Origin of the sequence: Pseudomarimonas salicorniae, assembly GCF_023156535.1 — a bacterium.
Lineage (GTDB): Bacteria > Pseudomonadota > Gammaproteobacteria > Xanthomonadales > Xanthomonadaceae > Pseudomarimonas > Pseudomarimonas salicorniae.
Genome location: NZ_JALNMH010000005.1, coordinates 211,618 through 266,163, shown reverse-complemented (window position 1 = coordinate 266,163; position 54,546 = coordinate 211,618). Strand labels below are relative to the sequence as shown.

The 54,546-nt window shown below is 70.1% G+C and carries 49 protein-coding genes and 1 pseudogene (2 of these 50 cut by a window edge); 22 read left to right on the top strand and 28 right to left on the bottom strand.

Features of this window, described 5'->3' with window-relative positions; genetic code table 11:
- The 3 genes from M0G41_RS07900 to M0G41_RS07890 all read right to left on the bottom strand — a co-directional run.
- Window positions 1-687, bottom strand: the 5' portion of a protein-coding gene (locus M0G41_RS07900; protein WP_248207355.1) for a DesA family fatty acid desaturase. The gene continues 525 nt to the left of window position 1, outside the view; only the first 687 of its 1,212 coding nucleotides appear in the window; its start codon is at window positions 685-687; the stop codon falls past the left edge of the window.
- A gap of 165 nt (window positions 688-852) precedes the next feature.
- Window positions 853-1,665, bottom strand: a complete 813-nt coding sequence (mutM, locus tag M0G41_RS07895; RefSeq protein ID WP_248207352.1) for a bifunctional DNA-formamidopyrimidine glycosylase/DNA-(apurinic or apyrimidinic site) lyase — start codon at window positions 1,663-1,665, stop codon at window positions 853-855.
- Between the two features lie 15 nt (window positions 1,666-1,680).
- Window positions 1,681-2,163 carry a YiiD C-terminal domain-containing protein gene (locus M0G41_RS07890; RefSeq protein ID WP_248207351.1) on the bottom strand — a complete coding sequence of 161 codons (483 nt, stop codon included), beginning with the start codon at window positions 2,161-2,163 and terminating at the stop codon, window positions 1,681-1,683.
- Between the two features lie 60 nt (window positions 2,164-2,223).
- Between M0G41_RS07890 and M0G41_RS07885 the strand changes: the two genes are divergently transcribed.
- Genes M0G41_RS07885 through M0G41_RS07875 form a run of 3 tightly spaced genes read left to right on the top strand, consistent with a single transcriptional unit; the run spans window position 2,224 to window position 5,384 of the window.
- Window positions 2,224-2,982 (top strand): uroporphyrinogen-III synthase, encoded by a 759-nt coding sequence (locus M0G41_RS07885; protein WP_248207349.1) that lies wholly within the window; start codon window positions 2,224-2,226, stop codon window positions 2,980-2,982.
- A 33-nt stretch (window positions 2,983-3,015) separates the two neighbouring features.
- Window positions 3,016-4,128 (top strand): coiled-coil domain-containing protein, encoded by a 1,113-nt coding sequence (locus M0G41_RS07880; RefSeq protein ID WP_248207347.1) that lies wholly within the window; start codon window positions 3,016-3,018, stop codon window positions 4,126-4,128.
- A complete protein-coding gene (locus M0G41_RS07875; RefSeq protein ID WP_248207346.1) occupies window positions 4,125-5,384 on the top strand; it encodes a heme biosynthesis protein HemY in 1,260 nt (419 codons plus the stop codon). Before M0G41_RS07880 ends, M0G41_RS07875 begins: the two co-directional genes overlap by 4 nt.
- A 660-nt stretch (window positions 5,385-6,044) precedes the next feature.
- Here the strand turns inward: M0G41_RS07875 and M0G41_RS07870 are convergent.
- Window positions 6,045-7,331, bottom strand: a complete 1,287-nt coding sequence (locus tag M0G41_RS07870; RefSeq protein WP_248207342.1) for an acetyl-CoA C-acetyltransferase — start codon at window positions 7,329-7,331, stop codon at window positions 6,045-6,047.
- Between the two features lie 187 nt (window positions 7,332-7,518).
- Window positions 7,519-8,415, bottom strand: coding sequence for a lysophospholipid acyltransferase family protein (locus tag M0G41_RS07865; RefSeq protein ID WP_248207338.1), 897 nt, complete (start codon window positions 8,413-8,415; stop codon window positions 7,519-7,521).
- 67 nt (window positions 8,416-8,482) lie between these two features.
- Here M0G41_RS07865 and M0G41_RS07860 point away from each other — a divergent pair, with 67 nt between their 5' ends.
- The 3 genes from M0G41_RS07860 (at window position 8,483) to M0G41_RS07850 (ending at window position 10,234) form a co-directional block, all read left to right on the top strand.
- On the top strand, window positions 8,483-9,337 hold the full coding sequence (locus M0G41_RS07860) for a hypothetical protein (RefSeq protein WP_248207337.1): 855 nt from the start codon (window positions 8,483-8,485) through the stop codon (window positions 9,335-9,337).
- 534 nt (window positions 9,338-9,871) lie between these two features.
- Complete coding sequence (locus M0G41_RS07855) at window positions 9,872-10,051, top strand: hypothetical protein (protein ID WP_248207335.1); 180 nt, start codon at window positions 9,872-9,874, stop codon at window positions 10,049-10,051.
- 39 nt (window positions 10,052-10,090) lie between these two features.
- A complete protein-coding gene (locus M0G41_RS07850) occupies window positions 10,091-10,234 on the top strand; it encodes a hypothetical protein (protein ID WP_248207333.1) in 144 nt (47 codons plus the stop codon).
- A 345-nt stretch (window positions 10,235-10,579) separates the two neighbouring features.
- On the opposite strand, the gene M0G41_RS07845 is transcribed toward M0G41_RS07850, so the two are convergent.
- The 5 genes from M0G41_RS07845 to M0G41_RS07825 form a co-directional block, all read right to left on the bottom strand.
- Window positions 10,580-11,362 (bottom strand): hypothetical protein, encoded by a 783-nt coding sequence (locus M0G41_RS07845; RefSeq protein WP_248207331.1) that lies wholly within the window; start codon window positions 11,360-11,362, stop codon window positions 10,580-10,582.
- Window positions 11,359-12,405, bottom strand: a complete 1,047-nt coding sequence (gene motB / locus M0G41_RS07840; RefSeq protein WP_248207329.1) for a flagellar motor protein MotB — start codon at window positions 12,403-12,405, stop codon at window positions 11,359-11,361. Before motB ends, M0G41_RS07845 begins: the two co-directional genes overlap by 4 nt.
- Before the next feature lie 26 nt (window positions 12,406-12,431).
- Window positions 12,432-13,286 carry a flagellar motor stator protein MotA gene (gene motA, locus M0G41_RS07835; RefSeq protein ID WP_248207327.1) on the bottom strand — a complete coding sequence of 285 codons (855 nt, stop codon included), beginning with the start codon at window positions 13,284-13,286 and terminating at the stop codon, window positions 12,432-12,434.
- A 53-nt stretch (window positions 13,287-13,339) separates the two neighbouring features.
- Window positions 13,340-13,681 (bottom strand): hypothetical protein, encoded by a 342-nt coding sequence (locus M0G41_RS07830; protein WP_248207326.1) that lies wholly within the window; start codon window positions 13,679-13,681, stop codon window positions 13,340-13,342.
- A gap of 93 nt (window positions 13,682-13,774) precedes the next feature.
- Window positions 13,775-14,269, bottom strand: a complete 495-nt coding sequence (locus M0G41_RS07825; protein WP_248207324.1) for a GNAT family N-acetyltransferase — start codon at window positions 14,267-14,269, stop codon at window positions 13,775-13,777.
- A gap of 41 nt (window positions 14,270-14,310) precedes the next feature.
- Between M0G41_RS07825 and M0G41_RS07820 the strand changes: the two genes are divergently transcribed.
- Window positions 14,311-15,063 (top strand): class I SAM-dependent methyltransferase, encoded by a 753-nt coding sequence (locus tag M0G41_RS07820; protein ID WP_248207323.1) that lies wholly within the window; start codon window positions 14,311-14,313, stop codon window positions 15,061-15,063.
- Here the strand turns inward: M0G41_RS07820 and M0G41_RS07815 are convergent.
- Window positions 15,037-15,936, bottom strand: coding sequence for an alpha/beta fold hydrolase (locus tag M0G41_RS07815; RefSeq protein ID WP_248207320.1), 900 nt, complete (start codon window positions 15,934-15,936; stop codon window positions 15,037-15,039). The genes M0G41_RS07820 and M0G41_RS07815 overlap by 27 nt on opposite strands.
- Before the next feature lie 73 nt (window positions 15,937-16,009).
- Here M0G41_RS07815 and cls point away from each other — a divergent pair, with 73 nt between their 5' ends.
- The 3 genes from cls to M0G41_RS07800 all read left to right on the top strand — a co-directional run bounded on the left by cls (window position 16,010) and on the right by M0G41_RS07800 (window position 18,098).
- A complete protein-coding gene (gene cls / locus M0G41_RS07810) occupies window positions 16,010-17,437 on the top strand; it encodes a cardiolipin synthase (protein WP_425511237.1) in 1,428 nt (475 codons plus the stop codon).
- A 63-nt stretch (window positions 17,438-17,500) separates the two neighbouring features.
- Window positions 17,501-17,827: a hypothetical protein gene (locus tag M0G41_RS07805; RefSeq protein WP_248207315.1), complete on the top strand. Its 327-nt coding sequence runs from the start codon at window positions 17,501-17,503 to the stop codon at window positions 17,825-17,827.
- A 13-nt stretch (window positions 17,828-17,840) separates the two neighbouring features.
- Window positions 17,841-18,098: a GlsB/YeaQ/YmgE family stress response membrane protein gene (locus M0G41_RS07800; protein WP_248207396.1), complete on the top strand. Its 258-nt coding sequence runs from the start codon at window positions 17,841-17,843 to the stop codon at window positions 18,096-18,098.
- A 12-nt stretch (window positions 18,099-18,110) separates the two neighbouring features.
- Here the strand turns inward: M0G41_RS07800 and M0G41_RS07795 are convergent, their stop codons facing one another.
- Both M0G41_RS07795 and M0G41_RS07790 read right to left on the bottom strand, forming a co-directional pair.
- Window positions 18,111-19,826 (bottom strand): sodium:solute symporter family protein, encoded by a 1,716-nt coding sequence (locus M0G41_RS07795; RefSeq protein ID WP_248207313.1) that lies wholly within the window; start codon window positions 19,824-19,826, stop codon window positions 18,111-18,113.
- Between the two features lie 6 nt (window positions 19,827-19,832).
- Window positions 19,833-20,090, bottom strand: a complete 258-nt coding sequence (locus M0G41_RS07790) for a DUF4212 domain-containing protein (protein WP_248207312.1) — start codon at window positions 20,088-20,090, stop codon at window positions 19,833-19,835.
- 146 nt (window positions 20,091-20,236) lie between these two features.
- Between M0G41_RS07790 and acs the strand changes: the two are divergent.
- Window positions 20,237-22,168: pseudogene (acs, locus tag M0G41_RS07785) on the top strand (acetate--CoA ligase); the annotation flags it as partial.
- A 252-nt stretch (window positions 22,169-22,420) separates the two neighbouring features.
- On the opposite strand, the gene M0G41_RS07780 reads toward acs, so the two are convergent.
- From M0G41_RS07780 to M0G41_RS07760, 5 genes are all read right to left on the bottom strand, one after another.
- Complete coding sequence (locus M0G41_RS07780; protein WP_248207307.1) at window positions 22,421-25,276, bottom strand: sensor histidine kinase; 2,856 nt, start codon at window positions 25,274-25,276, stop codon at window positions 22,421-22,423.
- Between the two features lie 221 nt (window positions 25,277-25,497).
- Window positions 25,498-26,475: a beta-ketoacyl-ACP synthase III gene (locus M0G41_RS07775; RefSeq protein ID WP_248207306.1), complete on the bottom strand. Its 978-nt coding sequence runs from the start codon at window positions 26,473-26,475 to the stop codon at window positions 25,498-25,500.
- Between the two features lie 145 nt (window positions 26,476-26,620).
- On the bottom strand, window positions 26,621-26,815 hold the full coding sequence (rpmF, locus tag M0G41_RS07770) for a 50S ribosomal protein L32 (RefSeq protein ID WP_248207304.1): 195 nt from the start codon (window positions 26,813-26,815) through the stop codon (window positions 26,621-26,623).
- Window positions 26,816-26,827: 12 nt separating this feature from the next.
- Window positions 26,828-27,337 carry a YceD family protein gene (locus M0G41_RS07765; RefSeq protein WP_248207300.1) on the bottom strand — a complete coding sequence of 170 codons (510 nt, stop codon included), beginning with the start codon at window positions 27,335-27,337 and terminating at the stop codon, window positions 26,828-26,830.
- Window positions 27,338-27,372: 35 nt separating this feature from the next.
- Window positions 27,373-27,714, bottom strand: a complete 342-nt coding sequence (locus M0G41_RS07760) for a TfoX/Sxy family protein (protein ID WP_248207296.1) — start codon at window positions 27,712-27,714, stop codon at window positions 27,373-27,375.
- Window positions 27,715-28,268: 554 nt separating this feature from the next.
- Between M0G41_RS07760 and M0G41_RS07755 the strand changes: the two genes are divergently transcribed.
- The gene (locus M0G41_RS07755) at window positions 28,269-29,738 is read left to right on the top strand and encodes an amidohydrolase family protein (RefSeq protein WP_248207293.1); all 1,470 of its coding nucleotides are present in this window, start codon (window positions 28,269-28,271) and stop codon (window positions 29,736-29,738) included.
- A 121-nt stretch (window positions 29,739-29,859) separates the two neighbouring features.
- Window positions 29,860-30,297: a universal stress protein gene (locus tag M0G41_RS07750; protein WP_248207291.1), complete on the top strand. Its 438-nt coding sequence runs from the start codon at window positions 29,860-29,862 to the stop codon at window positions 30,295-30,297.
- A gap of 196 nt (window positions 30,298-30,493) precedes the next feature.
- Here M0G41_RS07750 and M0G41_RS07745 read toward each other — a convergent pair whose 3' ends face one another.
- The 4 genes from M0G41_RS07745 to M0G41_RS07730 are packed head-to-tail and all read right to left on the bottom strand — an operon-like array spanning window position 30,494 to window position 34,079.
- A complete protein-coding gene (locus M0G41_RS07745; RefSeq protein WP_248207288.1) occupies window positions 30,494-31,495 on the bottom strand; it encodes a HEAT repeat domain-containing protein in 1,002 nt (333 codons plus the stop codon).
- Entirely contained in the window at window positions 31,492-32,685 is a 1,194-nt protein-coding gene (locus tag M0G41_RS07740) for a HEAT repeat domain-containing protein (RefSeq protein ID WP_248207286.1), read from the bottom strand. Before M0G41_RS07740 ends, M0G41_RS07745 begins: the two co-directional genes overlap by 4 nt.
- A gap of 15 nt (window positions 32,686-32,700) precedes the next feature.
- Window positions 32,701-33,501, bottom strand: a complete 801-nt coding sequence (locus M0G41_RS07735) for a hypothetical protein (RefSeq protein WP_248207283.1) — start codon at window positions 33,499-33,501, stop codon at window positions 32,701-32,703.
- Window positions 33,501-34,079 (bottom strand): RNA polymerase sigma factor, encoded by a 579-nt coding sequence (locus tag M0G41_RS07730; protein ID WP_248207281.1) that lies wholly within the window; start codon window positions 34,077-34,079, stop codon window positions 33,501-33,503. Before M0G41_RS07730 ends, M0G41_RS07735 begins: the two co-directional genes overlap by 1 nt.
- A 330-nt stretch (window positions 34,080-34,409) precedes the next feature.
- Between M0G41_RS07730 and M0G41_RS07725 the strand changes: the two genes are divergently transcribed.
- Window positions 34,410-36,944 carry a tetratricopeptide repeat protein gene (locus tag M0G41_RS07725; RefSeq protein ID WP_248207278.1) on the top strand — a complete coding sequence of 845 codons (2,535 nt, stop codon included), beginning with the start codon at window positions 34,410-34,412 and terminating at the stop codon, window positions 36,942-36,944.
- The gene (locus M0G41_RS07720; RefSeq protein WP_248207275.1) at window positions 36,941-38,641 is read left to right on the top strand and encodes a tetratricopeptide repeat protein; all 1,701 of its coding nucleotides are present in this window, start codon (window positions 36,941-36,943) and stop codon (window positions 38,639-38,641) included. The genes M0G41_RS07725 and M0G41_RS07720 overlap by 4 nt, the downstream gene beginning before the upstream one ends.
- 272 nt (window positions 38,642-38,913) lie before the next feature.
- Here the strand turns inward: M0G41_RS07720 and M0G41_RS07715 are convergent, their stop codons facing one another.
- Window positions 38,914-40,335, bottom strand: coding sequence for a coniferyl aldehyde dehydrogenase (locus M0G41_RS07715; RefSeq protein ID WP_248207272.1), 1,422 nt, complete (start codon window positions 40,333-40,335; stop codon window positions 38,914-38,916).
- 450 nt (window positions 40,336-40,785) lie between these two features.
- Between M0G41_RS07715 and M0G41_RS07710 the strand changes: the two genes are divergently transcribed.
- From M0G41_RS07710 to M0G41_RS07690, 5 genes are read left to right on the top strand one after another with little or no spacing between them, the layout of a single operon-like run.
- Entirely contained in the window at window positions 40,786-41,712 is a 927-nt protein-coding gene (locus tag M0G41_RS07710) for an ABC transporter ATP-binding protein (protein ID WP_248207269.1), read from the top strand.
- On the top strand, window positions 41,709-42,476 hold the full coding sequence (locus M0G41_RS07705) for an ABC transporter permease (RefSeq protein ID WP_248207266.1): 768 nt from the start codon (window positions 41,709-41,711) through the stop codon (window positions 42,474-42,476). The genes M0G41_RS07710 and M0G41_RS07705 overlap by 4 nt, the downstream gene beginning before the upstream one ends.
- 3 nt (window positions 42,477-42,479) lie before the next feature.
- Complete coding sequence (locus M0G41_RS07700; RefSeq protein ID WP_248207264.1) at window positions 42,480-43,091, top strand: CIA30 family protein; 612 nt, start codon at window positions 42,480-42,482, stop codon at window positions 43,089-43,091.
- Window positions 43,088-44,233, top strand: a complete 1,146-nt coding sequence (locus tag M0G41_RS18785; RefSeq protein WP_248207262.1) for a sensor histidine kinase — start codon at window positions 43,088-43,090, stop codon at window positions 44,231-44,233. The genes M0G41_RS07700 and M0G41_RS18785 overlap by 4 nt, the downstream gene beginning before the upstream one ends.
- Window positions 44,230-44,829 (top strand): response regulator transcription factor, encoded by a 600-nt coding sequence (locus M0G41_RS07690; RefSeq protein WP_248207260.1) that lies wholly within the window; start codon window positions 44,230-44,232, stop codon window positions 44,827-44,829. The genes M0G41_RS18785 and M0G41_RS07690 overlap by 4 nt, the downstream gene beginning before the upstream one ends.
- Here the strand turns inward: M0G41_RS07690 and M0G41_RS07685 are convergent.
- A complete protein-coding gene (locus tag M0G41_RS07685; protein WP_248207258.1) occupies window positions 44,824-46,557 on the bottom strand; it encodes a diguanylate cyclase in 1,734 nt (577 codons plus the stop codon). The two genes, M0G41_RS07690 and M0G41_RS07685, sit on opposite strands and share 6 nt — an antisense overlap.
- A gap of 32 nt (window positions 46,558-46,589) precedes the next feature.
- Entirely contained in the window at window positions 46,590-46,886 is a 297-nt protein-coding gene (locus M0G41_RS07680) for a diguanylate cyclase domain-containing protein (RefSeq protein ID WP_248207256.1), read from the bottom strand.
- Between the two features lie 188 nt (window positions 46,887-47,074).
- On the opposite strand from M0G41_RS07680, the gene M0G41_RS18780 reads away from it, so the two are divergent.
- Both M0G41_RS18780 and M0G41_RS07670 read left to right on the top strand, forming a co-directional pair.
- Window positions 47,075-48,355: a PP2C family protein-serine/threonine phosphatase gene (locus M0G41_RS18780; RefSeq protein WP_248207245.1), complete on the top strand. Its 1,281-nt coding sequence runs from the start codon at window positions 47,075-47,077 to the stop codon at window positions 48,353-48,355.
- Window positions 48,352-48,858, top strand: a complete 507-nt coding sequence (locus M0G41_RS07670; RefSeq protein ID WP_248207242.1) for an STAS domain-containing protein — start codon at window positions 48,352-48,354, stop codon at window positions 48,856-48,858. Before M0G41_RS18780 ends, M0G41_RS07670 begins: the two co-directional genes overlap by 4 nt.
- A 664-nt stretch (window positions 48,859-49,522) precedes the next feature.
- On the opposite strand, the gene M0G41_RS07665 is transcribed toward M0G41_RS07670, so the two are convergent.
- From M0G41_RS07665 to M0G41_RS07655, 3 genes are all read right to left on the bottom strand, one after another.
- A complete protein-coding gene (locus tag M0G41_RS07665) occupies window positions 49,523-50,398 on the bottom strand; it encodes a helix-turn-helix transcriptional regulator (RefSeq protein ID WP_248207241.1) in 876 nt (291 codons plus the stop codon).
- Between the two features lie 179 nt (window positions 50,399-50,577).
- On the bottom strand, window positions 50,578-52,770 hold the full coding sequence (locus M0G41_RS07660; protein WP_248207238.1) for a winged helix-turn-helix domain-containing protein: 2,193 nt from the start codon (window positions 52,768-52,770) through the stop codon (window positions 50,578-50,580).
- Window positions 52,771-53,025: 255 nt separating this feature from the next.
- Window positions 53,026-54,546: the 3' portion of a TonB-dependent receptor plug domain-containing protein gene (locus tag M0G41_RS07655; protein ID WP_248207237.1), read on the bottom strand. It continues 1,128 nt past the right edge of the window; the window shows 1,521 of its 2,649 coding nt (coding positions 1,129-2,649); its start codon lies off the right edge, out of view — the gene reads right to left on this strand; the stop codon is at window positions 53,026-53,028.

The window sequence follows — 54,546 nt, the reverse complement described above, 5'->3', positions numbered from 1 at the left end:
GCGGCGCAGGGCGAAGCGTGCCGAGCTGGGGAAGGCGTGGTGGTTGTTGTGCAGCTCTTCGCCGCCGATCACCAGACCCCAGGGGGTCAGGTTGGTGGCCCGGTCGTCGGTCTCGAAGTTGCGGTAGCCCCACCAGTGGCCGAGTCCGTTGACCACGCCGGCAGCCAGCACCGGGATGACCAGCATCTGCAGGGCCCAGAAGGTGATGCCGATGACGCCGAAGGCGGCCACCTCGGCGAACAGCAGCAGGGTCGGACCGAGCGAGGGGCGGGCGCCGTACAGGTGCCGTTCCAGCCAGTCGGTCGGGGTGCCGGCGCCGTACTTCTCCATGATCGCCTTGTCGTCGCTGGCGATCTGGTACAGCTGCACGCCCTGGAAGACCACCTTGCCGATGCCGAAGACCTGCGGGCTGTGCGGATCCTCGTCCGTCTCGCACTTCGCATGATGCTTGCGATGGATGGCCACCCATTCCTTGGTGACCATGGCGGTGGACAGCCACAGCCACAGGCGCATCGGATGGCTGACCACGGGATGCAGATCGACGCCGCGGTGGGCCTGGCAGCGATGCAGGTAGAGGGTGACCGAGAAGATGGTCGCCTGCGCCATGACGGCGAAGGTGATCAGCAGAGTGGTCAGGTCGCTGCCGACGAGACCCTGGGTCAGCCACTGGTAGAGCGTGTCGTTCATGATCCGGCCTGGGAAATATCCAATGTGAGTATGGGGGCGGTTCGTGCCACACAGCTGAACCGGAGCCCGGCATCGCCACCCTACCGGCCCTGCTTCGGGATGCGCCAGCGTACGGACGACGGGACGGTTCGGGGATTTCCCGCCCCGTGAAGGGGGGCGGCCGGCTCAGCGCTGGCAGCGCGGGCAGAAGGCGGTCGCCCGCTGGCCAAGACGCAGGGCCCGCAGCGGCGTCCCGCAGCGGCGGCAGGGCTGGCCCTCGCGGCCGTAGGCGAACAGCTCCTGCTCGAAGTAGCCCGGAGCGCCATCCGGGTTGAGGAAGTCGCGCAGCGTCGTGCCGCCACGCTCGATGGCGTGGCCGAGGATGCGCTTGATCGCCGCGGCCAGCGCCTCGTAGCGGGCGAGGCTGATCCGGCCGGCTGCGCGGCGCGGATCGATGCCGGCCTCGAACAGGGCCTCGGCGGCGTAGATGTTGCCGACGCCGACCACTACCGCCTGGTCCATCAGGAATGGCTTGACCGGCCCGCGGCGGCCGCGGGAGAGGGCGAACAGATGGGCGCCGCCAAAGGCCGCGTCCAGCGGCTCCGGGCCCAGCCCGGCAAGCAGCGGATGCACGACGCCGGTCGGCTGCCAGAGCAGGCAGCCGAAACGGCGCGGATCGGTGAAGCGCAGCAGGCGGCCGTCATCCAGGGCAAGGTCGACGTGGTCGTGCGGGCCGGCGGGCACCGAGGGCGGCAGCACGCGCAGCACGCCCGACATGCCAAGGTGCAGCAGGGCGCTGCCCGCGTCGACGTCGACCAGCAGGTACTTGGCGCGGCGGCGCACCGCCGAGATCGGTGCACCGCGCAGCGCCTCGAGTTCGTCGGCGGGGATCGGCCAGCGCAGGTCGGGCCGGCGCAGGGTCAAGGCGGTGACCCGGCGACCTACCAGATGCCGCTCGATGCCGCGGCGGGTGGTCTCGACTTCGGGCAGCTCCGGCATGTCCGTGCCCGGGCGTCAGGCCTGTGGGCGCAGCGCGACGAAGCGGCCGACGAAGCTCGATGCCAGCCGGCCGTCGGCGCAGTGGATCTCGGCGCAGAGATTGGCGCGTGCCTTGCCGCGATTCCGGTAGGTGCGGACGAACTCGGCCCAGTCGTGGCCGTCCTCCAGCCGGGCGCGGGCATGCAGGTCGTCGTACAGCGGAGCGAGGTAGCGCACGGTCGAGTCCTGCACGTAGACCTCGGCCTCGGGGAAGCCGGCGAGGTCGAGCGCCAGCGAGGCGCTGCCCCAGCTGGCCAGGGTCATCATCGAGCACAGGCTGCCGCCGAAGGCGCAGCCCTTGTCGTTGATGTTGGCCGACAGCGGCGCCGACAGGGCGAGGCCGGTCGCCGGGTCGAAGTCATCGACGCGCAGCGCCATGGCCCTGACCGGAGGCATTTTCTGCAGGCGCAGCTGAAGTCGGGAGAGGCTGTCGGAAGCGGGGGTGGAAACAGAAGACATGCGTCGGGCCGGGGTCTGCGGAGGCGGTATCGTACGCAAACCGAAGGGCAGCGAAAGTCGATGACATCGATTATCCACCGCAATGATCTTGCCGGTTGGCAGGTGCTCGCGCTGCGGCCTGCAGGCGAGTGCAGGACCCTACGCCGGCGTATCGAGAGGCTGGGCGGCACGCTGCATTGCGCTGCGCCCTGGCGCATCGAGCGGGTTGATGAACAGGCCGATTCACTGAAGCGCGCACTCGATGCATCGTTGTGGCTGGTGACGAGTCCGAACGCGGCGCGCTGTGCCTCGGGTCTCGTCGTTCTGCCCCGCTTTTCCGGCACTGCGCTGGCTGTCGGGCCGGGTACCCGGCGTGCCCTGATGCGCGCCGGCATTGCCCGGGTCGCCATCCCCGAGGGTGACTTCCGCAGCGAAGGATTGCTGGCGATGCCGGCGCTGCGGACGGCGCGCGAGGTGGTGCTGGTCACCGGCGAGGGCGGGCGGGGCCTGCTAGACCGCGAGCTGGCCCGGCGCGGCGTGGCGGTGAAACGCATTGAGGTGTACCGCCGGCGGCCCCGGCACTGGACGCCTGTCGTGCTTGAGCGACTCGCCGCCACGCCGCGACCCTGCGCGGTGCTGGTCAGCAGCGCTGAAGCGCTGGGCGGTGGCGCCGCCCTCGCCGAGGCGCTCGCTGGCTTCGAGCTGGTGGTGTCCAGCGAACGCGTCGCCGAGGCGGCCTTGCGACTCGGCCTGCCCGTGGCCCGGGTGGCCGGCTCGGCAGCCCCGGAGGCGCTGGTCGAAGCACTGCGACTTCATGCCAAGCCGGCCCCCATCCGGTAGCATGTCGGACTTGAATCCTGCACGCCCGAGCCCGTGAACGAGAACTCCGAGGACACCTCGCAGCCCGTGGTCGAAGCCTCCGTCGAGACCGCAACGGCCGCCGCCCCTGCCCGATCCCGCGCAAGCGGCTGGCTATGGGGGCTGGTGATCGTGCTGGGCGCCGGGCTCGCCATCGGCGCCTGGTTTGTACACCAGCAGTTGCGACAGGCCGAGCGTGGCGACGCGGAGTGGCGCGAGACCGTCGAGGCCCTGCGTGCCGAGATCGCCGCGCTGGATCGCGAACTGGACGCCAACCGCGAGCGTCAGCGGCAGATCGAGGCGCGCATGGGCGACAGTGCAGCTGGCCTGCGCGTGGTCCGTGAGGAGGTGCTGGGCATGGCCGAGCGCGCCACCCGCGTCGAAGAGGCCATCGCTGCGCTGAGCCAGGCCCGGCAGGACGCCGCGCTGACCCTGCGCCTGGACGATCTCGAACTGCTCCTGCAGCAGGCCCAGCTGCGCAGCAACCTGCTGGCCGACCACGCGGCCGCCGAGCGCGCCCTGGCGCATGCCGCGGCGCTGCTGGCACAGATCGACGACCCCGCCTACAGCGTGCTGCGCGTGCCGCTGGAGCAGGAGCGGGCGGCTCTGGCCGAGCTGGGCCCCGACCCGCGCCCGTCCCTGCGCCAGCAGGTCTCCGGCCTGATCGACATCCTGCCGGGCCTTGCCTGGCAGCAGCCGGCCGACGCTCTGCCCGAGGATGCGCCGGCCGTGCTCAAGCTGTTCGACCGCCTGGTCAAGGTGCGCCGGGTCAGCGACAGCCAGATGGCCCTCAGCCCGCTGGAGCGCGCCAGCCGGCGGGCCAGCATCGAGCTGACCCTGGCGCTGGCCCTGGCCGCGCTGGAAACCGGCGACGAGGCCGCCTGGAAGCACCACCTCAAGCGCGCCCGCGAGGACATCGTGCTGCTCTTCGATCCCTCCGCCTCGGCGGTGACCGCTGCGGTGCAGATTCTCGACGAGGCGATCCGCCAGCCGCTGCGCCCGGACGGCCAGGCGCTCGGCACCACCCTGCGGGAGCTGCGCGCCATGCGCGCAACCCGCGCGGTGGGCGCCGGGGCCCTGCCCAACCTCGAGCCCGCCCCGCAGGCGGAGGCGGTCGAGCGTCCGTGAGGCCCTATCTGCTCCTGCTCGGGGTGCTGCTGCTGGCCCTGCTCGGCGCCTGGTCCTGGCGCCACCTGGCCGCCGATCCCGGCTACGTCCTGATCACCTTTGCCGGCTGGTCCATCGAGGCCTCGCTGCTGGCCATCCTGCTGCTGGCGGTCTTCGCATGGGCCGCGGTGCGCCTTGTCCTGCTGCTGCTGCGCGGACCGTTCCGCCTGCTGCGCCGCCGGCGCAAGGCGAAAGCCCGCGAGCGCCTGGCCAGCGGCATGCTGGCCCTGCAGCAGGGCCAGCCGAAGCGCGCCGAGCGGCTGCTGCGCCGCGCCGCGCGCGATCCCGTGCAGCGCGGTGCCGCCCTGCTGCTGGCGGCCGAATGCGCCCGCCAGCGCGGCGATGACGGGCAGCGGCGCAGCTACCTGCTGCAGATTGCCGAATCAGACCCGCACGGCCTGGGGGCCCTCGCCGAGGCCCAGGCCCTGCTGGAAAGCGGCCAGCCCGAGCTGGCGGTCGAGCTGCTGGAGCGCGCCGCCCGCGAACAGCCGCCGCAGCCGGCCGCCGTCGAACTGCGCGCCCGGGCGCTGGCCGCGGCTGGACGCGCCGGCGAGGGCCTGCTGCTGCTGCCCGACCTGCGTCGCCAGCGCAGCCGCGAGGGCCAGGACAGCAGCGCGCTGGAGAACGATCTGGCCGCCGCCGCCCTGCAGCAGGCCGCCACCGCCGAGGAGCTGGACGCCGTCTGGGGATCGCTGGCGAAACCGGTCCAGGGCAGCGCCCAGGTGTTGCGTGCCTACGGTCTCGCCGGTCGCCGGCTGGGCCGCCAGGGTGAGGCGGCCAGCGCGCTGGAGCGGGCCATCGACCGCGACTGGGACGACGACCTGGCCGGCCTCTGGGGCCTGCTGGTCGACGGCGACCTGCGTCGCGCCATCAAACGCGGCGAGCGCTGGCTGGAGTCGCACCCCGACAGCCCGGGCCTGCTGCTGGCGCTGGGCCGTCTCTGCCATCGCGAGCAGCTCTGGGGCAAGGCCGAGGACTTCCTGCAGCGCGCCGTCGCCGGCCGCCCGGCCGAAGCCTGGGAGGCGCTGGGCGCGCTCTACGTCGACCGCGGTGATCATGCCCGGGCCCAGCAGGCCCTGCGCAATGCGATCGCCAGCGGCCGCGGCGAGGCCGCCTCGCCGGTCCGCGCCCTGCTCGCCGCGCCGGTCGAGGAGACCATCGCCGAGCACCGCAGCAGCATGGGCCTGCCACAGCTGCCCGCAGGTCGACCGCTCTAGCCCGCCGCCGGCGCGGAAGCGACGGCGGCAAGGAGCGGCGTGGCAGAGCGCCGCGCCCATGGCCCATGGCCCATCGGCCCAAGGCGCACCGTTCGCACTTGAGCTGCCGAACAAGCGCGAGTCCAGCGCCGCGATGGCCGTCCGTGCTTCGATACCTCAGCACGAACGGCTTCCGGGCTGGCGGGAGGAGAGTGCTCGAACCGGGGTTTCCCGGGCGCGCCGTCGCAGAGCACCTTCGAGCCGACGCGTGCGTGCCCGTCCCCCGCCAGGACGACACGGAGCCTGCGGGGCAGCCACGTGTGCGTCGCAACTCCCACGAACCTACATCGAAGCCGTTCGCCCTGAGGTATCGAAGGGCGAAGCCCAGGATCGCTGAGGCCGCTCAGACCTCGTTGCGCAAAGCCAGGGCCGATGCGGAAGGAAGGGCACGGCGACACCCCCTCCCCATTTCCCGGCCCTCCGGCGCAGCCTACGGGCGTTCCTCGGCACGCGAGCCTGCGGCTCGCAAGCGCACCTCCTCACCCCCCTCCACCGCTACGCGGCGCAAGGGGAGGAGACAGGCGCAGGCCCCGCCTGACGCAACACACGCTACGCTTCCCTGAGCCCTGAGCCCTGAGCCCTGAGCCCTGAGCCCTGAGCCCTGAGCCCTGAGGCCCGCCCTCAGCGCTCGAGAATCGCCACCACGCCCATGCCGCCGGCGGTGCAGACCGAGATCAGCGCGCGGCCCTTGCCCTTTTCGGCCAGCAGCTTCGCCGCCGTGGCCACGATGCGGGCGCCGGTCGCAGCAAAGGGATGACCCAGCGCCAGCGATGAGCCCACCACATTGAGTTTCGACCGGTCGATGCTGCCCAGCGCGCCGTCCCAGCCGAGCTTGTCGCGGCAGAACGATTCGGTCTCCCAGGCCTTCAGCGTGCACAGCACCTGCGCCGCAAAGGCCTCGTGGATCTCGTAGTAGTCGAAGTCCTGCAGGGTCAGGCCGTTGCGCTTGAGCAGCTGGGCCACCGCCCAGGCCGGGGCCATCAGCAGGCCGTCGCCGTGGACGAAGTCGACCGCGGCAACCTGGGCATCGACCAGGTAGGCCTGGATCGGCAGGTTGCGCTCCTTGGCCCAGTCCTCCGAGGCCAGCAGGGCAGCCGAGGCGCCGTCGGTCAGCGGAGTCGAATTGCCCGCGGTCAGGGTGCCCTGGCCCGAGGTCTTGTCGAAGGCCGGCTTCAGCGCGGCAAGCTTCTCGGCCGTGGTGTCCGGACGCAGGATATTGTCGCGCTCGACGCCGCGGAACGGCACCACCAGGTCCGAATAAAAGCCCTTTTCATAGGCTGCGGCGGCCTTGCTGTGGGATTCGTAGGCCAGCTGGTCCTGGTCGGCGCGGGCGATCTCCCACTCCTTGGCCATCATCTCGCAGTGCTGGCCCATGCTCTTGCCGGTGCGCGGCTCGGCCACGCCGGGGAACTCGGGCATGAACTCCTTGGGCGAGAAACCCTTCATCGCCGCGAGGCGCTGGCCGCCGCTCCTGGCCATGTTGAGATCCAGCAGGCGGCGGCGGAAGCGCTTGCCGACCACGATCGGCACGTCCGAGGTGGTGTCCGAACCGCCGCCCACGCCGGCCTCGATCTGGCCCAGCGCGATCTTGTTGGCGACGGTGATGACGGTATCGAGGCTGGTGCCGCAGGCCCGCTGCAGGGTCACGCCCGGGGTCAGCGGCGACAGGCCCGAGGATAGCGTTGCCTCGCGGCCGATGTTCCAGTCCGAGCTGTGCTTGAGCACCGCGCCCATTGCCACCTCGCCCAGCTGCACGCCATGCAGGCCGAAGCGCTCGACCAGCGCGCCCAGCGTGCGGATCGACATGCCGAGGTTGCCGACGTCGGAATAGGCCGTGTTGTTGCGGCAGAAGGGAATGCGCACACCGCCGAGGACGGCGACCGGACGGGCTTGGCGGGCTTTCTTCATCGCGACGGACTCGGATTCGGATCAGTCCCCGATCATAGCGCGTGGGGGCTCGTTGGTGATTCGTGATGGGTGATTCGTGATCGGAAAAAGCAAGACAGGCGCCGCTGCATGTCCCCTTGAGCGGCCGCTCGACGGCCATTGAGCGAAGCGCGGCGGTAGGCCGCTCTAACGAATCACCAATCACCCATCACGAATCACTCGCCCCGGCGAAATACGCCGGCATCATCGGCCACAGGGTGAAGCCCCAGGACTTCTCGCGGATCAGCCCTTCCCAGTAGCTGGCGATGCGCTGCAGCAGGTCCGGGTCATTCGGGTCGAACGGCCCCTCGACGCGCAGGTCCCGCCGACCGGTCGCAAGATCAAGGCCGAGGGTGAACATCACCACCGGCACGTCGGCATCGCGGGCGATGCGCAGCAGGCCCTCGGTGAACTGGGCAGGTCGTCCAAACAAGGTGACAGGCCGGGCGAGCTTGGTTTCGGTGGGGGGCACGTCGGGCGTGCCGGTGACCCAGTGGCCGGCGGCGAGCTCGGCAGCGGCACGCTTGAGCGTGCCTGGCGCATAGATCAGCGGTCGGCCGCCGGCCCGGGCCAGTTCGTTCAGGCGCAGATGGCCATACCAATAGGCCAGCCATGACATCCCCATCGAGTGCTTGCTGAAGCGCCCTGCCAGTACCGCCGAGGAGGGCCCTGCGACGCTGAGAGCGCGAATGCCCCACATGCCGGTGCACCAATGGAAGAAGACGCCGACCGCGGCGGACTGCCGAAGCGGCCACTCGCCACGAGGGTCGCAGTAGCGATCAAGCCAACGCCGTCTGCGTGTGCGCGACAGCCAGAAGTCGGCATGGTCAACCAGCCTGCATGTGCGGTAGTCCCATGCCCAGCGATCCTCGTCCTCGATCTCGACCCAGTTACGCGCCTCAGCCAGTGCGCCACGCCACTCGCGACTGAACAGCCGCGGCCAACGTGCGACGCGACGCAGGCAGCGGTACGCAAGAGGCCAGGGCAGGAACACAGCGAGCGCCGGCAGCAGATACAGCTCGAGCAGGCAGCGAAGCTCGATCCGCAGCCAGTCGGGGACGACCATTCGGGGCGCTCGCGGCAATGACAGGGGGGCTGCTACTTTACCCAGTCCATTCGCATCACATGCAGCCATGTCGACTTCGCTTACCTGCTTTGGCGCCCTCGCGCTTGAACTCGGCCCCGAACAGCGCGGGGCGCGCAGCGTGCTGGAACGCGCCGAGGCCGAGCGCCTGGCCGGCTTCATGGCCCGTGACCTGGCCCGCCTGCTGCCCGGTGTCGAGGCGCTGGACGGCGTGTTCGCCGCGGCCCTGTTCGATCCCGCCGAGATGCTTCGTCCGGGCTGGCCGGTGCATGCGGCGCTCGGGGGCCTGGCCGAGGCAGCGCAGGGTGCGCGGGGCGGCCGGGTGATCGCGTTTGGCGCCAGCGATGGCCGGATGCCCGTGCCCGAGCTGCAGCCCGATCCGAGGCTCGAGGGTGGCCTGCTGCGCCTGTTGCCCTTCGCCCTGGTCGGCGAGAGCGAGGCGGTGCGCGAGGTCGGCCGGCAGATGGAGGAGCGCCTGCTCGAGAACGGCATGGCCCAGGCGCACACCGCGCTGGAGGCGCAGTCGGGCTTCGGCGTGGCGCTTGAGCACGCCCGCTTCATGAGCCTGCACGACCTTTGCGCGCTGACCGCGGCGCAGTACCAGCACGCCGGGCTGGAAGGCCACTGGCGGCTGATCGAGGCCGCCCTGCTGGCTCCGGAGTCGCGCGAGTGGCTGGAGCTGCCGAACGGCCTGGCCGCCCTGCACATGGGCGGCCAGGTGCGGCTGGCCGAGGCCGAGGCCAGCGCCTGGCGGGCGCTGAAGGCCGAGGGCAGCTACGAGGACTATCGACTCGCCCTGCGCCAGCTGATCGCCATCCTCGGCGCCCACGGCATCGCCGTCGAGCGCCTGCCGCTGCAGCCCGGTGACTCGGCGCGCGAGCTGCTGGAGCCGACGCGGCAGTAGTGTGGGCCGGGGAAGCTCGGGCGCAAAGACATTCATAGGGTGCGGCTGGCCGCACCGGGCATACCGTCCGAACGCCCGTATCGGTGGGCCAAGGCACATCCTATGGAGCTCGCTGAAGCCCAACGAAGCCCGACTGCAGGAGCGCACATGGGCGCGACGGCGGCGTGACGTGTTCTCCACAGACCGCGGCCACAGTGAACCTCCGCGGTCGCGGCCATGTCCGATCCTACGAAACGCCCGCCCATCCGAAGCCGCGGCGAACGGCCACCTTTCGCCCGGTGTTCGCATGGCCGAAACCACGACGGCGTTCGAAGCGGTACGTCGGTGCGGCAAGCTGCACCCTATGGCTGGTCGGGCGGTGGCACGGACCGGATCGCTGCGGAGCCGATCAGGGCGCGCCCGACGGGATTGACGCCGGTGCAGGCTTCAGCGAGGATTTTCCGCTGAAACGCCAGGTTAAAGCTGCCCGACCCCGGCCGCGCCCTTTCGGGGCGGCCGGCGTCGATGCATCCTGTCCCCCTCCGGAGCCGCCCCGTGAACAAGTCCGTCGTGTGGGTCTTCGTCCTTGCCCAGTTTCTGCCGGCACTCGCGCTGGCTGACGGCATCTCCGGGGAGACTCCCGCTGGCTCGCGCGGGCGCCTGACGTTTTCCGGTGCGCCCTTGCCGACCGGTGCGGGCATCGAGGGCGCAGAGACGAGGACCTTCCTGTCCTGAACACCGGTCCTCCAGGGCGACGACACGCGCCTTGCCGACATGACCTACCTGTGGCGATGGGACATCGGCCAGCCTTCCAACGTGATCGCTGACTCGGACGCTGCGGCGAAGGCGCCGGGGTGGCGGATTGTCGGCGTCGAGGCATCCTTCCTCTCGCCTGAGCGCGCGGCGCGCTGCGACTGAGGTTCTGAACCGATCGCGGAGCGCATAGGGTGCGGCTGGCCGCACCGGGCATACCGTCCGAACGCCCGTATCGGTGGACCAAGGCACATCCTATGGAGCTCGCTGAAGCCCAACGAAGCCCGACTGGAGCGCACATGGGCGCGACCGCGGCGTGACGGGTTCTCCACAGACCGGGGCCAGACCGGATCGCCGTTGTCGCGCCCAAGGGCACTCCCACAGAGGGCGCGGGCATTTCAGCGACCGAGGCGAATGCGATCCTTGCGCCCTTGGTCGCATTGCCCAAGCCGTAACGGCGTTCGAAGCGGTACGTCGGTGCGGCGAGCCGCACCCTATGGGCATCGCCGGCTAGCGCCGCGCGTCGGTGCGCGGCATGCGCCACATCAGCAGGGCGTCGTCAGCACTGGCGCCGACGGCCACTCGGCGGTCGGGGGGCAGGCCGGGGATCTCGAAGCGGTAGCTGACCAGCCAGCTGCCCGGGCGCATCTCGGCGCGGGCCTTGTCACAGAGACGGGGCATGGCGGCGGGGGAGAGGAAGGCATAGACCAGGTCATGCTGGCCGAGCGGGTGGTTCCAGAAGCTGGCGAAACGCCAGCGACCGGGGAAGCGGTGCAGCCTCAGCCGCAGCCAGCCCAGGGCGAAGGGCAGGGGCGCCCACTCGATGCCGGTGCAGCGCGCGCAGTGGCCGCTGCGCGACAAGGCCAGCAGCAGGCCGCCGAGGCCGCCGCCGAGATCCACCACATCGAGATCGCGGCGCCCGGGAAACAGCGTTGGCAGCTCTTTGCCGAGCGCGGCCCGGGCGCGGCGGCCGCTCAGCCACAGCGGGACGCGACTGGCCATCACGCCGCCGAACAGGAGCAGGCTGGCAGCGAGCAGGAGGGCCGGAACGCTGGCCGGCAGGTCCAGGCCGGCGGCCATGCCCAGCGCCGGGGGAAACAGCAGGCAGATCCCGCCCCACCACCACGGCATGCGGAGGATCAGCGCGCAGAGCCCGGCAATGGCGCCTGCGATGCCGAGCAGGACGGCACCGGTGGCCAGGCCCACTGCGTGACAGACCACTGCCGCGAAGGCGCCGGCGAGCTGGGCGAGGCCGGCGCGGGCCAGCAGGCCCGCGCTGCCGCTGCGGATCATCCCTCGTCGGGCTCCGCGGCCGGCCCAGCCGGTTCGGCGGGCTCGCCGGCGGCGTCGCCGATGTCTGCCGCAGCGTCTGCGGGGTCGGCGTCGACGCCGGCACCGTCGATATCGCCCGCGGGTGCGACCTCGCCATCATCGGCCTCGGCGGGCGGCTCCTCGGTTTCGGGCGGCGCTTCGCCCTCGCCGCGGGTGATCGACTCCTCGGTGGCCTTGTTCATCACCACGATCGATATGCGCCGGTTCTGCGGGCTCTCGGGGTCTTCCTTGTCGAGGCGCACGGTGTCGGCCAGGCCCACCACGCGCATCACCCGGCCGGCATCGAGCCCGCCGCGGATCAGCTCGCGGCGCGCCGCGTTGGCGCGATCGTTTGACAGCTCCCAGTTGCTGTAGCCGGCCTCGCCGCCGACAAAGGCCCGGGCATCGGTATGGCCGGAGATGCTGATCCGGTTGTCGGTGGCGTTGATGAGCTGGGAGATCTCCTGGAGGATCTCGGCTGCGTAGGGCTTCAGCTGCGCGCGGCCGGTGTCGAACATCGGCCGGTTCTCACCGTCTACCACCTGGATGCGCAGCCCCTCACTGGTCAGGTCGAGCAGCAGCTGGCCCTTGTACTGCTGCAGCGAGGGTATCTGGTCGATGGCCGCGGTGATCTGCTCCTTGAGCTTTTCCAGCTCCTCACGTTCGAGCTGCTTGGCCTTCTTCTCGGCCTCGACCGGGTCGATGTCGGTCTTCGGGTCGCCGCGCTTGCGCGCGCCCTCCTGCATGGTCAGGTCCTGGCCGCCGCCGGGCAGCGGACGGGTCTGCTCGCCGACGTTCTGGCCACCCATCAGCGACAGCCGAACCGGTGGGTTGTTGAAGTAATCGGCGATGCCGCGCTTGACGTCCTTGTCGGCGACGGCGAGCAGCCACATCAGCAGGAAGAAGGCCATCATCGCGGTGACGAAGTCGGCATAGGCGATCTTCCACGCGCCGCCGTGGTGTCCGCCGTGGCCGGACGCCTTCTTGACCTTCTTGATGATGACCGGCTGGTCCTTCTTGGCCATCTAAGTGCTCCTGCCGGGGCGCTGCCTCACTTCGTGCCCTTCACCGCTGCCTCCAGCTCCTGGAAGGAGGGGCGCACGTCGTAGAACAGCACCTTGCGGCCGTACTCCACGGCCACCGCCGGCGAGGAGCCGGACAGGGTCGCCAGCAGCACCTCCTTGACGCATTCGAAGGCCTTGGAGGATTCGGTCAGCTTCTGCTCCATCGCGGTCGGGATCGGGCCGACGATGGCGTAGCCGAACAGGATGCCGACGAAGGCACCGACCAGGGCCGCACCGATCATGTAGCCGAGCACCGAGGGCGGCTCGTTGAGCGAGCCCATGGTGATCACGATGCCCATCACCGCGGCGACGATGCCGAAGGCCGGCATCGAGTCGCCGAGCTTGTTCATCATCGCGATCGGGACCGCCCCCTCCTGGTGGTGGGTCTCGATCTCGGCGTTCATCAGGTCTTCGAGATCGTTCGGATCCATCGAGCCCGAGACCATCATCCGCAGGTAGTCGCAGACGAACTCGATGAGGTGATGGTCGGCCAGAACGTTGGGATACTTGCTGAAGATCGGGCTGCCCTCGGGATTCTCGACCTCCGCCTCGATCGAGATCATGCCTTCCTTGCGCATCTTGTTGAGCAGGTCGTACATCAGGCAGAGCACCTCGGTGTTCATGGCCTTGGTGTACTTGGCGCCCTTGAACGCGCCGGGTGCGGCCTTGATCACCGCCTTCAGCGTGGCCGGCGTACAGCCGGCGACGAAGGCGCCGAGTGCGGAGCCGACGATCATCATCAGCTTGACCGGGTGCACGAGCGCGCCGATCTGCCCGCCGGAGATCACGAAGCCTCCGAACACCGCAGCCAGCACGACCACCCAGCCGATAATCACCATCATGAGCGAAATCCTCCCCTCCGACCCCTGGGGGCCGCTGCGCCTGACCCTGCCGGTCAGGCCTCGATATCGACGTAGCCCCGCTCGATGGCGCGCTCCAGCGCGCTGAACGCGGCGCAGGACTCCTCATAGGCCCGGCGCTCACGCTCGACCGCGGCCAGGGCCTGGTCCGCCTCCTCACTGCCCGCGGTGACCCGGGTCAGGGCGAGGCCCGCCTCGAGGTAGCGCGAGCGCACTTCGGCGACGAACCGGGCCAGCTCGAGAAAGCGCTCACGGTTGAGTTCGGCGATGTGGTCGTGGATGACCCCGCGGTTGATCTGCCGCAGCTCGAATTCGATCTGCTGCAGGAACTGCTTCTGCCTGCGCAGCAGCCCGCTGTCTTCTTTGTCGTCGAACATGCCGACCTCCTCGGAACCCCGGCGCCTGGCAAGGCGCCGTTCACCGGACTGGCGTCGCAAGCATACCGAGCGCCGGCAGTCGACGACCAGCACTCAGGGGATTTTACCTACCCGCTCATCCGCCCAGGTGAAGGCATGCTCCATGACCCGGTAGGCCGCGTCGCGCATGCCCAGGGCGGCGTAGGTCTGCTGCGCCCGCTGGTTGTCCTGCTCGACATAGAGGCGGACGCCGCAGATGTCGCCGCGCGCCTCGGCTTCGGCCAGCACGTGCGCATACAGGGCGCGGAACACGCCGAGGCGTCGCGCCGATGGCTCGACGTAGACCGACTGGATCCACCACCACTCGGCGCATCGCCAGTCGCTCCACTCATAGGTCAGCATCAGGGTGCCGAGCAGCGCGCCGCCCTGGTGGGCGACCAGGTAGCGGCCGCGCGAGGGCTGGTCGAGCACGCCCTGCACACCCTGTTCCACCACGGCGGGATCGAGCCGCTTGTGCTCGGTTTCCATGGCCATGGCGCAGGCGAAGCGGACGAGGTCGGGGACGTGCTTGCCGATGGCGGGGGCGATCTGGATCTCGGACTGGGTCATGGCACTGGCGCGGGTGGGGCGGGGCGCTCCAGTATCGCCGCATGGGCCACCCGAAGGATTATTTCTCCGCTCACGCGGCGCTTTACGCCGCGCGTCGCCCGCGCTATCCGCAGGCCCTGTTCGACTGGCTTGCAGGCGTGGCGCCCGGTCGCGAGCTGGCCTGGGACGCCGGCTGCGGCAACGGGCAGGCTTCGCTCGGGCTGGCCACGCGCTTTGCCCGGGTCATCGCGACCGACCCCAGTGCCGAACAGATCGCCGCAGCGCTCGCCCACCCGGGGGTCGAGTACCGGGTCGAGCCGGCCGAGGCACCAAGCCTTGCCCCGGCCAGCGCGGATCTGGTCTGCATCGCCCAGGCCCTGCACTGGTTCGACCTTGATCGCTTCCACCCCGAAGTGCACCGGGTGCTGCGCCCGGGCGGGAGGATCGCCGCCTGCAGCTATGGCCTGTGCCGGGTCGACCCGGCGGTGGACAGGGTGTTCATGCATCTCTACGAGGCGGTGCTCGGACCCTGGTGGCCGCCAGAGCGCCGCCACGTGGAGAACGGCTACCGTGATCTGGCCTTTCCGTACCGGCACCTGGATGCGCCGCCGTTCATCCTCGGCCAGCGCTGGCAGCTCGACCACTATCTGGGCTACCTGCGCAGCTGGTCGGCGACCCAACGCTGCCTGCGCGACACCGGCTGCGACGCGGTGGCCGAGCTGGCCGCCGAGTTCGCCGCGGCCTGGGGCGATCCACAGTCCGAGCGCGATGTGAGCTTTCCGCTGGCCCTACGCGTGGGCCGGGTCGAGGGCTGATCGCAGGCCGACGGTCGGCGAGCGCTCGGGCGGCAGCGGCGGCGGTGCGTCCGGCGTGTCCTCCGGCCGATCGGCGCGCAGGCCCTCGGGCACCGGCTGGCCGGAGAGGAAGGCCAGCAGCGCGCGGTTGCAGTCCCCGATGGCATCAAAGGGCGTGCCATGCCGCGAGCCGGCCACTACGTGCAGTTCCGCTGACAGCCTGGTCGCCCAGAGCCGCTTCTCGGCCAGCGAGGTGTAGTCGTGCTCGCCGGCGAGCATCAGCATCGGCACGCCAAGACCGCTGGCGCGCTCGGCCGCGCACCAGTCGGCGAGGGCGCGGGCGCAGCGCAGATAGGGGTCGGGCGAGCTGCTCCCGACCACCCGTTCGACCCGCTGGCGCATGGCCAGCTGGTGCGGTTCCGGAAACAGTCGCCGCGCCACCATCCGCGCGGTGCGCGGCAGGCCCAGCAGGCGCACCATCCCAACCTGGAGGTGCAGCTCCAGCGCCTTGCGCCAGTGATCGACGCGGTAGCTCGGCAGGCTGTTGATGGTGACCAGGCGGGCGACCGCGCCGGGGCGCTGCAGGGCCATCTCCAGCGCCACCGCCCCGCCCATCGAGAAGCCGACCAGGGCCGGCCGGCCGGCTTCGAGCCGGTCGAGCAGGGCCCACAGGTCGGCAGCGAATTGCTCGATGCGGTAGCGGCCGGGGGTCGCCTCGCTGGCCCCGCAGCCGCGCAGATCAGGCACGATCAGGCCGAAGCGTTCGGCCAGCGGGCCGATCTGGAATGCCCAGTCGTCACCGCTCGAGCCCAGCCCGTGGATCAGCAGCACCGGCGGGCCCTCGCCGAAGCGGCGCACCCGCAAGCGCAGGCCCTCCAGTTGCACCATCGTCATCGGCGTCCTCCGCGCGGCAAGCCCCAAGCCTATATGCGGGGGCCGCCGCATGGCAGTGCTATAACCGCAGCCCATGGAAGCCATGCTCGAAGCGTTGCCGAACTGGTTGCTCCTCTACGGGCCGCCCGTATGGGCCGCGCACCTGCTGATCCTCTCGGTATGGATCGTGCTGCAGAAGCGGCCACCGCTGTCGACCCTGAGCTGGATCCTGTCGATGGCCCTGCTGCCGGTGCTGGGGTTCATCATCTACTTCTTCCTGGGCCCGCAGAAGATCCGCCGCCAGCGTCTGCGCCGCCAGCGCCTGCGCAAGCAGCACAATGCCGGTGCCCGCCGGGACGCGGATGCGCATCAGGCCCTGCCGCGGCGCAAGCGCGGGCTGGGCGACCTGGTGGAACGGGCGATCGGCACCCCGGTCTCGAGCCTGACCGACCTCCGGCTGCTGGTGGGCGGCGAGCCGAAGATCGATGCCCTGGTGGCGGCGATCGATTCGGCCCGACACCACATCCACATGGAGTACTACATCCTTGAGCCCGACGGCGTCGGCCAGCGGATCCGCGAGGCCCTGGTCGAGGCCGCCCGCCGCGGGGTGCGGGTGCGCCTGCTGATCGACGGCATCGGCTCGGCACGGGCCGGGCGGCGTTTCCTGCGACCGCTGCGCCGGCTCGGCGTCGATGTGGCGCGGTTCCATCCCTGGCGCGCCGTCGTGCTGCGCCCGCTGCTCAACCTGCGTACGCATCGCAAGATCGCGGTGATCGACGGCTGCATCGGCTTCGTCGGCGGCATCAACCTCTGCAATGACGTCGACCCGCGCCACTGCGAGACCGCCTGGCATGACTACCACCTGCGCCTCGAGGGCCAGGCGGTGGGCTGGCTGCAGGCGCTGTTTGCCGAGGACTGGCTCTATGCCACCCGGCACGCCCTTCCCGAGGAGGCGCTGTATCCGGACTGCCAGCGCGGCGAGATCATCGCCCAGGTGCTGGCCTCCGGCCCGGACAGCGACAGCGAGGCGATCCACCGCGCCTACGTGCAGGCGATCCATGACGCGCGCGAACGGGTCTGGCTCGTCACCCCCTACTTCGTGCCCGGCGAGGCCGCCCTGATGGCCCTGTCCAACGCCGCGCTGCGCGGCGTGGACGTGCGCCTGCTGGTGCCGCGGCGCAGCGATGCGCGGCTGGTCGACTATGCCGGGCGCTCCTACTACGACGAACTGCTCGGCCGTGGCGTGCGGATCTGGCAGTACGAGCCGCGCATGCTGCATGCCAAGGCCCTGCTGGTCGACAGCGACCTGGCCATGGTCGGCACCGCCAACTTCGACCCCCGCAGCTTCCGGCTGAACTTCGAGGTGGCCCTGGCAGTCTATGACGCCGACTTCACCACCCGGCTCGGCACCCAGATCCTCGCCGACATGGAGGACGCAAGGCAGGTCAAGCAGCCGCGCAAGCTCGGCTTCCTGCGCCGCCTGGGGGAGGCCATCGCCCGGCTGTTCTCCCCGCTGCTCTGATCGCCGGCCCGGCGCGGGTGGAGGGCATTACAATTCCCCCGACCGGACACCGCGGACCCCGACATGCCCTGGATCTTCTTCCTGCTCGCCCTTGGCTGCATCGCCCTGGCCATGCGCACCCAGTCGATGGGCTTTGCCCTGCTCCTGCTGCTGGCATCGCTGGGCCTGATGCTGGCCGGTGCGCTGGGCCTGCTTTCTGCGCGCATCCAGTCACGCTCGCAGGGCGGCGGCATGCAGCTCAATCCCGCCCTTGAGCGCGAGCGGCTGCGCCAGCAGCGCGAAGCATCGGGCAAGTCATCTTCCGCGGTGGTGACCGCCGAGAACCCCGCCGTGGGGTCGCGCCGGGAGGCCGAGCCGGACGCTGGCAGCGGCGACGGCGGCGGCGATTGAGGGGGCCGTGAACATGACCATTTCGCTCTGGGGGCTGCTGACCCTTCTCCTCGTCGGCCTGATCGCCGGATGGCTGGCCTCGAAGGTGGTGGGTCGCCGTGGCCAGGGCCTGCTTGGCAACCTTCTTGTGGGCGTGGTCGGCGCCTTCCTTGGCGGTTGGGTGCTCGGCCTGCTCGGCATCAGCATCATCGGCGGCCTGCTCGGGATGATCCTGCAGGCCTTCCTCGGTGCCGTCCTGCTCCTGGCCCTGCTGAATCTCGTGCGGCGCTGAGCCCCGGCCCGATCAATACCGGGCGTCTGCCGGAGCCGACGACGCGCCCCGCGGTATGCGGATCGATTCGACCATGGCCTGGACCTCGGCCGGAGGCGGTTTGCCCAGCCGCGAGACGCCGATGGCGAGAACGAAGTTGATCAGCATGCCCACCACCCCGATGCCCTCGGGTGAGATGCCCAGCAGCCAGTGCTCGGGCAGGTTGGCCTGCGGGGCGATGAACTTGAAGTAGACGATATAGGCGGTGGTGAATCCCAGCCCGGCGAGCATGCCGGTGACCGCACCCACTGCATTGGTCCGCTTGTCGAAGATCCCGAGCAGGAGGGCCGGGAAAAAGCTGGCCGCGGCCAGCCCGAAGGCGAAGGCCACGACCTGGGCGACGAAGCCCGGCGGATAGATGCCGAGCAGGCCGGCCACGCCCACCGCAAGCGCCGCGGCCCCGCGCGCCGCCCACAGCTCCTGGCGCTCGCTGATCCGCGGCATCAGCACCTTCTTCAGCAGGTCGTGCGAGATCGCCGAGGAGATCACCAGCAGCAGTCCGGCTGCGGTGGACAGCGCCGCGGCCAGGCCGCCCGCCGCGACCAGGGCGATGACCCAGGCCGGCAGTCGGGCGATCTCGGGATTGGCCAGGACCATGATGTCGCGGTCGATGGTCATCTCGTTGCGCTCGTCCCTGGCGTAGAACATGCGGCCGTCGGCGTTCTTGTCCTCCCAGATGATCAGGCCGGTCTTCTCCCAGTTCGGGATCCAGCTCGGCGCGTCCTCGTAGAGCGTGCCCTGGCCATCCGGTCCGTTGATCGTCTCGATCATGTTCAGCCGGGCGAACGAGGCCACCGCCGGCGCCGTGGTGTAGAGGATGGCGATGAACAGCAGGGCCCAGCCGGCCGAGCGCCGCGCATCGCGCACCCGCGGCACGGTGAAGAAGCGGACGATCACGTGCGGCAGGCCGGCGGTGCCGACCATCAGGGCCAGGGTGATGCAGAACACGTCGAGGGTGGCCTTGCTGCCGTCGGTGTAGGCGGCAAACCCAAGCTGCTGGTTGAGGCCGTCGAGCTTGTCCAGCAGGTAGCTGCCACTGCCGTCGGCCAGGGTCCCGCCGAAGCCGAGCTGGGGAATCGCCTGCCCGGTCAGCATCAGGCTGATGAAGATCGCCGGCACCATGTAGGCGAAGATCAGCACGCAGTACTGCGCGACCTGGGTGTAGGTGATGCCCTTCATGCCGCCGAGCACCGCGTAGAGGAAGACGATGCCCATGCCGACGGCGACGCCGGTGCTGATGTCGACCTCGAGGAAACGCGAGAAGACGATGCCGACACCGCGCATCTGCCCGGCGACGTAGGTGAAAGACACGAACAGGGCGCAGAGCACGGCGACAAGTCGCGCGGTATCGCTGGCGTAGCGGTCGCCGACGAAATCCGGCACGGTGAACTTGCCGAACTTGCGCAGGTAGGGGGCGAGCAGCAGGGCAAGCAGCACGTAGCCACCGGTCCAGCCCATCAGGTAGACCGCCCCGTCGTAGCCCATGAACGAGATCAGCCCGGCCATCGAGATGAACGAGGCCGCGCTCATCCAGTCAGCGGCCGTGGCCATGCCGTTGGCCACCGGATGCACGTGGCCGCCGGCGATGTAGAACTCGCGGGTGGAGCCCACGCGCGAGGCGAAGGCAATGCCGATATACAGCGCAAAGCTCAGCCCGACGATGAGGTAGGTCCAGGTCTGCACGCTCATCCGGCGCTACTCCTCGTCGACATCGTGCTGGCGGTCGAGGCGGTTCATCCGCCAGGCATAGAAGAAGATCAGCGCGACGAACACGTAGATCGCTCCCTGCTGGGCGAAGAAGAAGCCCAGCCGGAAGCCGAAGAAGCGGATCTCGTTGAGCGCGTCGGCGAACAGGATGCCGGCGCCGAACGACACCGCGAACCAGATGGCGAGGAGGACGGCCATCAGCCTGAGGTTGGCGCGCCAGTAGGCGGCGGGTCCTTCGGGGGGCATGCGCTGCTCCGTTCGCTCGCGGAAGCGCACAGGGTGCCCGAAACCCGGACGCTGCGCTTCTTGATCGAAGTCGGGTTGCCGCCGGGGCGGTTGGATAGACTGGAAGCTCAGGCCGCGTGGGCGGCGGGTCTTGAGGGAGGACAGGCATGTCGCAGGCAATCCATCCGGCACCCAAGGGCTTCGCAGGCCCGAACACGATCACCAAGTCCCGCTACGAGGACGACTATTCGGAGTCGGTCGAGCACCCCGAGGCGTTCTGGGCGCGCATGGCCCAGCGCATCGACTGGATGCGCTTCCCGACGAAGATCAAGGACGTCAGCTTCCGCGAGGAGGACTTCCGCATCCGCTGGTTCGAGGACGGCGAGCTGAACGTCTCGGTCAACTGCATCGACCGCCATCTCGAGAAACACGGCGACAAGACCGCCCTGCTGTTCGAGGCCGACGACCCCGACGCCCCGGACGAGTCCCGCCACGTCAGCTACCACGCCCTGCACGGCATGGTCTGTCGACTGGCCAACGCCCTGCGCGGCCTGGGCGTCGGCAAGGGCGACCGGGTCACCCTCTACCTGCCGATGATCCCCGAGGCGGCGGTGGCCATGCTGGCCTGTGCCCGCATCGGCGCCGTGCACTCGGTGGTCTTCGGCGGCTTCTCCCCCGACGCCCTGGCCGGGCGCATCGCCGACTGCGGATCGAAACTGGTGATCACCGCCGACGAGGCACTGCGCGGCGGCAGGAGGGTACCGCTCAAGGCCAATGTCGATGAGGCGCTGAAGCGGCCGGGCACGAACTGCGTCGAGACCGTGCTGGTGGTCAAGCGCACCGGTGCTCCTGTGCCGATGCAGATGCCACGCGACCGCTGGTACGAGACCGTGGTGGCTGGCCAGCCGGAGACCTGCGAGCCGGAGCGGATGAATGCCGAGGATCCGCTGTTCATCCTCTACACCTCGGGTTCCACCGGAAAGCCCAAGGGGGTGCTGCACACCACAGGTGGCTACATCACCTACGCCAGCCTGACCCACGAGTGCGTCTTCGACCTGCGTGAGGACGACGTCTACTGGTGCACCGCCGACGTCGGCTGGGTCACCGGGCACAGTTACGTGGTCTACGGCCCGCTGGCCAATGCCGCCACCACGCTGATGTTCGAGGGCGTGCCGAACTACCCGGACACGGGACGTTTCTGGCAGGTCTGCGACAAGCACAAGGTGACCATCTTCTACACCGCGCCGACCGCCATCCGCGCCCTCATGCGCGAGGGCGACGCCCCGGTCAGGAAGCACTCGCGGCACTCGCTGCGCCTGCTCGGCACGGTCGGCGAGCCGATCAATCCGGAGGCCTGGGAGTGGTACTACAAGGTGGTTGGCGACAGCCGCTGTCCGATCGTCGATACCTGGTGGCAGACCGAGACCGGCGGCATCCTGATCGCGCCCCTGCCACAGGCCACCCCGCAGAAGCCGGGTTCAGCCGGCGAGCCCTTCTATGGCGTGCGCCCGGCCCTGGTCGATGCCGAGGGCCGGCTTCTCGACGGCCCGGCCGACGGCAACCTGGTCCTGCTCGACTCCTGGCCGGGCCAGATGCGCACCGTGTTCGGCGACCACCAGCGCTTCATCGACACCTATTTCAAGACCTATCCGGGGATGTATTTCACCGGCGACGGCTGCCGTCGCGACGAGGACGGCTACTACTGGATCACCGGCCGCGTCGACGACGTGATCAATGTCAGCGGCCATCGCCTCGGCACCGCTGAAGTGGAGTCGGCCCTGGTCGCCCATCCCAAGGTCGCCGAGGCCGCGGTGGTCGGCTGCCCGCACGAGATCAAGGGCCAGGGCATCTATGCCTTCGTCACCCTCAATGCCGGCGAGCCCGCCACCGACGACCTGCGCGCAGAGCTGGTCGGCTGGGTGCGCAAGGAGATCGGCCCGATCGCCAGCCCCGACCACCTGCAGTGGGCGCCGGGCCTGCCCAAGACCCGCAGCGGCAAGATCATGCGCCGCATCCTGCGCAAGATCGCCGAGGACGCCCCCGACCAGCTCGGCGACACCTCGACCCTGGCCGACCCGGGGGTGGTGGAGTCACTGGTCAGGGAGCGGCTGAATCGGACGAGGGCAGGCTGAGCTCCCAGCGCGGTGCCAGACGGATAGCCATCGGGTGCGGCGTGACCGCGCCGCGCCCTTACACGGTGCGCCTCGGGCGCACCGATGCGGGTGCGGGGAGGGTACGTCCGGTGCGGCCAGGCCGGACCCTATGAATGTTCGGCTTGCGCTCGACGCGCGTTGACCGGTTTGCGAGGCTCCGGCTGGCGCCTCGTTCGCATGCCCCGTCGGGCGTCGTCGTCAGGCTGCGCCGGCCAGCGGGAACTCGGCCCAGAAGGTGGTGCCTTGGCCGGCCTCCGACTCGAAGCCGATCCGGCCACCCATCCGTGCCATCAGCTCGCGGCTGATCGCGAGCCCGAGCCCGGTCCCGCCCTTGCCGCTGGCCGCCGGGCCGCTGGCCTGGGCGAAGCTCTCGAAGATCTGGCTGCGGAACTCCTCGGGAATGCCCGGTCCCTGGTCGATGACCTCGAGGCGCAGCGCCTGTCCGGCAGGCCGCACCCGGACCACCACCTCGCTGTCATCCGGCGAGAACTTGATCGCATTGCCGACCAGATTGGTCACCACCTGCTGGGTGCGGAAGCTGTCGATCAGGGCCGGGGGCAGGTCATCCGGCCAGTCGCGGCGCAGGCGGATGCGCTTCTGCTCGGCGAGCGCCACCAACGCATCCATGGCCTCGGTTACAACGCGCGTGAGGCTGCTGGCTTCGATGTCCAGCTGCATCTTGCCGGCGACCAGCTTGTCGAGGTCGAGCAGGTCGCTGACCAGCTTGATCAGCCGCGTTGCATTGCGGTGCCCGACCTCCAGAAGTTGCCGGGCTGTGGGCGAGTCCGCGCTGACCGCGCCGCTGCTGAGCACGGACAAGGAGCCGCTGATCGAGGTCAGTGGCGTGCGGAGTTCGTGGCTGACGGTGGAGACGAACTCCTGCTTCATGCGCTCCAGGCGCTTGATCTCGTCGATGTCCTGGAACAGGCCGTAGGCACGGATGCAGCGGCCGCTGTCGAACTCCGCGAGGCCGATCGAGCGCACCCAGCGCACATTGCCGCGCGCGGTGCGCAAGGTCAGTTCGATGTCGAAGGGCGTGCCGTCCGCCACCAGGCGCGAGAAGCTTTCGCTGACCAGCTCACGGCTCCAGTCATCGGTGTAGAACTCGATCGCCCGGTCGACCTCGCACTCGAAGTCCTCGGGGACCTCGTGGATGCGCTTGGTCATGGCGCTCCAGTTGGCGATATTGCGTTCGAGGTCCACTTCCCAGGTGCCGATGCGGGCGGCCTCGCTGCTGCGCTCGAGCAGGTCGTAGGCCTGTCGCAGCCGCTGCTCCGCGGTTCGACTCTCGGTGATGTCGGTGATGGTGCCGATGAAGCCCTCCGACGGTCCGCCGGAGCCCAGCGGCATGGCCCGGCCGTTCAACCAGCGGACTTCGCCGAAGGGGGTAATGAAGCGATAGTCCATGGCGAAGGGGGTGCCTGCCCGCGCGCTGCGCGCCCATTCTGCGAACACCGCCTCGCGGTCATCCGGGTGCAGGGCCCGGGCCCAGCCATCGCCCATCGCCTGTTCGGCGCTGAGCCCGGCCAACTCGCTCCAGCGCCGGTTCACGTAGACGCAACGGCCCTCGGCATCGGTCTCGAAGATTCCGACGGGCGCGCTGTCCGACAGCCCGCGGAAGCGGGCCTCGCTGCGGCTGAGCGCGAGGGCCTGGAGCTTGCGGTCGGTGATGTCGGTTTCGATGGCGATGAAGCCCTCGAGGCTGCCGTTTTCCGCCAGCAAGGGACTGCAGTTGATGTGCAGCCAGAATGGCTTCCCTTGCCGCGTGTAGTTGATGATCTCCTCGTCGAAGCCCTCGCCGCGGGCAAGCGCCGCTGACATCCTGGCCACCGTGGCGCGGTCGCTCTCCGGCCCTTGCAGCACCTTGCCTGGCGACTGTCCGCGAATCTCGTCGAGGGCGTACCCGCTGATGCGCTCGAAGGCGCGATTCACCCAGTCGGTTTGACCCAGGCGGTCGGTGATCACGACCCCGTTTGTGGTTTCGGAGGCGACCCGCGACAGTCGCTTGAGGGTGCGCTGAACCTGCCCGCTGCTCTCGCGTTCGCGCCGCGCCAGCAGCAGCTGTGCCAGCACCGGCAGCAGCGGAGCCAGCAAGCTGGCCGGATCGACCCGCATCGGGCTGCGCCGGTCGACCAGCAGCAGCGCGCCGGCCGGACGACCCAGCGTGCGCAGGGGCAGCAGGACTGCGCTGCACTCGGCCAGCTGCATCAAAGGCGGTGCGCTGGGGACGGAGAGCCTTGACTCGCTCAGCGCCGGTCCCAGCTTGGCAAGCAGCATGTTCAGTTCGGCGACCGGCCAGGCCACCCCATTGGCGAGCGTCGCAAGACGCCCTGGCTCGGTCCAGCCGATGCCGCGGCAAGCGCGCGGTGATAGTCGATGCTGGCTTACGAGGTCCGGCTGCCAGAGCAGCACCGCGCCGGCCTGGCAGCCGGTGAGCGCCAGTGCGCCGGACAGCAGTTCGTCGAAGGCCAGATCCTCGTCCGGGGCATCGATGAAGGTGGACTGCGCGGACAGCGACACCCGTGAGAGCTGCTCGATCCGCTCGAGGTCGAAGGTCTGCAGCCGCGCCGCGAGCACGCCCTCGAAGGCGCTGGCCAGCTGGCCGAGCAGCTCGATCTCGCGCGGTGTGAAGCGCCGCGGCCGCGGGTCCATGATCGCCATCGTTCCAACCGCATGGCGCCCGGACGGGACCTGCACCCAGACCGACTGCCCGAGGTAACCGCGAATGTGAGGGGGGCCCTGAACCAATGGGTTGTCGGCGAACCGCGGATCGCTGCGTGCGTCCTCGATGACCAGCGGCCGCTCCTGGAGCAGTGCGTGCCCGCACAGCGAGATGTCCCGGGGGATGCTCCGGGTGCCCAGCCCGCGCTCGGCGCAGGCCCACTGGCGGCCGATGTCGATCAGGGAGGCGGCGGCGATCGGCGTTCCGAAGAGTTCGACCGCGAGGTCGACCAGGCGGGCGATGCCCGGATCTTCCGGCTGATCGACCAGCCTCAGCTGGCGCAGGGCGGTGAGCCTGCGGCCCTCGTCTACCGGAATCGAGGCTCTCAGCATGGGCTCATCCGCAGGTCCTTGGGCGCGCCCAGCGCCGGCGCGGATCCAGCCAGGACCACGAGGCCAGCAGCCACGGGCGGCGGTCGGTGCAGGGCGCGGGCGAGATTAGCATTAGCCCGGGCAGCATAGCAGCGCTGTTCCGTCGTGGAGGTCAAGTGCGCACCCACGCTACGCCGAAGCGCCGGCGCGGTGCAGCCTCAAGGTTCCGCCTCCGGCGAACCTCAGTAGCGGACCAGTGCGGATCCCCAGGTGAAGCCGCCGCCGAAGGCCTCGAGCAGGAGCAGCTCGCCGCGCTTGACCTTGCCCGAGCGGATCGCCTCATCGAGCGCCAGAGGCACCGACGCGGCCGAGGTGTTGCCGTGGCGGTCGACCGTCACCACCACGCGCTCCATCGACATGCCGAGGCGCTTGGCGGTGGCCGAGATGATGCGCAGGTTGGCCTGGTGCGGGATCAGCCAGTCGATGGCCGACTTCTCAAGCTGGTTGGCGGCGAGGGTTTCCTCGACCACGGCGTCCAGCGTCTTCACCGCGACCTTGAACACCTCGTTGCCGGCCATCAGCACGCGCACGCCGTGGTTCTTCTCGTCCTTGAAACCCGCCGAGACGCCGACCGGGTTGTAGAGCAGCTCCTTGAAGCCGCCGTCGGCATGCAGATGCGTGGAGAGGATGCCGGGCTCGCTGTCGGCGCGCAGCACGGCAGCGCCGGCGCCGTCGCCGAACAGCACGCAGGTGGCGCGGTCGTCCCAGTCGAGCATGCGGGTCAGCGTTTCGGCACCGACCACCAGCGCGGTCTTCACCGTCCCCGCGCGAATGAACTGGTTGGCGACGCTGAGCGCGTAGATGAAGCCCGAGCAGGCGGCATTGACGTCGAACGCCGCGCAGCCGTTCGCGCCCAGCCGGTGCTGCAGCAGGCAGGCGGTGGACGGAAAGATGATGTCCGGCGTGGTCGTGCCAAGGACGATCAGGTCGATCTCGGACGCCTTGACGCCGGCGGCGTCCAGCGCGCGCAGGGCTGCCTCATAGGCGAGGTCGCCGGTGGTCTGGCCTTCGGCTGCCACGTGGCGCTGGCCGATCCCGGTCCGCTCGCGGATCCACTCGTCGCTGGTGTCGACGCGGGTCGCCAGCTCGGCATTGGTCAGCACCCGCTCGGGCAGGTAGCTGCCGGTGCCGAGGATGCGCGCGTAGGGAAGGGTGGCCATCGTGCCGGAAACCTCGAGATCGCAAGCCGCAGCGCCTGAGACTACCCGCGCCGCGAAGGAAGGCAAAGCCGGAAATGACGACGGCGGGTGGTCACCCGCCGTCGCGATCACGCGTGGAGTGCGCCGCGGAGCGGCGCGCGAGGACTTACTCCTCGTCGACCACCGCGCCCTTGACCTCGATGACCTTCTTGCCGCGGTAGTAGCCGTCGGCGGTCACGTGGTGGCGCAGGTGGGTCTCACCGGTGGTCGGATCGGTCGCCAGCTGCTTGGCGGTGAGGGCATCGTGCGAACGGCGCATGCCGCGCTTCGAGGGGGTCTTGCGGCTTTTCTGAACGGCCATGGTCGTCTCCAGCTAACTCGTTTGTTTCTTCAGGGCGGCCAAGGCCGCAAAAGGGTTCACACGGGGTTCGTCGTCATCCGGCGCCTGCGGCTCCGGATCCGACTCCGCCTGCGGGCCAAGCGGCACCACCGGCAGGGCGAGGATCAACTCGTCCTCAATCAAGGCCAGCGGCGAGAGCTCGCCGTCGGCACCGATCAGCACCGGCTCCACCTCCGGTGGTAGCGCGGATTCTTCCGCCTCGCTGCGCACCAGCCCGAGCCGCTGACGGATCGAGACCGGCATCAGGAAGCGCTGCAGGCTGCGTTGGCAGACCAGCGGCAGCTCGGCATCGGCCTCGACCTCGACGGTCGCCAGACCGAAGTTGTCGCGGTCGAACTCGAGCCGGAAGCGACACTCCCCGACGCTGTCGGCCAGGCTGTCCTGCAGCCGACCGAAGCGCGACAGCGCCACACTGCCCTCGAAGATGCGTCGCGCGGACACCGCGCGCCAGGCATCAAGGGAGTCTGGCAGATCGACGGACATAAGAGCGGCAGTGTAGACGGGGTGCAGGTTTCCGGTCAAGAACCGCGAACCCGGCGCTTGCGCGACTGCGGCTGCCGTTCAGCGGCCTGCCAGGCAAGCCGCGCCCAGGGACGCATCGCCTCGGGGTCGTCCATGGCCTCGTCCGGGGCCCGCCAGTAACCCATTTCGGCCCGTCCCCTGGCCGACTCGTACACGAAGGGCGCGCTCCCGGCGGCGGCAAAGGCCTCGCGGGTCTGCGCGTCGACCTTCAGGTACAGCACCTCGTCCGCGACCAGGGCGAACATGCGGCCGTCATGGAACAGGCCCCAGCCCCCGAACATCTTCCGGGCGCTGACCGGCCCGATGGTTTCCAGCAGTTCGCGGTACCAGTCGATCATCATCGGATCCGGTTGGGTCCGTGCGCTGCCCCGATCATGCCAGCGGGCAGGCCGGTCTGCAGCCGGTCGTCGCCGCGCTGCGACGAAAATGCGATCACAGACGTCCGAGCGGTAGGCGTTCCAACCCGAGGGCGGGGTTGGGCGCAAAGCAGACATTCATAGGGTGCGGCTGGCCGCACCGGGCGTACCGTCCGAACGCCCGTATCGGTGCGTCCAAGACGCACCCTATGGGGCTTCGCTGACGCCCAACGAAGCCCGACTGTAGGAGCGCACATGGGCGCGACCGCGGCGTGACGTGTTCTCCACAGACCGCGGCCAGAGCGAACCTCCGCGGTCGCGGCCATGTCCGCTCCTACGAAGAGCCCGCCCGATCGGGGCCGGTGGCGAACGTCCGGTTTGCGCCCGAATCGGCCGCCTTTCATGTTTGCGCGATCGCCCCACGCCGATGCCTGCGGCAGATCGCAGCAGGCGCTCGCCCTGTCCCGACGGCCTTGGCCCCGTGCCGCGAGACAGGCGTACTCTCGCGGGGTCAGATCCGTCGAAGGAGTCCAGCCATGTCCCGCCACGACGACCACGACCTGCGCCTTCCGGTGAAGCTGGACAGCACCAGCAACGGTGAGTTCGTCCCGGTGCCGCTGGAGGCCCAGCACCACGCGGCCAACCGCGGCGCGCGCCAGGCGGCGATCGAGGCCGCGCGGCGCACCGGGCAGTCGCGACGCCACTTCCTGATGTCCGCCTGCGGCGCGGCCAGCAGCCTGCTGGCGATGAACCAGGCCTTCGCCGCTGCGGGAAAGACCGGTGGCTTCTACGCCATCGCCCCGGAGGCACGCTTCGAGTCCGCCGCCGCCGAGGCCGCGGTAGCCGGCCGGGAGTTCATCTTCGACGTGCAGGGCCATTTCGTGAACCCGACCGGGGCCTGGACCCGCGCCTTGCCCGAGAACGCCCGTCCGCTGTCCTTCCCGAATACCGAAGGCTGCGCCGCCGCAGCGCTGCCCGGTCCGCGCGACCACCTGCAGTGCCTCGGGCCGGATGCCTTCATCAAGGACATCTTCCTCGACTCGGATACCGACCTTACCGTGCTGAGCTTCGTGCCCAGCACCCGCGCCGGCGAGCCGCTGACCATCGAGGAGGCCGCCGCCACTGCCGCCGTGGTCGAAAAGATGCAGGGCACGCACCGGCTGTATCTCCACGGCCGGGTCAACCCGAACCAGGCCGGCGACGTCGAGGACATGGAGCGCCTCGCCACTCAGTTCCGGGTCGCCGCGTGGAAGACCTATACCCAGTGGGGGCCGGATGGAAAGGGCTTCTTCATGGATGACGAGCCGGGCCAGCGGATGATTGCCGAAGCGCGCCGGCTGAAGGTGCCGAACATCTGCATCCACAAGGGCCTGCCCTTTGGCCCCAACTCCTACGAGCACTCGACCTGTGCCGAGATGGGGCGGGTGGCCAGGGCCAACCCCGACATCAATTTCCTCATCTACCACTCGGGCTTCGTCACCGGCACGCCGGAAGGGCCCTACGATCCCAAGCGCAGCGACGGCATCGACGCGCTCATCACCGCGGTCAAGGGCGCGGGCCTCGGCCACGGCAGCAATGTCTATGCCGAACTGGGTTCCACCTGGCGCTTCCTGATGCGCGATCCGGACTCGGCCGCGCACGCGCTGGGCAAGCTGCTGGTGCACCTTGGTCCCGAGAACATACTTTGGGGCACCGACTCGATCTGGTATGGCAGCCCGCAGGACCAGATCCAGGCCTTTCGCGCCTTCCAGATCTCGGCCGAGTTCCGCGAGAAATTCGGCTACCCCGAGATCACTCCGCAGATCCGCGCCAGGATCTTCGGCCTCAACGCGCTGAAGCTGTATCCGGTGCCGGACGAGGTGCTCTCGAAGCATCTGTCGGGCGATGCCGTGGCCATGCTGCGCGAGGACTACCGCAACGCGCCCAGCCCGCATTTCCGAACCTACGGTCCGAAGACGCGCCGCGAGTTCCTGAACCTCATGCGCTGGAGTGGCGGCGCCGCTTGAGCGCGGTCAAGCCGCCGGGCGGTCGCGCCGGTTAGGCTTTAGGGGTCGGCCGGCGCCAACACCTCGTTCGGACGCCGGCGTGATGCCCCGGGCATCGCCCGCCACGCCTACGGAGTCCGCCATGAAGATCGTCGTCGCCATCGACGGAAGCAATACCTCGCTACATGCGCTTGATGCCCTCATCGCCATGGCCGAGGGCTGGGGCGGCAACCACGAGCTGGCCCTGGTCAACGTGCAGCAGCCCATCGTCCACGCCGATGCGTTCGGCATCACCGCCGGCATGGACGGCCCGCTGCTGATGCAGCTCGGTGATCGCGATCTCGAGGAAGCGCTCAAGCGCGCCGAGGCCTCGGGCTTTGCCACCACGAAGCGGGTCGAGGTCGGCCCCGCCGCGCACTGCATCGGCGACTACGCCACCGAGGTGAACGCCGACATGGTGGTGCTCGGCACCAAGGGCCGCTCGAACCTTGCCAACGTGCTGGTCGGCTCGGTGGCCCACCGCATTCCGCAGCACTGCCACTGCCCGGTTCTGTTGATACCGCCGGCCAAGGAAGGCTGAGCCGGCGGCGAAGAGCGCAGTCTCGCGTCGGGCCGCGGTCGATCACGGATCCGGGTCCCCGGCGGTTCCAGTCACGATCGACCGTTCGCCCTCAGGGTTCGAAGGTCGAACGCGACGGCGAGAATGGCGCGCGACCGGTCGGACCCGGAACCCGGGGGCCCGCATCACGCAGCCCCCCGGCGCCAAACCGGATTGCTCAGTCGGACCCGGCCAGCACGCGGTCCAGATAGCCCAGCGCGGTCTTCGAGCCGGACTGGCCGAGCCAGAACAGGGCGCGCTTCCGCGCCTGACGCGGGTAGGGACCTTCGACCAGCTCGATCAGGGCCTCGTCGGCACCTTCTCCCAACTGGCTGAGGGCGAAGACAGCCTGTTCGATCAGCGCGTCCTCGCCACCGCGGAGTGCGGCAAGGATGGCACCGCGGGCGCCGGGGTCCCCGCTCTGGGCCAGCCAGAACAGGGCCTGGCCGCGGTCCTCGCCGTCCACCGAGCGATCACCGGCATAGTCACGCAGCGCGGCGCGGGCGGCGTCCACCTCGGCCTGCGAAAGCGAGAACAGGGCGTGGTGGCGGATCTCGCGGCTGGGGTCGCTGCGGGCCGAACGGAGCAGGGCGTCGAGCCCCGCTGCCGGATGCAGCTGGCCCAGCCAGAACAGGGCGTCGCGCCGGATCGCCTTGGCCTCCCCCGGCGCGGTGCGCGCCACCAGGCGACGGGCCGCCGAGGGCTCGGCATGGTGGGCGATGGCCATCAGCAGCGGCTGGCGGCCAAGGCCGTCCGTCCCGGGTTCGAGCTGCGCATCCAGGAAGGCGATGCTGCGCGCCGGGTCCATGGCGCCGAGCGCCTGCAGCGGTCCATCGAGACTGACCGGGCAGCTGCCGCCCAGCGCATGCAGGGCAGTGGACCGGCCGGCCTTGCGCTTGAGGTAGATGACCAGCTCGCCGTCGGCGCCGTGGGCGGCCTCCAGCGCCGGCTCGGTGGGCTGGGGGTCGTCCTTGCCCAGCCGGCACCCACGGCGGGAGGGCTCGCCGCCTCGGACCTCATAACAGCAGGGTCCATCGCCTTTGGCGGCCGACGGGACCTGCCAGCTGACCCAGCCGTTGTCGGGCAGCGCATCCAGCGAGGCAGCGCTTGCGGGAAGGGCGAACAGGCCGGCCACCAGGCCGGGAAACAGGGCGGTCAGGACACGCAGATGGCGGCTCATTGTCCGGCTCCTTCCTCGATGGCCTGCTCGATGAGCTTCAGCGCCTCGTCGTCGCCCATCGCAGTCATCATCCGCAGGATCTCGCGCTTCTCGTCGTCATTGCGCGCGCTGCCGTAAAGCCCGCGCAGCGCCGCGCCTTCCCCGGCGACCATCAGGCCCTCCAGCGCCGCGCGGCGCAGGTTGGCGCTGGGAAGCGTCGGATAAAGCTGGGCCAGCTCAGCGCCACCGTTGGCGACGCCGAGCGAATGCAACGCCTCGATGCGAAGTGCGTCAGGTGCGTCGCTCCCTGCAAAGCGCACCAGCGCCGGTCTGTTCCTCGCTACGCCCAGCGACTGCAGCACGGCCTTCTGCATCTCGTCATCGCCGCGCGCGTCAAGCAGCTGCTCCAGAAGATGATCGGCCTCCAGCGCGCCGAGCAGGTGGATGGCGTGGCGCTGCAGGTCGGGATACGCGCCGTCGCGAGCCGCCTGCTCAAGTCCCGGCAGATGGTCGGCAATCATCCAGGCATCGAGCACTGCGCGCCGAATCATCTCGTCGCCTTCGGCATACACCGACTGCAGGGCATCCATGGCCGCCTTGCCCCCGCTGATGCCGAGCATCTTGATCGCCTCGTCGCGCAGCGGCGCCTCGCCGCGGCGCGCGGTCTCCAGCACGAGGGCCTGCGCCTCCGGCAGGTCGAGCTGGCTGAGCACGAACAGGGCGCGCTGCTTGGTGCGCGGCGGGTGCGCACCCTCCAGCACCTTCTTGAGCAGCGGCAGGGCCTTCTCGGGGGGCGCGGAAAGCAGGCCGTGGAGCGCCGCGTCCACCAGGCTTTCCTCGTCCCCGCCCCCCGCCCCGAGCCGGCCCGCCTCTTCCAGCCAGCGGCTGCCGGGGTAGCGGCTGCGCAGGCGGTCGACCACGGCCCGTGCCTCGGCGCCGCGGCGTGCCCTATCGAGCGCATAGGCCTGCCAGTACAGGGCGGCGTCGGCGGCCTGAGGCTCGCTCTGCTGGAGCTGCTCCTCGAGCTGCCTGAAGCGCGCCAGCGCCTCGTCCCAGCGGCCCTGCTTGAGCAATTCATGGCCCTGCCAGTAGAGCGCCTGCTCCGGCTTGCCGGAGGGGGCCATGGCCTGGTCGTTGGGGGCGGCCAGCGTCGGCTGCACCTGCAGCAGCAGGGCGAGGCTGATGGCGATCAGGGTCTTGCGCAGTCGCATGATGAATCTCCGTGTTCAGATGTCGATGCTGCCGCGGGCGGCAAGGCCTGCCTCCGCTGCGCGCACCTGGAAGATCAGGTCCTCGCGCTCGACGAACTCACCGAGGGCCTTGCGTGATTGGATGCCGGATCCGTCCGCCGGGTTAGCCAGCTCGATCAGCACCGGCTCGATCTCCTGCAGCACGGCGACCAGGCGACGGTCACCGTTGTGCCGGGCAGCGGCGAGGTACAGGCCGTGGTTGTCGAGCAGGGAGCGGGCGAGTGCGGCGTTGGCTTCCGCCAGGGTCGGGCTGTCGCCGTCGAAGCGGGCGCTGGCCAGCACCCGGCGCGTGGCGCCGAGGTGGCGGCCGAGGGTATCGGCGTAGACACGCCCGGCATCCACCACCATCGGTTCCACCGTCATCGGCTGGACGGGCGGCGCGGTCTGCCGCCCGGCGAAGAAGCCGACGCCAAGCAACAGCGAGGCGGCCAGCGCCCCGCCGGCTGCCAGGTGCCAGCGGCGTCGCGGGCGGCGGCCGTGCATGGCGCCGTGTCGTGCACCGACCGGGAAGTGACCCAAGGACGGAGCAGCAGGCGTCGCCGGCAGCTGCGCCATCACCCGGTCGGTGAACCCCGCGGCCGGGGCCGGCACCGGGTCCAGATCGGCGGCCGTCAGCGTGGCCTGCAGCAGGGTGTAGCGCCGCGACAGGTCAACGTCCTCGCCCAGGGCGCGCTCGATCTGCGCCAGGCGCGCTGCGTCGAGCCCGTCGCGATAGTGGAACAGCACCAGCTCATCGTCGCGGATGGGCGTCGCCTCGAAGGGGGTTTGCTCTTTCATCACTGCCTCCAGTCGGCGAGCGCGGCGCGCAGCTTGCGCACGGCGCGGAAGATCGCCTGCTTGCTCTGTCCGGTGTTCAGCGAAAGCGCCACGCCGATGTCCTCCAGCGAGGCACCCTCGACATGGCGCAGCACGAAGGCCGAGCGCTCCAGCGCGCTCATGCCGTCCAGCTCGCGGGCCACGCGGGTCTGCAGGGCGGCCGCTGCCAAGTGGTCACCCGGCGACAGCGCCGGGGCTACGTCGCCGTCGAGAAAGTCGGCGTCCTCGTCCTCGTTGGAGGTCTCGCGCACGACCCGACCATCACGATGCCGGGCGGTGCGCCGCAGCTGCTCCAGCGCCGCATTGGCGGCGATCCGATGCAGCCAGGTGCCAAAGGCGGCGCGTCCGTCGAATTCCCCAAGCGCGCGCCAGGCCTTCAGGAACGCCTCCTGCGCCGCATCCTCGGCCAGGGTCTCGTCGCGGGTGATCCGCCAGCACAGCGAATGCACCGCCCGGCCATGGCGGTCCACCAGCGCACGAAAGGCACCGGCATCGCCACGCCGCGCGGAGGCCACCAGGGGGTCGGTCTCGCAGTTCATGACCGCTTGGATGCGCGCATCGGGCATCCGGTTAGCATGCCGGAACGGCGCGGCGGGGCAGGCGCGAATGGGGCCGCGCCCCGGACCTTCGAAGGGCAGGAGTGATGGGGCCCGAAACGCAGGCAACAACCGCCGAAGGGCTTCGCGTTGGTGGGCCGGCCCGCGCGCCGCCCGGGGGTACGGACGCCCCCTGCGCCCGCTGCGACCCGCCATGCCGCGGGACGATGGCAGGCAGGATGGACGCAGCCATCGCCGGGACCGCCCCCGGCGGCCGCTCGTGGACGGGGGCACCAGCCCGTATGATTCTGAGGCGATGATCAGGAGCAGGACATGATCCCAGCCTCGGGGCTCTGGCGGCTCGGCTTGGCGTGCTGCCTTGCATGGGCGACGGCCGTCGGCGCGCAGGACACTGCTCCCGCCCCGCCCTCCGCGGCCGGCGAACGGGTCGACGTCGATGCGCTGGTGCGCGGCGCCTTTGTTGCCCTTCGGGAGGGTCGCGATGAGGAAGCGTCCCGGGCTTTCGGGCGCGTGCTCAAGCTGGCGCCCGACTACTCCGATGCCGCCTACGGATTGGCGCTGATCGCCGAGCGACGCGGTGAGGCCGAGGCCGCGAAGAAAGCCATCCGTCTCGCCATTCGGCTGGATGACCAGCGCCCTGAGTTCCACGTGGTCCTCGAGCGGCTCCTGCTGCAGGCCCCGGAGCTGCCGCCTCCTCAGCGCGCCGAGCACCTGGTGCTGGACTACCGGGTCAGCCGCGAGCGCGGATTCGAGGTCCGCGGAGCGCAGGGCTTCTCGCCCTTGTTCCTGAAGGGCATCAACCTCGGCGCCGCGCTGCCCGGCAAATTCCCGAGCCAGTTCCCGGAGAAGCCGGTCTACCAGGCCTGGATCCGCGACATGGCCGAGCTGGGCGTGAACTGCGTGCGCGTCTATACCATCCACCCGCCCGGGTTCTACGAGGCGCTCGCTGAACACAACGCTTCCGCGGAGAAGCCGATCTACCTGATCCATGGCGTATGGGTCGAGCCGCCACCCGGCGACGACTTCGGCGATCCGGCGTGGTTCGAACCATGGCGCACCGAAATGCACCGGGTCGTGGATCTCCTGCATGGTCGCGCCGCGCTGCCCGCGCGGCCGGGCCACGCTTCGGGGCTCTACAGGACCGACGTCAGCCGCTGGGTCATCGCCTACATCCTCGGGCGTGAGTGGGAGCCGTACAACGTCGTCGAGTTCAACGCGCTGCGCCCCGGGATGTCCGATTGGCAGGGGCGCTTCGTCGGCATCGACAATGGGCACGCCACCGAAGTGTTCATGGCCAGGGCTCTGGAGGCACTGCTTGCCTACGAGCATGACACCTACCACGCGCAGCGACCGGCGGCCTTCACCAACTGGCCGACGCTCGATCCCCTGCACCATCCGACCGAGGCGACCAAGGCCGAGGAGAACGCCCTCCGCCGCCGCCTCGGACTCCCGCTTGAGGAGGGGGCGGAGATCCGCGAGTACGACAACGACGCGGTGGGTCTCGACATGGAGAAGTACCGCGATGGCCCCGAGCTGGAGGCCGGGCTGTTCGCGAGTTACCACGCCTATCCCTACTACCCGGATTTCATCAATCTCGACTCCGGCTACAACCGGGGCCGGGACCACCTCGGCCGCAACAATTACATGGCCTACCTGCAGGACCTCGTGGGTCATCACCGCCGCCATGCCGTCGTCGTCAGCGAGTTCGGCGTGCCGAGCTCCAGGCTGGTCGCCCACTGGCAGCCCCAGGGCATGACCCACGGCGGGCAGAACGAGGTCGAGCAGGGCGAGCAGAACGCGCGCATGTTTCGCAATCTGCATGACGCCGGCACCGCCGGCGGAGTGCTGTTCGCCTGGATCGACGAGTGGTTCAAGAAGAACTGGCTGGTGATCGAGTTCGAGCAGCCGGGGGAGCGCAACCCGCTCTGGTACAACCCGATGGACGCGGAGCAGAACTACGGGCTGCTCGGCGCACACCCTGGAAAGGAGGGCCCCAACGTACTGATCGACGGAAAGCCGGACGATTGGCGCGGGGTGCCGGACTATCTGCGCCGGGGCGATACCTGGCTCAAACTGCGCGCCGACGAAGGCTGGCTGCATCTGGCCATCGGCTTTCCGGCCGATGTGTCTGCGTCCTCCATGCTGGTCGGCATCGACACGCATGACCTCGAGGCCGGCGACCACCTGCTGCCTTTGCCGGGTGGCTGGCGCAGCGAGGCGGGGCTCGAGTTCGTGGTTCGCTTCGAAGGTGAGGTGGCGCGGCTGGAAGTCGACAACGTCTACGACATCTTTACCCATCGCTACGCCCGGCCCTATCGGTCACGGCACAACGAGGATGGCCTGTTCGTCGAGCCGCGTACCGAGAGCAACCGGGCGCGCATCGGCCGCGACGGCACCCTCTTCCCCGAGCACCGGCAGCAGATCGGCACCCTGCGCCGCGGCACCGCCGACCGCGCCGACCCCGCCTTCGATTCGGCATCGGAATGGCAGCGCGGCCCGGGTTTCATCGAGGCGCGTATCCCCTGGGGCCTGCTGCACGTGACCGACCCGAGCTCGCTTCAGGTGCTGCGTGACGACGTCCCGCCGGGCGGGATCGGCACCGTAACCACGGAGGGCTTCCGGGTGCTGCTGGTGCAGCTCGATGCCCGCGGCGCGCCCGTTGGCAGCCTGCCCGGGGTCGTGGACGGAAGGGTGACCCTGCCTCCGCTGTTCCGCTGGCCGGGCTGGGAGCAGCCCGAGTTCCACGTCTACCGCAAGCCTTCGTTTTCCATCGTGCAGCGTGCGCTGGCGGCGCTACCCGACCAGCCGGCCATGGCGCCGCTCGCCCCTGAAGGAGGCGCCGAATGAGACGCGTTGCGTGGATGCTGCTGCTCGCCCTGGCCTGCTCTCCAGCCTCGGCGCAGCGCGGCCTCGGCGAGCTTCTGGGCGAGGCGCGCGCCGCGCGCGATGCCGGGCAGCTGGAACAGGCCATCGCTGCCTACGACGCCATGCTGGATCAGGTCGCCGACCACGAGACCGCCATGCTGGAGCGCGCCCAGACCCTGGCCTGGGACGGCCAGTACGCGGCGTCGATCGCCGCCTATCGCGCCTTCCGCGAACGCTACCCGGGCCGCGCCCGTGCCGCGGACCTGGGACTGGCGCAGGTGCAGGCCTGGTCCGAGGATATTCCCGGGGCCCTGCAGACGCTCCGCCCCTGGGTTGCCGGCCGCGACCGCGAGGCGGTGCGCCAGGATGCCACCTACCGCGCCTGGGCAGGGCATACCGGTGAGGCCGTTGCGCGGCTGGAGAGCTGGCTGGCGGATCACCCGGATGACCGCGAGGCCGCGCTGGACCGCGCACGCTTCCTCAGCTGGTCGGGGGATTTCGAAACCGCCGCCGCGTCGTACGACGCCCTGCTCAAGGCGGATCCGACGCTGGGAGAGGCCGCCCTCGGGCGCACCCGGCTTGCGCTGTGGTCGGGCAACCCGGCCCTCGCCCGCGAGCGCTTCGCAGCCTGCGATGCCGCCTGCCGCCAGACCGCGGAGGGACGGCTGATGGCGGCGCGACTCGACGCCGCCGAAGGCAGGCGTCGCGAAGCAGCAACGGCCTACCGACAACTTGCCCAGGGCGGCGCTGCCCAGCGCGACGCCCGCGAGCTTCTTTTCGACGATATCTCCGAGCGCGGGCGCTGGCTGGAGCTGCGCGGTGTCCGCACCCGCACCAACGAGGGCCTGGAACAGCACCGGCCGCACCTGCGCATGCGCCTGCCCTGGTTCGATGGTCACCTGCAGGTCGAGGCCGCACGGCGTGAAGTGGCGTTCGCGGGCGCGAACCGCGACGCCCTGCAGTGGGGCGTGCAGCTGCACCAGCCTGTCGGCGGGCGCGCCTGGTGGATGGTCGGCCTGGGCAGGGATCAGGACCTTGGCGGCAAGCCCGCAGGCACCTGGCAGCTGGGCGGCGGTCTGCGCCCCGGCGGCGGCCTGCGCCTGCAGCTCGATGCCTCGCGCCAGCTGCTCGATTTCACGCCGGCGGCGGTCGATCAGCGCGGCAGCCTGCAGGCACTCGAGGCCAACATCGGCTGGACACCGCTGGAATCACCCTACAACTTCGACCTCGGTCTTGCCCGTGCCTGGCTCAGCGCCGGTAGCCAGCGCAAGTCATTCGCCCTCGCGGCGACGCGCCGCATTCCCCTGTCCAGTGTCGATTGGCGGGTCAGCGCCGTCGGCCGGGGCTTTGGCTACTCGGAAACGCTGGATCTGGGATTCTTCAACCCGGAGCGCTACCGCCACCTCGGCCTCCGCTCGCGTTGGGTATGGCGCGAGGCAAGACGCTACGAACTCAGCTTCGGCCTTTCGGCGGGACGCCAGTGGGTCAACCAGGACGAGGGTCAGTTCACCTGGGGTCTCGACCTCGGTGCGGAGCGGGTGCTGGGGGACGGGCGCTGGGCGCTGTTCGCCCAGTACGCGCGCAGCCTCGCCGGGCTGCCCGTTGCCACGGCCGGGGATCCCTCCGACTACCGCGAGTACACCGTCCAGTTGGGACTGCGTTGGCGCGAGCGGCCCTGATCTGCTTCAGGCGGGTATCTGCCGTTCGCCGCGCGTTGGCGATTTCCCAGAGCGTGCGTCCTGGACGTACCGATACGGGCATTCGAACGGGATGTCCGGTGCGCCCAGCCGCAGCCTATTGATGCCGGATTCGCCCCCGAACCGAGCACATGCGGCATCGTCTCAACGATGCCCCACTGGAGTGCGCTTCTCCGCGACCGCAGCGCGTCGCCGAGCCACGGTCCAGGGAAGACCATCGCCCCCCGCTCCCCCAGACAGGCGCCCGCAGGGCCTCAGCGGCTGAGGAATCTGACCAGAAAGTCAGCGAGGCCGCGGTAGGGCGGCTTGAACAGGGCCATGCTGGACATTCGCGACTGGTAGAACACCGCCTTCTGCTTGCTGAAGGTCATGAAGCCCTCGCGGCCGTGGTAGTGGCCCATGCCGGACGGGCCGACGCCGCCGAAGGGCAGGCCTTCCTGGGCGATGTGCATCAGGCAGTCATTGACGGTAACGCCGCCGGAGACGGTCCGCTCCAGCACCCGGCGCACGCGCTCGCGGTCGTGCTCGAAGTGATACAGCGCCAGCGGGCGGTCATGGGCGTTGATGTAGGCGATCGCCTCATCCAGCGAGCGATAGGTCTTCAGCGGCAGGATCGGACCGAAGATCTCGTCCTGCATGACCTTGGCCTCATCGCCGGGCTCGATCACCAGCGTCGGTGGAACGATGCGTTCGGCGGCGGCGCGGGCCGGGTCGACCTCGGCCAGCTCGATGACCTTCAGGCCGCGCTCGCGGGCGTCGTCGAGGTAGCCGCGCAGGCGCTGGTATTGGCCGGCGTTGACGATGCGCGTGTAGTCGGCGCTGCTGCCAAGGTCCGGATAGCGCGACCGCACCTCGGCGCGCAGGGCCTCGACCCAGGCCTCGATCTGGCCCTCGGCGACGAGCAGGTAGTCCGGCGCGATGCAGGTCTGTCCGGCATTTAGCCACTTGCCCGAGGCGATGCGCGCCGCGGCGGTGGCCAGCGGAAAGGACTCGCCGATGATCGCTGGCGATTTGCCGCCCAGCTCGAGCGTCACCGGGGTGAGGTTCGGCGCCGCGGCGGCCATCACCTTGCGGCCGACCGCGGTCGAGCCGGTGAAGAACAGATGGTCGAAGGGCAGGCCGGCAAAGGCCGAGGCGACTTCCGGTCCGCCCAGGGCGACGGCGACGCGGTCCTCGGGAAACACCTCCGCCAGCAGCTCGCGCATGAATGCGGAAGTCGCCGGCGTGTGCTCGGAGGGCTTCAGGTAGACATGGTTGCCGGCGGCGATCGCTGTGGCCAGCGGCATCAGGGCCAGGTTGACCGGGTAGTTCCAGGGCGAGATCACCCCGACCACCCCGAGCGGCTGGATACGTACTTCGCTGCGCCCGGGCCAGAACAGCCAGCTGGTGCGCCGGCGCTGCGGCCGCATCCAGGCGCGCAGGTGGGCGAGCAGGTCGTCGATCTCCTGCAGCACGGTGAAGCCGTCGCTGAGCAGGCTCTCGTGACGCGAGCGCTGGCCGAAGTCGGCCTGCATGGCCTCGACCATCTGGGGCAGTCGCGCCTTGAACGCGGCGCGCAGGCGGCGCAGGTCATCGCGGCGCTGGTGGTAGTCCGGCACCCGCGCGGCCTGCGCGGCACGCAGTCGCGACAGGGTCGGGGCCAGTTCGGAGGGCGGGGTGTCGGCGAGGCGGTCCATCGCCCCAGTGTACGCGCCCCCCGCCACCCTTGCCTGTGCGTTGCCGTGCATCGCACAGGCAGGAAACAAGGGCGCGAAGAGGACATCCATAGGGTGCGGCTGGCCGCACCGGGCGTAGCGTCCGGACGCCCTTATCGGTGCGCCCAAGGCGCACCCTATGAGGCTTCGCTGAGGCCCAACGAAACCCAACGTACAAGGAGCGCACATGGGCGCGACCGCGGCGTGAGGTGTTCTCCACAGACCGCGGCCAGAGCGAACCTCCGCGGTCGCGGCCATGTCCGCTCCTACGAAGAGCCTGCCCGATCGGGGTCGATGGCGAACGTCCGCTTCGCGCCCATAACGACCTCCCCGATGTCCATGACACCTGTCATCCGCAATCGCTGACGTGCGCTACTACACGCGCATTGCGCCGCGCCGGACACTGGATGCCACTTCCAGGAGGGCCGGATGATGAGCAGCAACGACGCGCAGGGCATGGCACCGCTGGCCGAACTGCGCGGGGCCAGCAAGCGCTACGGGGCGACGATGGCGCTGGAAGGGCTGGATTTTCGCGTCGGCCGAGGCGAGATCGTTGCCCTGCTCGGGCCGAACGGAGCCGGCAAGACCACCGCGCTGGGGCTGCTCAACGGGCGGCTGTCGGCCGATTCGGGCAGGGTCAGTCTGCTCGGCGGCGATCCGCGCGACTGGCGGGTGCGCCAGCGCCTTGGTGTCATGCTGCAGGAGGCGCGCCTGCCCGATCAGCTGAGGGTCGGCGAATACCTGCAGCTGTTCGCCAGTCACTATCCCGAGCCGCGCCCGATCGACGAGGTGCTCGCCCTGACCGGCCTCGAGGCCTTGGTCTCGCGGCGCCATGACGCGCTGTCCGGCGGCGAGCAGCGGCGTCTGCAGTTCGCCCTGGCCATCATCGGCCGACCCGCCCTGCTGTTGGTCGACGAGCCGACGGTGGGCCTCGACATCGAGGCGCGCCAGCGCTTCTGGCAGCTGATCCGCCGACTGCGCGGCGAGGGCCTGGCCATGGTCCTGACCACCCATTACCTCGACGAGGCCGACGCCCTGGCCGACCGCATCGTCGTGATTGGAAGCGGCCGGGTGCTCGCCGAAGGCACGCCAGCCGGGATCAAGGCCCGCGCCGCCGGCAAACGGCTGCGCTTCCGCAGCGCGCTGCCCCTGGCCGAGATCGCCGCCCTGTCCGGCCTCGACGCAGTGAAGATGGAACAGGGTGTGGTGGAGGCCCGCAGCCACGCGCCCGAGGCAGCGCTTCGCCAGCTGCTGATGCGCGACCCGCAGCTCGCAGAGCTGGAGGTCCTGCCGCTGAAGCTTGATGACGCCTTCCTGGTCCTGACCGCCGATGCCGCCCGCCACAAGGAGGCCGCATGAACGCCCTGTCCCCCGCCCGGGCGCCGGTCTGGCGCAGCTATCTCGCCGAGACCCGCGCCGAGGCCCTGCGCACCTGGCGCACGCCGGCCTTCGTCCTGCCGACCCTGCTCTTCCCGCTGGTCTTCTACGTGCTCTTCGCCCTGCTGCTGCCGGGACGCTGGGGCAACCTCGACAAGCCGCTGTACCTGCTCGCCACCTATGGCGTGTTCGGCATCATGGGACCGGCCCTGTTCGGTTTCGGCGTCGGCGTCGCGGTCGAGCGGCAGAACGGCTGGTTGGCCCTGCGCCAGGTCTCGCCGATGCCCCCGGGCGCCTATCTGTTCGCCAAGCTGTGCATGAGCCTCGGCTTCGGGCTGCTGGTGGTCCTGCTGCTTAGCGCAGCGGCGGTGCTGGCCGGAGAGTTCAACGTCGACCCGCTGCGCTGGGCCCTGTTGCTGGGCGTGCTCACCATCGGCAGCCTGCCGTTCTGCGCCATCGGCCTGTGGATCGGCAGCTGGGCGCGGGGCGAGGGCGCCGCGGCCATCGTCAACGTGATCTTCCTGCCGATGGCCGTGCTCTCGGGGCTGTGGATTCCGCTGCAGGTGTTCCCCGAATGGCTGGCCGACAGCGCCGTGATCTGGCCGGCCTGGCACCTCGCGCAGATCGCGCTGGCCGTGGTCGGCCAGGCCGAGGACGTGCCGGTCGGCTGGCATGCCGCGGTGCTGGCCCTGACCTCGATCGGCTTCCTGGCCCTGGCCGCAAGACGGCTGGGGCGGGAGGACTGAGCCATGGCGGTCGGACATCGCGCCCTCATCACCGCCGCCGTCTGCGCCGCGGCGCTGGCAGGGCTGATCCTGATGCGGCCCGGCAGCAGGGCTGACGAGACCGTGGCTGCGCCGCCCGCGGGTGAGACGTATGCCTGGCGCAGCCACTTTGCCGAGCACGGCCTGCAGCCGCCGCTCGGCCAGCCCTGGCAGGCCAGCACGGATGCGCGGATCGGCGGCAGCTCGGCGGCGAGCCTGAAGCACGCGACGGAGGGCGAGGAGGGCGCCCTGATCGTCCGCGGCGAGGTCGGATCGACGGCCATGTATCCCTGGTCCGGCGCGATCTGGCTGCTCGGCGAGGAGCCCATGGCTGCCGTCGACGCCCGCGCCCACCGCGAAGTGGTGATCCGCCTGCGCGGGGATGGTCGCCAGCTGATGGTCATGCTGCTGAGCGGCGAGCCCGGCGCCCCGCCGCAGATGCGCCCTGTGCCGACCGGGCCCGACTGGCAGACCCGCCGGCTGGCTTTGGCCGACTTCGCCGGCGCCGATCCTGGCCGCTTGCGCGCGGTGGCCGTGGCTGCCAGCCTTCCCGCGGGTCCGTTCCGTTTCGAGCTGGAATCGCTGAGCGTGCAGTGAGCACCGTTTCCCGAGATACCGAGGCTTCGCGGTCACGCGGCGAGCAGCATGGCATCGACCTGATGCAGCAGCCGGCGGTCGGCCTTGTCTATCTGTTCTTCGTCTTCCTGCCGCTGATCTTCCAGCCCCGCGTCAGTGTGACCACGGTGATCGCCAGCCTGCTGGCCTGTCTTGCCTTCCTGCCGCTGTACCGCGGCGGTCTGGGCCGCTGGCAGCCCTCCGCCCACGCGCGCTGGACGCTGACCGCCCTGATCGCCCTGCTGCTGCTGCCGCTGAACCCCGGCGCCAACACCTTCATGATCTACGCCGCCGGCCTTGCAGGGCACCTGCTGGCGCCGCGACGGGCGGTGATCATCGGGCTCGCCCTCGCAGCGCTCACTGCTGCCGCCTACCTCTGGGTGTTCGGCAATGAGCCCTGGGCGATCGGCTTCGTGCTGATCACCTTCGTTATCGGCGGCATGGTTCTGGGCGGCTCGATCTACGGCCGCCTGCAGTCGCGCCGGATGGCCGAGCTGCAGCTCTCGCAGGACGAGGTGCGCAGGCTGGCAGGCCAGGCCGAACGCGAGCGCATCGCCCGCGACCTGCACGACCTGCTCGGCCATACCCTGTCCATGGTCGTGCTGAAGAGCGAGCTGGCCGGCAAGCTGATCGCCCGCGATCCCGACGCGGCGCGGGCGCAAATCGCCGAGGTCGAGCAGGTCGCGCGGCAGGCGCTGGGCGAGGTGCGCGAGGCGGTCAGCGGCTACCGCCGCGGTGACTTCGAGGGTGAGCTGGCGGCGACCCGGCTGGCCCTGCTCTCCGCCGGCATCGAGGTCGAGGCCGCCAGCCACGCGCCGCCGCGCCGCGACGAGGTCGACCATCTGCTGTCGATGTGCCTGCGCGAAGCCAGCACCAATATCCTGCGCCACGCCGACGCCGGACACGTTTCGGTGGATCTCAGTGTCAAGGAGGGCACGCTCAGCCTCGCCATCAGCGACGACGGACGCGGCGGCATCCGCCACGAGGGCAATGGGCTGCGCGGCATCCGCGAGCGGCTGGAAGCCTTCGGCGGGGATCTGGACATCGACAGCCCCGAGGGCGCCGGCACGCGCCTGCGCCTGAGCCTGCCCGCGGGCTGGCGCGCCGAGGCCGACGCCGCATGAGGATCGTGCTCGCCGAGGACCAGGCCATGGTGCGCGGCGCGCTGGCCGCCCTGCTCGGCCTCGAGCCGGACATCGAGGTGCTTGCCGCGGTGGGCGACGGCGAGGCCGCCTGGGAAGCGGTGCAGGCGCACACGCCCGACCTGCTGCTCAGCGACATCGAGATGCCCGGGCTGTCCGGCCTCGATCTGGCCGCGCGCATCCATGAGGCGAAACTCGATGTAAAGGTGGTCATCGTCACCACCTTCGCCCGCTCGGGCTACCTGCGCCGCGCCCTCGATGCCGGGGTGCGTGGCTACCTGCTCAAGGACGCGCCCTCCGAGCAACTCGCCGAGTCGCTGCGGGTGGTGCAGCGCGGCGGCCGGGCCATCGACCCGCAGCTGGCCCTGGCCGCCTGGGAGGCCGAGGACCCGCTCACCGAGCGCGAGCGGCAGGTGCTCAGGCTGGCCGGCGAGGGGCTGTCCAGCGGCGACATCGCCAGCCGCCTGTCGCTGTCCCAGGGCACCGTGCGCAACTATCTTTCCGAGGCGATCGGCAAGCTCGGCGTCGGCAACCGCATCGAGGCCTCGCGGCTGGCCCGGCAGCGCGGCTGGCTATAGGGCCTGCGTCACGGGCCCGGTCTCAGCCCCCGAATTCGCCAGCACGACCCGGTTCCGGCCGCCGTGCTTGGCCGCGTACAGCGCGGCGTCGGCGGCGCGCAGCAGGCTGGCCTCGTCCTCGCCGTGCTGCGGGGCGCAGGCCACACCGATCGATACGCTGAGCGCGCCGACCGGACGGCCCAGGTGTTCAACACGCAGCGCCGCGACGGCGCCGCGTATCCGCTCGGCGCGGCCGAGGGCAGTCGTTGCGTCGGCGTCGGGCAGGATGAGCAGGAACTCTTCGCCCCCGTAGCGGCAGGGGATGTCCTCCCCGCGGCCGGCCTTGCCGAGCAGCTCGCCGAAGGCGCGCAGGACCGCGTCGCCCGCTTCGTGTCCGAACCCGTCGTTGAGCCGCTTGAAGTGGTCCAGATCGCACATCAGGACGGTCAGGGGCTGCTGCCGACGACGGCAACGGGCCAGCTCGCGGCCCAGAGATTCGTCCAGGTAGCGACGATTGAACAGTCCGGTCAGCGGATCGCGGATCGACTGCCGGCGCAGGCTCTCGCGCAGGCGCAGGTTGCCAAGGGTCAGGGCCAGGTCGCGGCCGGCCGACTCGGCCAGGTCGCGGATCGGCTCGCCGGTTTCCATCCCTTCATGGCCGAGCCACAACAGGCCCTGGAGCTCTCCCTGTGCCAGCAGCGGTACGCACAGCGAGGTCGCGCAGCACTCATCGGGCGCCGGCAGGTGGGCGCAGCGCGGCCCCGCCTCGGGAGAGGGCAGAAGATGCGACTCGGCGCGACGCAGCGCCCAGCAGGCCTGCATGGCCACCACCTCGCCGGGCTGGCTGGCCGCCGGGCCCCAGCTGCGCGCCCGCTCGGCATAGTCCCTCGAGGCCCGCATCAGGTAGAGCGCGCCGCTCCAGCCGGCACACAACTCGCGCAGAGCGTTGGCGCTGACTTCAAGCGCCTCGAGCTCGTTCTGGCAGTCCTGCAGCAGGCTGGAATGGTCGGCCAGCGACCTCAGCTGCTGCTGCCTGGTTTCCAGTTCGCCCACGCTTCGACGCAGGGCCGCACGATCGCTTTCGCTGGCCTGCTCGGCCCGCCGCCGCTGCCGGTTCTCGCGCAGCAGCAGAAGCATCATGCTGACCACCACCAATGCCGCCAGCAGCAGGCCGAGGCTGCCCAGCAGCGCCAGTCGGCTGTTGCTGGCCTCGCTGACCTGCTGGCGGTCGAGCAGGCGCTGCTGCTCGGTCTGCCGCAGCTGTGCCAGGCGGCGCTCGATGTCGCGCTCCAGCACCAGCCCCTGCCCTTTGCCCAGCTCGGTGACCGCCGCCTGCAATCCGCCTTGCTGGCGCGCCACGGCAACGCCCTCCGCGGCCGTCATGCGTGCATCGACCTGGCGCTCGAGCGTTCCGGCAAGGCCTGCCTGCGGCGAGTCGGCCGCGAACAGATTCGGCAGCTCAAGGGCGATCTCCCGCGAGGCGCCGGCCGCGATGCTGAATTTGGCGAGGCTGTCCGGGTCACCCAGCAGCAGGAACAGGCGCTGCTGCGCGATCGCCCCTTGCACGCGAGCCTCCAGCCCGGCCAGGGTCGCCAGCACATGCTGGGTGTGAGCGACATCCTCGGCGTCATCCGTGTACCGGCCGACCGCGTCCAGAAGCAGGGCGGCCACGCTTCCCAGCAGCAGCAGGAACACCACGAACCCGACTGCCTGGAGGCGGCGTGTGCCTGATCCGAATCCGTTGGGCATGACCTTTTCCGGCTTGCTCTGTGCCGCGAAGGCTAGCCTACTCTGCTTGCCGAGGGCGCCAGAAGGGCGTCGGCGCGTTGTGCCGGAGCGTGGTGCTCGACCCGGTCGCGACCCTGCCCCTTGGCGGCATACAAGGCCTCGTCGGCGGCGCGGCACAGGGCACGTGGATCGGCAAAGCCGGCATCGCGGGTACAGGCCACGCCGACGCTGATGGTCAACGCGGGCTCGCGCAGTTCGGTGCCGACCGCCTCGCGCAGTCGCCCGACGCGGAGAGCAGGCACAGCAGGCAGGCGAGCAGCAGCCGCCACGAAGCGGTCGTCGCGCGCCAAGCCGAATCGTCCCGGTAGCCGCCTTGCTGCCGCATCCGCCCCGCCGCCCATCGCGTCAGACCGCACCCGTCCGTGCAGTATGCCGCACGCCGGACGGAGCGGCGGACGAGCGTGGCGCCTTCGCACGGATGAGCGGCCGAAGGCTTATGCTTGCGACCAGGATCCAGCCCCGGAGCAGGGAGCGGCAGGTGGCCGAAGCGCGCGACGAACTGGTACTGCTCGACGAAGGCGAGCCGGCCCGGAGCGAGCCCCCCGGCTGGAAGCTGCTGATCGCCGACGACGAGCCGGAGATGCACGGCGTCACCCGCATGGCCCTGCAGGGCCTGCGCTTTGCCGGCCGCGGCCTGCACTTCCTCTCCGCGCACAGCGGCGCCGAAGCCTGCGCCATGCTGGCTGCGGATCCGGACATCGCGGTGGTCCTGCTCGATGTGGTGATGGAAACCGAGGACGCCGGGCTGGAGGTGGTTCGTCACGTGCGGGACGAGCTGGGCAACCATGCGCTGCGCATCGTGCTGCGTACCGGGCAGGCCGGACAGGCACCCGAGCGACAGGTGATCCTCGAGTACGACATCAACGACTACAAGGAAAAGACCGAGCTGACCGCGGCACGGCTGACCACCACGGTGGTTGCCGCGCTGCGCGCGTGGCAGACCATCCACGAGGTGATGCGGCTGAATCGCGACCTGGCCGACAAGGTGGCCCAGCGCACCGAGGCCCTGCAGCGCTCGCTGGAGGCCCTCGAACAGGGCGAGCGCGCCGGCCGGCGCATGCAGTTCAAGCTGCTGCCGCGGCGCGAGCTGGTGGTCGGCGACTTCGCCTTCAGCCACCTGCTGCTGCCCTCGGAGTTCCTGTCCGGCGACTTTCTCGACTACCTGCCGCAGCCCGATGGGCGGGTGCTGTTCTACCTCGCCGACGTCGCCGGCCACGGCGTCGCCTCGGCCTTCGTCACCGTCTACCTGAAGCGTTTCGTCGCCACCCAGCTCGATTCGATGCGCCGCGACGAGGTGCTTGGCGATCCGGCCCTGCTGCTGGCCCAGCTCAACACCGAGCTGTTCCGCGACGACATCGGCAAGCACATCGCCCTGAGCGTGTGCGTGCTCGACCCGGTCCGACGCCTGCTGGTCTACGCCAACGCCGGTGCCCAGCCGCCGCCGATCCTCGGTACCGGCAAGGGCGCCCCGCGCCGGCTCGGACAGCGCAGCACGCCGGCGGGCCTGGTCGAGAGCGCGGAGTACACCAGCGAACGACTCGACCTGCCGCGCGGGTTCGTCCTGGCCCTGGCCAGCGACGGCGTGCTCGAGCTCAGCAGCGAGGGCGATGCCGAGGCCAGACTGGCCCGCTTCGCCGACACGGTGCATCCCGGCCTCGAACATGCCGATGCGCTGGCGGTTGCGCTGGGCTGCTCGGCGGAGTCGGCGCTGCGCGACGACATCGCCCTGCTCCTGCTCCGCGACGGAGCCGCGCGATGAGCGAGGGTGCCCTGCAGGTCGCCCGCCACGAGGGGGTCGTGGTCCTGCGACTGGAGGGCGAACTGCGCCATCTGCTGGCCGACGCGCTGGAGCGCAGCATCGAGCTGCAGCTGGCTCCCGGCATGCGCCAGCTGGTGATCGACCTCGAACACGCGACCTTCATGGACAGCACGGTGATCGGCATGCTCGTGCTCGCCGCCCGCCGCGCCGCCGACCTCGGCGCCGAGCCGCCGCTGCTGATCTGCCCCGATGTCGACCTCTGGCAGCAGCTGGTCGACCTGCACCTTGACACCTTGTTCCAGCGGCTGGATGCCGAACCCGACGCGCTGCCGCGTGCTGCACCGGTATCCAGCGCCGGGCCCGGCGACCCCAGGGCCCAGGCAGCCCTGGTGCTGAAGGCCCACCGCGCCCTGATCCAGCACGACCCGCGCAACGCGGAGACCTTCAAGGACCTGCTCGCGGTTCTCGAGGCCGAGATGTCGTCAGGCGACCCAGCCGACTGAGCCTGCGGATCCGCGCAGCCGCTGCGCGCCATCGCGGAAACCGCCAGACACCTGACTCCCCATGGCAGGCCGGTCGACCCCCTCGGCCAGCAACCCTGACCACGACCGGCAGTGGACCCACCGACCGGAGCCGGCCACTGGCCGGCATTCGGGAACCGCCGGTCCGGGCGCGAAGCAGACCTTCCGCAGAACCCGGATGTAGGAGCCAGCTTGCTGGCGATAGGCACCCCGGACGGAACGATCGCCAGCAAGCTGGCTCCTACACACGCAATGGCGTTGCCAGGTCGGGGTTGCGCCGCGAAGCAGGCCTTGCCGCAGTCAGATTGTGGGAGTGCCCTTGGGCGCGACCGCGGAGTTCCGCTCTGGCCGCACACTGTGGTGAATCCGACACGCCGCGGTCGCGTCCAAGGGTACTCCTGCAGTCGGGCTTCTTTGGGCGTCAGCGAAGTTCCATAGGGTGTGCCTTGGCGCACCGATACGGGCGTTCGGACGGTAAGCCCGGTGCGGCCAGCCGCACCCTATGAATGTCCGCTTTGCGCCCACCGCACTCATTGCCGAACGCCCGCCTCAGGCCGCCCGCAGCCGGTGCGCGATCCGACGCTACCGGGCACTCGGCCTGCCGATCGTGACGGGGTGCGCCGGCGAGGCCGTTCGTTCAATTTGGCTATGAGCGCTCAATCCTCCGGCCATACATTCCGTTGCCCGCAGCGCGCGCCCGGGCCCGGAGTCGTGAGGCGCTCTCGCCGAAGCGGTCGTGGAAGGCGCGGGCAAACGAGCTGGCGTTCTCGAAGCCGCAGGCCGCGGCCACCTCGCAGATCGCCAGCTGGGTATCGCGGACAAGCTCCCGGGCGCGCAGCAGCCGGGTCCTGGCGCCGAAGGCTTGCGGGGTCTCGCCGAACAGCTGGTGGAAGGTCTTGGTGAAGTGCCAGGGCGAGAAGCTGCACAGCCGCGCCAGCTCGGTGATGCGCACGACACGGTCGGCATGGCCCTCGATGTACAGGCGGCCGCGAAGCATGCGGGCCAGCAGCTGGCGCCGGCGCAGGGCGGTGCGGCCGGGCACGCGTGCCTCCTGCAGTCCGCACGGGGTCAGGCCATCCAGGAGCCGGCGAAGGAAGCCCTCGGCGTCAGCGGGGTCGACGCTTCCGCACTCGGTGAGACTACGCCGCAGTGCTTGCAGGACGCGTCCGGCCGGCGCCTTGAGACCACCCCGGGCGCAGGGCAGCCACAGGCCGCCGGGGTCGAACATGGCCAGGCTCGCCGCGTCGCCACTGGCCACCAGCACCCGGCCTGCCCCGCGCACTCTGACCAGGGTCTGTGCGTCACGACTGAGCGTCAGCCATTGACGACCCTCCAGCCAGAGTTTCTCTTCGCCGTGTCGCACCTCTGCCTTGCCGTGCAGCACGATCACAAGGATCCACGCTGCGGACAGCCGCAGCTGGGCGTGATCCCCGAGCATGCACAGCGCCGGCCGGGCCGTCCCGGACGTAGCGGCCAGCTCCCCGATCGCGCCGCCGCGCAGCGCCCGCCATTCGATGTCCATCCGCCTTCCCCTGCAAGTATCCGGGAGGCAGGCTGCAGGGCCGGCTTCGGCCCGTCAGGAAAGAGTGGCGAAGGACCGGTTAGATCCGGATTCGCCTCCCAGGCGAATCCGCTGCGAAAGATTTATTCCATGCAGTTCAGAGGCTTGCAACGGCCTCCGTGGGGATGGGTCGAGGGCACTCAGCGCCGCGGCAGCGAGCCTGGCAGCTCCAGCAGCGCGATGTCCGACTCGGGTGCGGACTGGACGCCGAACCAGAGGACGGGGTCGCCATCGGTCGCCAGTGGGCTGAAGTTCGGCAAGAGCGATCCCAGGCTGTCGAGCAGCGCCCAGCGCTCCGGCTCCGCCGCGAGATCGGACAGGGGCAGGGACCACAGCGAGAAGTCCGCCTCCTCATCGGCATGGCGCAGGAACCACAGGCGCTCGCCGGCTACGCCGAATGCGCGGTAAAGCTCGGGGGGCAACAGATCTTCGCGCAGCAGGCGGGGAGGGGAAAGTGCCGAGTCGGTCAGGAACAGTCCGGTTCGGCCCTCGAGCGTGAGCAGGATCCGGTTCTCGCCGGCCACTGTCTGCAGGAAGCCGACCCCCTCAATGCTGGCGTCGCCGATCTGCGCGCCGTCCTCGCGCCGGTGCAGGGTCAGTCTGAAGCGGTCCGTCACCCCGCGGTTGACCAGCAGGCGATCGGCATCGAGGTAGGCAAGCGCGCCGATCGGCGGTGCGACATCAAGCCGCCGCGCCCGGCGGCTGGCAACCTCGACCTCGTACAGCCCGTCGCCTTCGGCTCCGTGGGCGGCAAGCAGCAGATGCTTGCCGTCTGGCGACCAGACCGCGGCGAAACGCGGCTGTGGCGAAAGCCCCTCCACCGGCGTCGCCCCGGTGGCGGCAGCGGTGTCCGCCAGCCACAGCCCGACGACGCCGGAGCGGTCCGAATAGAACGCCACCCGCCGTCCATCCGGCGATGGCGAAGGCAGCATGTCGTTGCGGCTCGAGCGCGCCCCCGGCGGGGTCGCCAGCGCCTCTCCGTTAGCGCCGAACCGGCGGATGATGTAGCCGACGCGAGGTTGCTGGAACACCACGCGACGCCCCTCGGCATCGGCCCGAGGAAACTGCCCGTTGGCCTCCAGCCGCTCGGGCTCGCCGCCGGCGGCAGGGGCGCGATAGAGCTGCAGCCCGTCCTGGTTGACCCGACTGAACACGATGTCACCCTCTGACCCCAGCCAGTCATGCCCGCGAATGTCCCCAGCAATCCGGGTCACCGCCTGCGGTCGGCCGCCTTCGATCGGCACCCGGAACAGATCGGCGGTCGCCAGCCCGCGGCGGAACAGCAGGGTGCGCCCGTCAGCCGACACCCGCGGAGTGGAATAGGCTGCCGGCAGGGCATCGTCCAGGATCGGCACGCTGCGGATCTCACCGCTTTCCAGCAGGATCCGTCGCAGCCCGGTTCTCTCACTGCCCGCTTCGCGATAGCCCCCCGCCACGAGCTCGCGGCCGTCGGCGCTGAACGCCAGACCGAGCACCGGGCCGCCGCAACCGCCGATCAGCCGTTCCGCCCCGCTGGCCACCGAGATCAGGCGCAGCTCGCATGCCGGCTCGGCGAGGCCTTCGAAGCGGCGACGGAAGGCAATCCAGCGCTGGTCGGGGGACCAGGTCGGGTACTCGTCGCTGGCTCCGGCCGGCGGACGGCTCAGCTGGCGGGCGACGAACTCGCCGGTGGATTGCAGGTAGAGGGTGCCCGGCGAGTACTCGTCCTCGGCAATGACCAGCACCAGCAGTTCGCCGTCGGGGGACAGCGCGGGTTGGTACTCGAACTTCGGACTGGAGGCGAGGATCCTCGGCGCCGCAGCGGGCCCGACGCCGGCAACCGGCTGCTCACGGACCGGTCGCCACAGGACCGTGACGAGCCCGAGCAGCACCAGCAGGGTGGCGGCCAGGGCAAGCCACCAGTGGCCTGGGCGACGGGTTTCCGGGCGCGTGGACAGGGTGCTGCCCGGCGCCGGCATCGGGGGGACGGCAGGCGCCCGCCAGATCGGCTCGACCAGCAGCCGGTAGCCGCTGCGGGCAATGGTCTCGATGAACCTCGGGGCTTCGGCATCGTCGTCGAAGCTGCGACGCAGCAGCACGATGGCCTGGGTCAGCACGTCACCCGTCGGGTAGCTGTCCGGCCATACGGCATCCATCAGCGACTCGCGGCTGACGACTTCTCCAGGGCGCAGGGCGAGAGTCAGAAGCACCTGCTGCGCCTTCACCGTCAGTCGCTTGCCACGGCGCGCGCCCGGCCGGCGCAGTTCACGGGCAGCGATATCGAGGGTGAATCCGGCCAGCTCCAGCTGGCTGCCGGGCAGGTTCTCCGGCGTGGGCAGTGCGGGGCGCAGCATCTCAAGCGTCCCGCAAGCCGAAGCCGGGGCGGATGATGGATGGGCGCGACAGGGGACGCGGCATGTCTGTCCGTGTCTACGAAGCGTCCTCTAGGTTACCCAGTCGGGGTGCGGCGTGCCCGTCCGCGCCGCTCCAGAGCACAGATCCGGCACATCGCTTCGCCGCAGCCAGGGCCCGGGTGGCCGCAGACCGCTCACCCGGGCGGTGGAGCCGACCCCCGGACAATGCCGGGGGCGGCGTCTTCCTGCAGCCGGTCAGAAGCTCTGCGTATAGCGCACGTAGGGCACCCGGCCATAGCCGTCGTAGAGGTTCATGTCGTAGCCACGACCGGTCGGGTCCAGAGGATCGAGCACCGGGTCCTTGTCGGCGATGTTCTGCACGCCGACCGTGATCTTGCCGTTCCACGGTGCCGCCCAGGTCAGCTGCAGATCGTGGGTGGTCCAGGAAGGCAGATCCAGCGGCAGGTCCGCGCGCGGCGGGTTGCCAAGGGCGTTGCGGGAGTCGGTGTCGGCGATGTGGCTGATGTTCCAGCCCAGGGTGAAGTCCCCGTAGGTGTACACGTTCTGCACGCTGACCCGGTACTGCGGCGTGCGCTCGTCACCGACCAGGTTTCGGCCACCGTTGACCCGCAGCTTGTTGACCCAGCCGACCTGCACCTGGCTGGCCAGCGCGCCCCAGTCGGCGAAGTCGAAATTGGTCCGCACGTTGAGGTCAAGGCCGTTGGTCTCGAGCTTGCCGAGGTTGGTGAATCCGCGCTGCACGTAGAGGATGCCGCCGGTGCCGGGATCACGCGCCAGGCCCAGGCCCAGCTGCGGATTCGGCACCGCCTGCTCGAAGGGCAGGCCGCTGGCCGCGGTGGTCGGCAGCATGGACAGGCCTGGCGGACAGGCGATGGCCGAGCCGCCGAGGCAGGCGATGATGGTATTGGTGGTGACCGGGGTGATCTGGTTGTCGACCTCGATGTTGTAGTAGTCAAGCGACAGGTTAAGCCAGTCGGTGGCGTCCCAGGCAAAGCCCAGGCTGTACTGGGTGGAGGTCTCCGAGCTGAGGTTGGGGTTGGCGATCACCCATGCGGTGGTCTGCGGCGTAGTGGTGGCGCCGGTGACCGGATTGGTGCAGTTGGGGGTCAGGCCGAAGACCACGCAGGTGGCCGGGTCGGTGACGAAGTCGGCCGCGAACGAGGGCTGCTGGGTGAGAATCGGGATCGAGGGCGCGGCGAAGCCCTCGCCGTAGGACGCGCGCAAGGTCAGGGTCTCCAGTGGCTGCCAGCGCAGGCCGATCTTCGGCGAAGTGTCGTTGCCGTAGTCGCTGTACTTGTCATAGCGCGCCGCGAGGCTGACTTCGACCTTGTCCAGCACCGGGAACAGCGCCTCGAAGTAGGCCGAGGTCACGTCGCGGCTGCCGCCCGAGGAGCTGCCGGCCGAACCGCCGATCACGCCGGCCTCGGACAGCGAGTCATAGGTGTCGAAATAGGATTCCTTGCGGGCCTCGGCGCCCACCGCCAGGCTGGCCATGCCGCCGGCCATGTCGAACAGGTCGAAGTTGGCCAGCGCGAAAACCTCCTCGTTGCGCGAGAACGAGTCGCGCGAGATGGTCGCCTTCATGGCGTTCAGCGTGGCCGCCGAGTTTCCGAACGGATTGAAGATGTTGTAGGTGCCGTCGGCGATGAACTGGTTGGCGATCGGGATCACCACGTAGTTGCGCCCCAGGTTGTAGGAGCGGAACTCGTTGATGCGCGCGCCGAACTCGACGAAGGCCGGGCCGATCGCGCCCTG

What these genes read in the sequence shown, in the direction of transcription:
- mutM (WP_248207352.1), bottom strand. Translation starts at nt 1,665, where the DNA reads ATGCCGGAGCTGCCCGAAGTCGAGACCACCCGCCGCGGCATCGAGCGG.
- M0G41_RS07890 (WP_248207351.1), bottom strand. Translation starts at nt 2,163, where the DNA reads ATGTCTTCTGTTTCCACCCCCGCTTCCGACAGCCTCTCCCGACTTCAG.
- M0G41_RS07885 (WP_248207349.1), top strand. Translation starts at nt 2,224, where the DNA reads ATGACATCGATTATCCACCGCAATGATCTTGCCGGTTGGCAGGTGCTC.
- M0G41_RS07870 (WP_248207342.1), bottom strand. Translation starts at nt 7,331, where the DNA reads ATGAAGAAAGCCCGCCAAGCCCGTCCGGTCGCCGTCCTCGGCGGTGTG.
- M0G41_RS07865 (WP_248207338.1), bottom strand. Translation starts at nt 8,415, where the DNA reads ATGGTCGTCCCCGACTGGCTGCGGATCGAGCTTCGCTGCCTGCTCGAG.
- M0G41_RS07860 (WP_248207337.1), top strand. Translation starts at nt 8,483, where the DNA reads ATGTCGACTTCGCTTACCTGCTTTGGCGCCCTCGCGCTTGAACTCGGC.
- M0G41_RS07850 (WP_248207333.1), top strand. Translation starts at nt 10,091, where the DNA reads ATGACCTACCTGTGGCGATGGGACATCGGCCAGCCTTCCAACGTGATC.
- M0G41_RS07845 (WP_248207331.1), bottom strand. Translation starts at nt 11,362, where the DNA reads ATGATCCGCAGCGGCAGCGCGGGCCTGCTGGCCCGCGCCGGCCTCGCC.
- motB (WP_248207329.1), bottom strand. Translation starts at nt 12,405, where the DNA reads ATGGCCAAGAAGGACCAGCCGGTCATCATCAAGAAGGTCAAGAAGGCG.
- motA (WP_248207327.1), bottom strand. Translation starts at nt 13,286, where the DNA reads ATGATGGTGATTATCGGCTGGGTGGTCGTGCTGGCTGCGGTGTTCGGA.
- M0G41_RS07830 (WP_248207326.1), bottom strand. Translation starts at nt 13,681, where the DNA reads ATGTTCGACGACAAAGAAGACAGCGGGCTGCTGCGCAGGCAGAAGCAG.
- M0G41_RS07825 (WP_248207324.1), bottom strand. Translation starts at nt 14,269, where the DNA reads ATGACCCAGTCCGAGATCCAGATCGCCCCCGCCATCGGCAAGCACGTC.
- M0G41_RS07820 (WP_248207323.1), top strand. Translation starts at nt 14,311, where the DNA reads ATGGGCCACCCGAAGGATTATTTCTCCGCTCACGCGGCGCTTTACGCC.
- M0G41_RS07815 (WP_248207320.1), bottom strand. Translation starts at nt 15,936, where the DNA reads ATGACGATGGTGCAACTGGAGGGCCTGCGCTTGCGGGTGCGCCGCTTC.
- cls (WP_425511237.1), top strand. Translation starts at nt 16,010, where the DNA reads ATGGAAGCCATGCTCGAAGCGTTGCCGAACTGGTTGCTCCTCTACGGG.
- M0G41_RS07805 (WP_248207315.1), top strand. Translation starts at nt 17,501, where the DNA reads ATGCCCTGGATCTTCTTCCTGCTCGCCCTTGGCTGCATCGCCCTGGCC.
- M0G41_RS07800 (WP_248207396.1), top strand. Translation starts at nt 17,841, where the DNA reads ATGACCATTTCGCTCTGGGGGCTGCTGACCCTTCTCCTCGTCGGCCTG.
- M0G41_RS07795 (WP_248207313.1), bottom strand. Translation starts at nt 19,826, where the DNA reads ATGAGCGTGCAGACCTGGACCTACCTCATCGTCGGGCTGAGCTTTGCG.
- M0G41_RS07790 (WP_248207312.1), bottom strand. Translation starts at nt 20,090, where the DNA reads ATGCCCCCCGAAGGACCCGCCGCCTACTGGCGCGCCAACCTCAGGCTG.
- M0G41_RS07780 (WP_248207307.1), bottom strand. Translation starts at nt 25,276, where the DNA reads ATGCTGAGAGCCTCGATTCCGGTAGACGAGGGCCGCAGGCTCACCGCC.
- M0G41_RS07775 (WP_248207306.1), bottom strand. Translation starts at nt 26,475, where the DNA reads ATGGCCACCCTTCCCTACGCGCGCATCCTCGGCACCGGCAGCTACCTG.
- rpmF (WP_248207304.1), bottom strand. Translation starts at nt 26,815, where the DNA reads ATGGCCGTTCAGAAAAGCCGCAAGACCCCCTCGAAGCGCGGCATGCGC.
- M0G41_RS07765 (WP_248207300.1), bottom strand. Translation starts at nt 27,337, where the DNA reads ATGTCCGTCGATCTGCCAGACTCCCTTGATGCCTGGCGCGCGGTGTCC.
- M0G41_RS07760 (WP_248207296.1), bottom strand. Translation starts at nt 27,714, where the DNA reads ATGATCGACTGGTACCGCGAACTGCTGGAAACCATCGGGCCGGTCAGC.
- M0G41_RS07755 (WP_248207293.1), top strand. Translation starts at nt 28,269, where the DNA reads ATGTCCCGCCACGACGACCACGACCTGCGCCTTCCGGTGAAGCTGGAC.
- M0G41_RS07750 (WP_248207291.1), top strand. Translation starts at nt 29,860, where the DNA reads ATGAAGATCGTCGTCGCCATCGACGGAAGCAATACCTCGCTACATGCG.
- M0G41_RS07745 (WP_248207288.1), bottom strand. Translation starts at nt 31,495, where the DNA reads ATGAGCCGCCATCTGCGTGTCCTGACCGCCCTGTTTCCCGGCCTGGTG.
- M0G41_RS07740 (WP_248207286.1), bottom strand. Translation starts at nt 32,685, where the DNA reads ATGCGACTGCGCAAGACCCTGATCGCCATCAGCCTCGCCCTGCTGCTG.
- M0G41_RS07735 (WP_248207283.1), bottom strand. Translation starts at nt 33,501, where the DNA reads ATGAAAGAGCAAACCCCCTTCGAGGCGACGCCCATCCGCGACGATGAG.
- M0G41_RS07730 (WP_248207281.1), bottom strand. Translation starts at nt 34,079, where the DNA reads ATGAACTGCGAGACCGACCCCCTGGTGGCCTCCGCGCGGCGTGGCGAT.
- M0G41_RS07725 (WP_248207278.1), top strand. Translation starts at nt 34,410, where the DNA reads ATGATCCCAGCCTCGGGGCTCTGGCGGCTCGGCTTGGCGTGCTGCCTT.
- M0G41_RS07720 (WP_248207275.1), top strand. Translation starts at nt 36,941, where the DNA reads ATGAGACGCGTTGCGTGGATGCTGCTGCTCGCCCTGGCCTGCTCTCCA.
- M0G41_RS07715 (WP_248207272.1), bottom strand. Translation starts at nt 40,335, where the DNA reads ATGGACCGCCTCGCCGACACCCCGCCCTCCGAACTGGCCCCGACCCTG.
- M0G41_RS07710 (WP_248207269.1), top strand. Translation starts at nt 40,786, where the DNA reads ATGAGCAGCAACGACGCGCAGGGCATGGCACCGCTGGCCGAACTGCGC.
- M0G41_RS07705 (WP_248207266.1), top strand. Translation starts at nt 41,709, where the DNA reads ATGAACGCCCTGTCCCCCGCCCGGGCGCCGGTCTGGCGCAGCTATCTC.
- M0G41_RS07700 (WP_248207264.1), top strand. Translation starts at nt 42,480, where the DNA reads ATGGCGGTCGGACATCGCGCCCTCATCACCGCCGCCGTCTGCGCCGCG.
- M0G41_RS07690 (WP_248207260.1), top strand. Translation starts at nt 44,230, where the DNA reads ATGAGGATCGTGCTCGCCGAGGACCAGGCCATGGTGCGCGGCGCGCTG.
- M0G41_RS07685 (WP_248207258.1), bottom strand. Translation starts at nt 46,557, where the DNA reads ATGCCCAACGGATTCGGATCAGGCACACGCCGCCTCCAGGCAGTCGGG.
- M0G41_RS07670 (WP_248207242.1), top strand. Translation starts at nt 48,352, where the DNA reads ATGAGCGAGGGTGCCCTGCAGGTCGCCCGCCACGAGGGGGTCGTGGTC.
- M0G41_RS07665 (WP_248207241.1), bottom strand. Translation starts at nt 50,398, where the DNA reads ATGGACATCGAATGGCGGGCGCTGCGCGGCGGCGCGATCGGGGAGCTG.
- M0G41_RS07660 (WP_248207238.1), bottom strand. Translation starts at nt 52,770, where the DNA reads ATGCTGCGCCCCGCACTGCCCACGCCGGAGAACCTGCCCGGCAGCCAG.